The sequence below is a fragment of the Streptomyces sp. NPDC002773 genome (genome assembly GCF_040295605.1).
Classification (GTDB): domain Bacteria; phylum Actinomycetota; class Actinomycetes; order Streptomycetales; family Streptomycetaceae; genus Streptomyces.
Genome location: NZ_JBEOVO010000032.1, coordinates 1 through 57,671 on the forward strand (window position 1 = coordinate 1; position 57,671 = coordinate 57,671).

The 57,671-nt window shown below is 74.0% G+C and carries 45 protein-coding genes; 10 read left to right on the forward strand and 35 right to left on the reverse strand.

What is annotated here, in order from left to right:
* Window positions 1-90: 90 nt before the first annotated feature.
* On the reverse strand, window positions 91-258 hold the full coding sequence (locus ABT034_RS28640) for a hydrophobic protein (protein ID WP_351219954.1): 168 nt from the start codon (window positions 256-258) through the stop codon (window positions 91-93).
* 124 nt (window positions 259-382) lie between these two features.
* Window positions 383-1,606, reverse strand: coding sequence for a phospholipase D-like domain-containing protein (locus ABT034_RS28645; protein ID WP_351219955.1), 1,224 nt, complete (start codon window positions 1,604-1,606; stop codon window positions 383-385).
* A gap of 170 nt (window positions 1,607-1,776) precedes the next feature.
* On the opposite strand from ABT034_RS28645, the gene ABT034_RS28650 reads away from it, so the two are divergent.
* Window positions 1,777-2,019 (forward strand): DUF6411 family protein, encoded by a 243-nt coding sequence (locus ABT034_RS28650; RefSeq protein ID WP_351219956.1) that lies wholly within the window; start codon window positions 1,777-1,779, stop codon window positions 2,017-2,019.
* Between the two features lie 221 nt (window positions 2,020-2,240).
* The gene (locus tag ABT034_RS28655; RefSeq protein WP_351219957.1) at window positions 2,241-2,696 is read left to right on the forward strand and encodes a GvpU-like protein; all 456 of its coding nucleotides are present in this window, start codon (window positions 2,241-2,243) and stop codon (window positions 2,694-2,696) included.
* Window positions 2,697-2,720: 24 nt separating this feature from the next.
* Here the strand turns inward: ABT034_RS28655 and ABT034_RS28660 are convergent, their stop codons facing one another.
* Window positions 2,721-3,218 (reverse strand): hemerythrin domain-containing protein, encoded by a 498-nt coding sequence (locus ABT034_RS28660; RefSeq protein ID WP_351219958.1) that lies wholly within the window; start codon window positions 3,216-3,218, stop codon window positions 2,721-2,723.
* A gap of 87 nt (window positions 3,219-3,305) precedes the next feature.
* Window positions 3,306-4,145: an RNA polymerase sigma factor SigF gene (locus tag ABT034_RS28665; RefSeq protein WP_351219959.1), complete on the reverse strand. Its 840-nt coding sequence runs from the start codon at window positions 4,143-4,145 to the stop codon at window positions 3,306-3,308.
* A 315-nt stretch (window positions 4,146-4,460) separates the two neighbouring features.
* On the opposite strand from ABT034_RS28665, the gene ABT034_RS28670 reads away from it, so the two are divergent.
* The 4 genes from ABT034_RS28670 to ABT034_RS28685 all read left to right on the forward strand — a co-directional run bounded on the left by ABT034_RS28670 (window position 4,461) and on the right by ABT034_RS28685 (window position 7,613).
* The gene (locus ABT034_RS28670) at window positions 4,461-4,754 is read left to right on the forward strand and encodes an STAS domain-containing protein (protein ID WP_351220014.1); all 294 of its coding nucleotides are present in this window, start codon (window positions 4,461-4,463) and stop codon (window positions 4,752-4,754) included.
* Window positions 4,751-5,683, forward strand: coding sequence for an anti-sigma factor RsbA family regulatory protein (locus ABT034_RS28675; protein WP_351219960.1), 933 nt, complete (start codon window positions 4,751-4,753; stop codon window positions 5,681-5,683). The genes ABT034_RS28670 and ABT034_RS28675 overlap by 4 nt, the downstream gene beginning before the upstream one ends.
* Window positions 5,684-5,808: 125 nt before the next feature.
* Window positions 5,809-7,251, forward strand: a complete 1,443-nt coding sequence (locus ABT034_RS28680) for a PP2C family protein-serine/threonine phosphatase (RefSeq protein WP_351219961.1) — start codon at window positions 5,809-5,811, stop codon at window positions 7,249-7,251.
* Window positions 7,248-7,613, forward strand: a complete 366-nt coding sequence (locus tag ABT034_RS28685; protein WP_351219962.1) for an STAS domain-containing protein — start codon at window positions 7,248-7,250, stop codon at window positions 7,611-7,613. The genes ABT034_RS28680 and ABT034_RS28685 overlap by 4 nt, the downstream gene beginning before the upstream one ends.
* 375 nt (window positions 7,614-7,988) lie before the next feature.
* Here ABT034_RS28685 and ABT034_RS28690 read toward each other — a convergent pair whose 3' ends face one another.
* The 8 genes from ABT034_RS28690 to ABT034_RS28725 form a co-directional block, all read right to left on the reverse strand.
* The gene (locus ABT034_RS28690; RefSeq protein ID WP_351219963.1) at window positions 7,989-9,215 is read right to left on the reverse strand and encodes an MFS transporter; all 1,227 of its coding nucleotides are present in this window, start codon (window positions 9,213-9,215) and stop codon (window positions 7,989-7,991) included.
* Complete coding sequence (locus tag ABT034_RS28695) at window positions 9,212-9,886, reverse strand: ATP-binding cassette domain-containing protein (protein WP_351219964.1); 675 nt, start codon at window positions 9,884-9,886, stop codon at window positions 9,212-9,214. The genes ABT034_RS28690 and ABT034_RS28695 overlap by 4 nt, the downstream gene beginning before the upstream one ends.
* The gene (locus ABT034_RS28700; protein WP_351219965.1) at window positions 9,883-10,830 is read right to left on the reverse strand and encodes an ABC transporter ATP-binding protein; all 948 of its coding nucleotides are present in this window, start codon (window positions 10,828-10,830) and stop codon (window positions 9,883-9,885) included. The genes ABT034_RS28695 and ABT034_RS28700 overlap by 4 nt, the downstream gene beginning before the upstream one ends.
* Window positions 10,811-12,817 carry an ABC transporter permease subunit gene (locus ABT034_RS28705; RefSeq protein ID WP_351219966.1) on the reverse strand — a complete coding sequence of 669 codons (2,007 nt, stop codon included), beginning with the start codon at window positions 12,815-12,817 and terminating at the stop codon, window positions 10,811-10,813. Before ABT034_RS28705 ends, ABT034_RS28700 begins: the two co-directional genes overlap by 20 nt.
* A gap of 85 nt (window positions 12,818-12,902) precedes the next feature.
* Window positions 12,903-14,360, reverse strand: coding sequence for an ABC transporter substrate-binding protein (locus ABT034_RS28710; RefSeq protein WP_351220015.1), 1,458 nt, complete (start codon window positions 14,358-14,360; stop codon window positions 12,903-12,905).
* 205 nt (window positions 14,361-14,565) lie between these two features.
* On the reverse strand, window positions 14,566-16,119 hold the full coding sequence (locus tag ABT034_RS28715) for an MFS transporter (RefSeq protein ID WP_351219967.1): 1,554 nt from the start codon (window positions 16,117-16,119) through the stop codon (window positions 14,566-14,568).
* A 146-nt stretch (window positions 16,120-16,265) separates the two neighbouring features.
* Window positions 16,266-16,679, reverse strand: a complete 414-nt coding sequence (locus tag ABT034_RS28720) for a RidA family protein (protein WP_351219968.1) — start codon at window positions 16,677-16,679, stop codon at window positions 16,266-16,268.
* Window positions 16,676-17,869, reverse strand: coding sequence for an acyl-CoA dehydrogenase family protein (locus ABT034_RS28725; RefSeq protein WP_351219969.1), 1,194 nt, complete (start codon window positions 17,867-17,869; stop codon window positions 16,676-16,678). The genes ABT034_RS28720 and ABT034_RS28725 overlap by 4 nt, the downstream gene beginning before the upstream one ends.
* 189 nt (window positions 17,870-18,058) lie before the next feature.
* On the opposite strand from ABT034_RS28725, the gene ABT034_RS28730 reads away from it, so the two are divergent.
* Window positions 18,059-19,711 (forward strand): AMP-binding protein, encoded by a 1,653-nt coding sequence (locus ABT034_RS28730; protein WP_351219970.1) that lies wholly within the window; start codon window positions 18,059-18,061, stop codon window positions 19,709-19,711.
* A gap of 9 nt (window positions 19,712-19,720) precedes the next feature.
* Window positions 19,721-20,620 carry a PaaX family transcriptional regulator gene (locus ABT034_RS28735; RefSeq protein WP_351219971.1) on the forward strand — a complete coding sequence of 300 codons (900 nt, stop codon included), beginning with the start codon at window positions 19,721-19,723 and terminating at the stop codon, window positions 20,618-20,620.
* Window positions 20,621-20,623: 3 nt separating this feature from the next.
* Here the strand turns inward: ABT034_RS28735 and ABT034_RS28740 are convergent, their stop codons facing one another.
* From ABT034_RS28740 to ABT034_RS28750, 3 genes are all read right to left on the reverse strand, one after another.
* The gene (locus tag ABT034_RS28740; protein WP_351219972.1) at window positions 20,624-21,817 is read right to left on the reverse strand and encodes a S8 family peptidase; all 1,194 of its coding nucleotides are present in this window, start codon (window positions 21,815-21,817) and stop codon (window positions 20,624-20,626) included.
* A 157-nt stretch (window positions 21,818-21,974) separates the two neighbouring features.
* Window positions 21,975-24,269: a bifunctional salicylyl-CoA 5-hydroxylase/oxidoreductase gene (locus tag ABT034_RS28745; protein WP_351219973.1), complete on the reverse strand. Its 2,295-nt coding sequence runs from the start codon at window positions 24,267-24,269 to the stop codon at window positions 21,975-21,977.
* Window positions 24,254-25,081 carry an enoyl-CoA hydratase family protein gene (locus tag ABT034_RS28750; RefSeq protein WP_351219974.1) on the reverse strand — a complete coding sequence of 276 codons (828 nt, stop codon included), beginning with the start codon at window positions 25,079-25,081 and terminating at the stop codon, window positions 24,254-24,256. Before ABT034_RS28750 ends, ABT034_RS28745 begins: the two co-directional genes overlap by 16 nt.
* A gap of 268 nt (window positions 25,082-25,349) precedes the next feature.
* On the opposite strand from ABT034_RS28750, the gene ABT034_RS28755 reads away from it, so the two are divergent.
* Window positions 25,350-25,826, forward strand: a complete 477-nt coding sequence (locus ABT034_RS28755; protein WP_351219975.1) for an ATP-binding protein — start codon at window positions 25,350-25,352, stop codon at window positions 25,824-25,826.
* A 38-nt stretch (window positions 25,827-25,864) separates the two neighbouring features.
* Here ABT034_RS28755 and argF read toward each other — a convergent pair whose 3' ends face one another.
* The 16 genes from argF to ABT034_RS28835 form a co-directional block, all read right to left on the reverse strand.
* On the reverse strand, window positions 25,865-26,875 hold the full coding sequence (gene argF / locus ABT034_RS28760) for an ornithine carbamoyltransferase (protein ID WP_351219976.1): 1,011 nt from the start codon (window positions 26,873-26,875) through the stop codon (window positions 25,865-25,867).
* A 96-nt stretch (window positions 26,876-26,971) separates the two neighbouring features.
* Window positions 26,972-28,204, reverse strand: coding sequence for an arginine deiminase (locus ABT034_RS28765; protein ID WP_351219977.1), 1,233 nt, complete (start codon window positions 28,202-28,204; stop codon window positions 26,972-26,974).
* Between the two features lie 137 nt (window positions 28,205-28,341).
* On the reverse strand, window positions 28,342-30,528 hold the full coding sequence (locus ABT034_RS28770) for a hypothetical protein (RefSeq protein ID WP_351219978.1): 2,187 nt from the start codon (window positions 30,526-30,528) through the stop codon (window positions 28,342-28,344).
* Window positions 30,525-32,771 (reverse strand): hypothetical protein, encoded by a 2,247-nt coding sequence (locus ABT034_RS28775; protein ID WP_351219979.1) that lies wholly within the window; start codon window positions 32,769-32,771, stop codon window positions 30,525-30,527. The genes ABT034_RS28770 and ABT034_RS28775 overlap by 4 nt, the downstream gene beginning before the upstream one ends.
* A complete protein-coding gene (locus ABT034_RS28780; protein ID WP_351219980.1) occupies window positions 32,768-35,344 on the reverse strand; it encodes a hypothetical protein in 2,577 nt (858 codons plus the stop codon). The genes ABT034_RS28775 and ABT034_RS28780 overlap by 4 nt, the downstream gene beginning before the upstream one ends.
* Window positions 35,341-38,868, reverse strand: coding sequence for a tubulin-like doman-containing protein (locus tag ABT034_RS28785; protein WP_351219981.1), 3,528 nt, complete (start codon window positions 38,866-38,868; stop codon window positions 35,341-35,343). Before ABT034_RS28785 ends, ABT034_RS28780 begins: the two co-directional genes overlap by 4 nt.
* 22 nt (window positions 38,869-38,890) lie before the next feature.
* The gene (locus ABT034_RS28790) at window positions 38,891-41,305 is read right to left on the reverse strand and encodes a VWA domain-containing protein (protein ID WP_351219982.1); all 2,415 of its coding nucleotides are present in this window, start codon (window positions 41,303-41,305) and stop codon (window positions 38,891-38,893) included.
* Between the two features lie 8 nt (window positions 41,306-41,313).
* Entirely contained in the window at window positions 41,314-41,760 is a 447-nt protein-coding gene (locus tag ABT034_RS28795) for a Pycsar system effector family protein (RefSeq protein WP_351219983.1), read from the reverse strand.
* 122 nt (window positions 41,761-41,882) lie between these two features.
* Window positions 41,883-43,514 (reverse strand): hypothetical protein, encoded by a 1,632-nt coding sequence (locus ABT034_RS28800; protein WP_351219984.1) that lies wholly within the window; start codon window positions 43,512-43,514, stop codon window positions 41,883-41,885.
* On the reverse strand, window positions 43,511-45,928 hold the full coding sequence (locus ABT034_RS28805) for a hypothetical protein (RefSeq protein ID WP_351219985.1): 2,418 nt from the start codon (window positions 45,926-45,928) through the stop codon (window positions 43,511-43,513). The genes ABT034_RS28800 and ABT034_RS28805 overlap by 4 nt, the downstream gene beginning before the upstream one ends.
* Window positions 45,925-46,737: a nucleotidyl cyclase domain-containing protein gene (locus ABT034_RS28810; protein ID WP_351219986.1), complete on the reverse strand. Its 813-nt coding sequence runs from the start codon at window positions 46,735-46,737 to the stop codon at window positions 45,925-45,927. The genes ABT034_RS28805 and ABT034_RS28810 overlap by 4 nt, the downstream gene beginning before the upstream one ends.
* A gap of 129 nt (window positions 46,738-46,866) precedes the next feature.
* Window positions 46,867-47,592, reverse strand: a complete 726-nt coding sequence (locus ABT034_RS28815) for a Crp/Fnr family transcriptional regulator (protein WP_351219987.1) — start codon at window positions 47,590-47,592, stop codon at window positions 46,867-46,869.
* A 295-nt stretch (window positions 47,593-47,887) separates the two neighbouring features.
* Window positions 47,888-50,422 carry a polynucleotide kinase-phosphatase gene (locus tag ABT034_RS28820; protein WP_351219988.1) on the reverse strand — a complete coding sequence of 845 codons (2,535 nt, stop codon included), beginning with the start codon at window positions 50,420-50,422 and terminating at the stop codon, window positions 47,888-47,890.
* The gene (locus ABT034_RS28825; RefSeq protein WP_351219989.1) at window positions 50,419-51,885 is read right to left on the reverse strand and encodes a 3' terminal RNA ribose 2'-O-methyltransferase Hen1; all 1,467 of its coding nucleotides are present in this window, start codon (window positions 51,883-51,885) and stop codon (window positions 50,419-50,421) included. The genes ABT034_RS28820 and ABT034_RS28825 overlap by 4 nt, the downstream gene beginning before the upstream one ends.
* Window positions 51,886-51,987: 102 nt before the next feature.
* Window positions 51,988-52,896, reverse strand: a complete 909-nt coding sequence (mmuM, locus tag ABT034_RS28830) for a homocysteine S-methyltransferase (protein ID WP_351219990.1) — start codon at window positions 52,894-52,896, stop codon at window positions 51,988-51,990.
* Between the two features lie 13 nt (window positions 52,897-52,909).
* Window positions 52,910-53,833, reverse strand: a complete 924-nt coding sequence (locus ABT034_RS28835) for an LLM class F420-dependent oxidoreductase (protein ID WP_351219991.1) — start codon at window positions 53,831-53,833, stop codon at window positions 52,910-52,912.
* Between the two features lie 251 nt (window positions 53,834-54,084).
* Here ABT034_RS28835 and ABT034_RS28840 point away from each other — a divergent pair, with 251 nt between their 5' ends.
* Entirely contained in the window at window positions 54,085-54,294 is a 210-nt protein-coding gene (locus ABT034_RS28840; RefSeq protein ID WP_351219992.1) for a hypothetical protein, read from the forward strand.
* Between the two features lie 68 nt (window positions 54,295-54,362).
* Here ABT034_RS28840 and ABT034_RS28845 read toward each other — a convergent pair whose 3' ends face one another.
* From ABT034_RS28845 to ABT034_RS28860, 4 genes are all read right to left on the reverse strand, one after another.
* On the reverse strand, window positions 54,363-54,848 hold the full coding sequence (locus tag ABT034_RS28845; protein WP_351219993.1) for a DUF6099 family protein: 486 nt from the start codon (window positions 54,846-54,848) through the stop codon (window positions 54,363-54,365).
* 127 nt (window positions 54,849-54,975) lie between these two features.
* Entirely contained in the window at window positions 54,976-55,356 is a 381-nt protein-coding gene (locus ABT034_RS28850; protein WP_351219994.1) for a nucleotide pyrophosphohydrolase, read from the reverse strand.
* 54 nt (window positions 55,357-55,410) lie between these two features.
* Complete coding sequence (locus ABT034_RS28855) at window positions 55,411-56,505, reverse strand: AAA family ATPase (RefSeq protein ID WP_502973078.1); 1,095 nt, start codon at window positions 56,503-56,505, stop codon at window positions 55,411-55,413.
* A 400-nt stretch (window positions 56,506-56,905) separates the two neighbouring features.
* Window positions 56,906-57,337: a cell division protein SepF gene (locus ABT034_RS28860; RefSeq protein WP_351219996.1), complete on the reverse strand. Its 432-nt coding sequence runs from the start codon at window positions 57,335-57,337 to the stop codon at window positions 56,906-56,908.
* Between the last annotated feature and the right edge of the window lie 334 nt (window positions 57,338-57,671).

Genomic DNA, 57,671 nt, shown 5'->3' on the forward strand with positions numbered 1-57,671 from the left:
GAGGTCGCGGACCGGCTGATCGAGGCCCGGGCCGCGGTGGACCTGCGGTACGTCGTCTTCGGTTCCACCCCACACCCATGCCGAACTGGGCTACCAGCGGTACCAGCGGCCCTTGCGACCGCCACTGGCGGGCCGGATCACGAAGCCGAGCAGCCAGACCACCAGCACGATGACGGCGATCCACCACAGGGCCTTGAGAGCGAAACCGGCGCCGAACAGGATCAGCGCGAGAAGCAGAACGAGAAGCAGGGGAACCATGTTTATCAACCTCCGAGCCCTCGTATGCCCTGCCGGAATCCCGCCATGCACCACAAACCCGTTCGTTTACATGGTTCTTATACGGTTAGGCGAACACGCCGCTCGACGTGCGGCGGACACCGGGTCACAAGAACCGGCGGATGGGCTGGGCGGTCGCTTCACGGGCCCGTTGGACCAGGGAGCGTCTCTTCCACCGGCCCGCCCGGATCAGCTCACTGGCTGCCGCATCAGCGTCGAAGTGCTCGTCCAGTGTGGCGGTGAACTCCGGGTCCAGGACGGCGAGCATGACCTCCTCGTCGTGATCGAGGGAGCGCCGGTTGAAGTTGGTCGAGCCGATCAACGCGGCGACGTGGTCGACGGTGATGACCTTGGCGTGCATCATCGTCGGCTGGTACTGGTAGATCTTCACCCCGCTGGCGATGAGGTCCTCGTAGTGGTGCTGGCCGGCCAGCTGGCAGACCCGCTTGTCTGTGTGCGGCCCGGGCAGCACGATCTCTATCTCGACCCCGCGCCGCGCGGTGGCGCACAACAGCTCGATGAAGTACGCGTCCGGTGAGAAATAAGCGGTGGCCAGGCGGACGCGTTCCTCGGCGGACTCCAGCATCACGCGGATCAGGGTCTGCATGTCCTGCCAGCCGAAACTGGCCGAACCGCGCACCACCTGCACGATGGCGTCGCCCTGGGGGCGGTGCTCGATGAACCGGTCCCGGTCGTCGAAGAGCGCGTCGTGGCACTCGGCCCAGTTCTGTGCGAACGCCGCGGCGACGCCGTCCACCGCGGGGCCGCGGACCTCGACGTGGGTGTCGCGCCATTCGCGCGGGTTGCGGGCGTTGCCGCACCACTCCTCGGCGATCCCCACTCCACCGGTGAAGGCGGTCTCCTCGTCGACGACGAGGACCTTGCGGTGGCAGCGGTGGTTCTGCTTCAGCGGTGAGAGGTACAGCGGCTTGCGGAACCACGCCACCTGCACCCCGGCCCGCTCCATCGCCCGCAGCTGCTCGGTCTCGATCAGCCGGCTGCCGAACCCGTCCAGCAGCAGCCGCACCCGTATCCCGGCGCGGGCCCGCTCGGCGAGGGCCTGGGCGAACTGTCGGGCTATGTCACCCTTCCAGTACACGAACGTCATCATGTCCACCGTGTGCTCGGCACGGCGGATGGCGGCCAGCATCGCGGCGAAGATCTCGTCCCCGTTGCGCAGGACGGTGAGCGCGTTGCCCTCGGTCGCCGCGATCCCGATCAGCCGCTCCAGGCGGCGCCGTATCCGCGCGACGCGGTCCTCGGTGGACGGAGCATCCGGCGCTTCGGTCCTGTGCGGGGACAGCTCGGGCGGTTCTTGCGTACTGGTCATGGCCTTCCCTGGCCGGAACACGACGAGGGACGTCAGGCCGCGGCGCCCGGTCCGGCACGGGCTGAGCAGCGAGCCGACTGTACCCCCGGACCCTTGGGCGGCCGGTCCCGGCGCATGCACCGTGGTTGGCGGGGCAGGCGGCAGACACGCCTCACCCCAAGGAGCCCCTCATGATGATCGTCGGCATCGTCGCCGTCTGTATCGTTCTGGCCGTCCTCGCCTTCTTCGTCCCCCGCCTGTCCCGGCACCCCGAACGCGGCACCCAGCGCACCCTGGGAGCCGGATCACGCGCCGGCGGCAAAGCCCCCGGCATTCTGGGCCGGATCTTCAGCAAGCCTTTCCGCAGCAGCTCCAAGGCGGTGGGCCGCAGCGGCTCCGCCGGCCGCAGCGCCCGGGGCCGCATGCCGTTCTGAACCCATGGCCGGACAGGACCCCGGCGAGCGAAGCTCCCGCGGTGCCGCGGCGGCGGCCCGACCCTCCTCGGCTCGGGTGCCCGCCGCACGGCGACCGGCGGCAGACGCCGAGGCGCGGGCCCTGGCCGACGACGCACGCACTTCTCGCCCATGCTCGAGGGACACGGCGTCGCGGGGACACACCCTTCGTCGACATCCTCAGAGTCCGCAGAAAGGTCTCGATGAACGAGCCCAGCTCCGCTCCCTCGGGCGCAGGTACCACCCACCCGGCAATCGACACCCACCTCGAGATCCTGCTTCGTCTCGTCGAGGCACAGCCGGGGTCCAGTATGGCCATCTGCCTGACCACGCCGGGCGGAGTCATCGCAGGTCATCTCGGCAGCGCCGACAGTTGGGCCGACCGGTGGCGCGACGTCGTGTCGGCGGCCACCGGGGCTGAGGACCGCAGTGATCACATGGCGCAACTGGCCCATGCCGTGCAAGCGTCCACGGAACGGACGGAGAAGGTCGCGACGGGCGGACTGCATGCGTTCATCCACCTGCTGGACGTCACTTTCCTGTCCGTGCCCGGTGACGTCACAGCCCGCTTGTGGCGCGGAAGGGTCTCCGATGTCTCCGGCTGGTCACTCGGTACTCCTCCTCCGGCCGCTTCCACGGTCGATCCGGCCGATCACTGATCACGTGGTCGGCCTGGGATGTGATCACGACGAGGCGGCGGCCACCAGCTCGCGCACGTTCTCGACGCTGCCGCAGCCGGACTCCAGATACCGCGCACGTGCCTTCCGGAACGCCTGCCCCAGCTCGGTGCGGCGGTCGTCGCCGACGTTCTCCCGGGCGTCATTGAGCAAGGTGCGCTCCTCCTCGTCCGCGTGGTGATTGACCGCCGTGACGAGTTCTTCCAGCTTTTCCTCCCACTCCTCGGAAGCGGTGTCCCCCACCTCCAGCAGAGCCAGTAGCGCTTCGTTGGCTTCGTGGTGCTCGTGGACGCCGTGGTCGACATCCTCACCGTCGACGTTCTTGTAGCGCCGCAGGGCGGGATAGACCTCGTCCTCCTCGGCCGAGGCGTGCGCGACGAGCAGGTCCGCGAACTCCTCCAGAGCGGTGGCACGGTCGGCTTCGACGTTGCGCAGGGTACGGAAGAGGTCTTCCATGCGGCGGTGGTCCTGCAGGATGAGTGCGACGACATCGGTGGACGACACAGGGACTCTCCTTACTTCGTGTAACAGCGATCCGGTCTGGCGGACACCCGGGTTTCCGCGGATGAGGACGACATCCTGGCCGGCGGCTCAGCTGCTGGTGAGCATGCCTTCCCGCAGGCGGGCCAGCAGACGCGTGATGAGCCGCGAGACGTGCATCTGGGAGCAGCCGAGGCGTTCGCCGATCTCCTTCTGCGCGAGTTCGTCGACGAACCGCCAGTGGATGATCTGCCGGTCGCGCTCGTCAAGCTCGGCGATCATCGGGGCGAGGGCGTGGAAGTCCTCGACCAGCTCGAGAGCGACGTCGTCGGCGCCGATGAAGTCCGCCAGTGCCGACTCGCCGTCCTCGCCGCCGTTGACGGCCGCGTCCAGGGAGGCGGAGTTGTAGCCGTTGGACGCCACACGGGCCTCGATGACCTCGGCCTCCGGCAGGCTCATCAGCTCCGAAAGTTCTTTGGTGGTGGGGGTCCGGCCCAGTCGGCTGTGCAATTCCTCGGTGGCGCGGGCCAGCTGGACACGCGCCTCCTGCAGTCGGCGCGGCACGTGCACAGCCCAGGAAGTGTCCCGGAAGAACCGCTTCATCTCGCCGACGATGTACGGCACGGCGAAGGAGGTGAACTCCACCTCGCGGGTCAGCTCGAACCGGTCGATGGCCTTGATCAGGCCGATCATGCCGACCTGGACGATGTCCTCCATCTCCTGCGGCCCGCGGCTGCGGAAGCGGCCGGCCGCGAAGCGGACCAGGGACATGTTCATCTCGATCAGCGTGTTGCGCGCGTACTGGTACTCGGGCGTGCCCTCCTCCAGCACCGCGAGCTGGTCGAAGAACAGCTTCGACAACTCCCGCGCGTCCCTGGGCGCCACCTTGGACGGGTCCACGATCGGGGGTATCGCGGTGGTGCGCTCGGCGGTCTGCAAGGTGGTCGTCATGATCTTCCCTCCCGGTCGGCCGGCCCGGTGACAGCTGGCTCACGGACCGGCGATGCACCGCTTGCCCCGTCCCCGGCCATGTATGCCACCCACCATCCGGCCCGGAGCGTTTCCGACGGTCCGGAGTCCGGAGTGAGGCGAAGCCGGCGTGCGTGATGGCGGGGGGCCGACCGGTACGCCGCATTAGACTCCGCAGCCGGAAGGAGTTTCCTTCTGCCCTTGCTGAGCCGAGGCGGCCGGCAGTCGGCTGACGGATGTCGAAGGAGTCCGAAGGTGGATGCCCTGCATGCGCTGCCTGGGAGGGCCGCGTTGGAGGTGAGCTCGTTGTCCGGTCGTTCCGGGATACGTGCCCGTGGTGAGATCAGTGTCCTCACCCGTCCGTCCTGGGAGCAGGCCCTGGCCGAGCTGGCCCGGCGGCACGCGGACGTGTCATACGTGGAGTTGTCGGATGTGGCGTTCGTCGACGTGGCCGGGGTGAGCGCGCTGGCGGTCACCGCCATGAATCTGGCCGACGGGCGGGTCGTGGTCGAGCATCCCCCACCGCAGCTGCCACGGGTTCTGAAGATGTTCTGGCCGGGCCTGGACCGGATCGAGGTGACGCCGCGATGAGCACGGTGACCACCCACGAGGCATTCGTGCACCCCGCCCTCTTCTACCGCACCGAACAGGAGTACATACAGCAGACGGCGTCGTTCCTGCGTGAGGGCCTGGCCAACGGCGAGCCGATGGCCGTCGCGGTGCCCGGCCCCAACCTGGAACTGATCAAAGCCGCGCTGGGCGCGGACGCCGAGGGCATCACGTTCCTGGACATGACCGAAGCCGGCCGCAACCCGGGACGGATCATCCCCAAGGTGCTGCGCGGGTTCGCCGACGCCCACCCCGAGGGAAGGGTACGGATCATCGGCGAGCCGATCTGGGCAGGCCGGTCCGAGGTGGAGTACCCGGCGTGCGCGCAGCACGAGGCGCTGATCAACGCCGCGTTCGAGGGCAGGGCGGTGACGATCCTGTGCCCGTACGACGAGTCCCGGCTGGACGCGGACGTGCTGGCCGATGCGCGCATCACCCATCCCACCGTCATCAGCGGCGACGGCCGTCAGACGGTCAGCGACGTCTACGACTGGGAAGCGGTCGTCGCCCGCTACAACGAGCCGCTGCCGGCCGTGCCGGATGCGGCGGTGTTCTCCTTCGGGGAGAAGGAGCTTCCCGCGGTGCGGCTCTTCGCCGTCGATGAGGCCATGCGGCTGGGCCTGGCCGGGGAGCGGCTGCTGGATGCGGAGCTGGCGGTGTCGGAGCTGACGACCAACAGCGTGGTCCACGGCGGCGGCCGGGGAACGCTGGCGATCTGGTCGCAGGCCGGCCAGGTCGTGGTCGAGGTCCGCGACGCGGGGCGGCTTGCCGATCCGCTCGCCGGGCGCCGCCCGCCGGAGCGCGGGCAGATCGGCGGGCGGGGGCTGATGCTGGTCCACTACGTGACCGACCTGGTACGCGTGCACACCGGTGAGGACGGCTCCGCCGTGCGGTTCTACCTCGGCCTGTGAACAGCCCGGGCGGCCGTCCACAGGGACGGCCGCTCACGGGTCCGTCTTCGTTTCATCTGCTCGGCCGGTCTATCCTTCCTCCACATCGTCGGCCGTCCGGGCCGACGGCAAGGAGCGTGGAAGTCATGCCGCAAGCGGGACACGCGGCCAGGCGGGGCGACGTCCCCGGGCAGCGGCCGGCGCTCAGCGCCGGTGACGAAGCCGCCCGGCTGGAGGCGGTACGCCGCTACGACATCCTCGACACCCCGCCCGACGGCGCGTTCGACCGCATCGCGGCGATGGCCGCCCGGCTGTTCAAGGTGCCGGTGGCGAGTGTGACGATCGTGGACGAGGACCGGGTCTGGTTCAAGGCCGCTCACGGCCTGGACGGTGTCAGCGAGATCAGCCGCGAGCCCGGGCTGTGCAGCTCGGCGGTCCTCACCGACGACACCCTGGTCATCCCCGACACCCTGAGCGACCCGGCCGCCTGCACCAACAGCCTGGTCACCGGCCCGATGGGCGTGCGTTTCTACGCCGCCGCGCCGATCATCAGCGCCGACGGGCACCGGCTGGGCACCGTCAACATCCTGGACACCAAGCCCCGCTCGATCACCCGTGACGACACCGCCACCCTTGCGGATCTGGCCGGGATCGTCCTGGACGAGCTGGAGATGCGGCTGTCGGCCCTGAACACCGTGCGCGCCGAGCAGGAACGCCGCAGGGAGCAGGAGGAGGCGCGGAAGCGGGCCGAACGCGACAAGGCCGACCTCGCCACGCTCGCCGCGACCCTCCAGCGCACCCTGCTGCCGCCCTCCCTGCCGATCGTGCCGGGTCTGGAGCTGGCCTGCCACTACGCCACGGCCTCACCGCAGGACGTCGGGGGCGACTTCTACGACGTCTTCCCCCTGGACAAGGACCGGTGGGCGTTCTTCCTCGGCGACGTGTGCGGCAAAGGCCCCGAAGCCGCCGCGGTGACCTCCCTGACCCGCTACACCCTGCGGGCCGCCGCCCTCATCGACCCCGACCCCGTCCCCGTCCTGCACGCGCTCAACAGCGCACTGCTGCTCGACCCCGCGGTCGGCACCCGGTACTGCACCGCCGTCTTCGGCATCCTCGCCCCCGGAGCGGACGGCTCCTTCACCGTCACCGTCGCCACCGGCGGCCATCCCCCGCTCTACCACCTGCGCCCCGACGGGACCGGCTGCCTGGCCGACCCGGTCCACCCCCGGGGCGGCATGCTCATCGGCGCCCTGCCCGAGGCCCGCTTCGCCTCCCACACCTTCCGCCTCGCCCCCGGCGAAGCGCTGCTGCTCTACACCGACGGGCTCACCGAAGCCCGTACCCCGGACGGCACGATGATCGGCGAGGAGGGCCTGGCCCGTTTCCTGACCGGCCGCACCCGGCCGGTCAGCGCCACCGCCCTCATCGAGGACACCATCGCCCTCATCGACGCCCTGCCCGAGGGCGCCGACGACGACGTCGCCCTGCTCGCCCTGTCCGTCCCCACTCCCGACACCGCCGCGGACGGCGCCACCGCCGTCGCCCACACCATCGCCCCCGCCTGCCCGCAGCCGAAGAGCCGCCCGTGAACCCCGCCGTCCACCTGACCTGCCAGCACACCGAAGGCGACCTCGCCCTGGTCGCCGTCACCGGTGAACTCACCCACACCACCGCACCCCTCACCCGCGCTCAGGCCCTCGACCTGATCGCCCAGGGCCACCGCCACCTCATCCTGGACATGGGCCAGGTCACCTTCTGCGACTCCGCCGGCTTCAGCGCCCTGGTCGGCATCTGGCGCTGTGCCCAGGAAGCAGACGGAAGCCTCGTCCTGGCCGCCGCTCCCGACCGGCTCGTCCGCATGCTGCACCTCACCGGTCTCGACGAACTCCTGCACAATCACCCCACCCCCCACGACGCCCTGGCAGCCCACGCCGCCCGGCACGGCGGGTAGCCGCGCTCCGCGACCACCCGCCGCACGCACGTGGCCGCGGGCAACGCCGCAGCGTCCGTCGACGCCGGGACGTCGGGCTCCGGTTCCGACGGTGACGCGGCGTACGGCCGTCGCCTCGGTCCGGCCCCTGCCCGGGGACCCTTCCTAGGGCGACCCGATGCGCCCGTGCGGCCGACACCGGCGGCTCCTGGCGCTCGGCCCCGTGCTGGTGGCACGCGGCGGAGAACGTGCCGGGCGGCGGGTCATCCTCTTCGGCCTCACCGCCGTGGGCCTCTGCCTGTCGACAGCCGCGCTGCAAGCGGACTCCCTGCCGAGGGATGCGGTAACCGCCTCATATCCGCCACGTGCCCGCTGTACGCGGCGCATCGATAGAACTCAAGCCGGATCGAGGGGCCGGTTCCGCCCTTCGGCCGCGGGTCCGGCCGCCCTGTCGTCGGGCCGGCCGGGTACGAGGGCGAGGCCGAGGAGGGGGGTCGTCGCGAGGACCAGCCAGGGGGCCGGGCCCGGGTGGTCGAGGAGGGCGCCCGCGGGGGCCGCCGTGGCGAGGACCACGAGGCCGGCGAGTGAGGAGAGCGCGCCGGTGGACAGGCCGAGGGCGCGCTCGTCCACGAGGTCGGGGAGGAGGGCCCGGGTCGCGGGCAGCACCAGCATCTGGCCGAAAGTGAGCAGGACGGTGAAGGTGACCGCCGCCCAGAGACCCTCGTACGACCTGAGGGCGGCCGTCGCGGTGAACGCGGCGGCGATCAGGAGGAGTCCGGCGCGGATCATGTCCGGACTGTCGAGCCGGGCGGCCGCGAGCCGCTCCAGGGGGCCCGAGCCGAACACGACCAGGGCGGAGGAGAGGGCGAACAGCCAGCCGAGGGCGGCCTGGGAGCCGGTGGCCCGGTCCAGTTCGGCGGGGAGGGCCAGATAGAGCTGGTTGTACGCGAGGAGGTAGGTGGAGTAGGCGAGCGCGAGGCGGAGGAAGCGCCGTTCGCCCAGGACCGTCCGCCACTCCCCCGGGCGCCTTTCCCGGCCGCCGCCCCGGGGCATGAGGCGTACGTGGGCGACGAGGACGAGTGCGAAGACGCCCGCTCCGGCCAGGCAGGCCGTACGGAAGTGGGCGTCACCGGCTCCGTGCAGGAGCAGCGCGCCGACGACCGGGCCGAGGAGGGCGCCGGCCTGGCCGCCGGCCGAGAAGCGGGCCAGGGTCCGGGTGCGCCGGGGGCCGCCGGCGCGCTCGGCGCGGAGCGCCTCGCGGGCGATCTCGGACTCGACGGCCGGGGAGAAGAGGGCGGCGGCGAAGCCGACGAGGACGACGGCCCCGGTCACCGTCCAGGCGCTCGCCGCGAGGGAGAGCCAGCCGAAGCCGGCGATCCGGAGGGCGCAGCCCGCCAGGACCACGGGCCGTGGGCCGTACCGGTCCGTGAGCGCCCCGCCGACCACGAAGAGGCCCTGCTGGCTGAACGTCCGCAGGCCCAGGACGAGTCCGACGAGCGCGCCGCCGAGTCCCAGGGTGCCGCCGAGGTGGTCGGCGAGGTAGGGCAGGACGGCGAAGAAGCCGACGTTGAAGGCGAACTGGCTGGAGACGAGGAGCCGGGCGAGGGGGGTCGGGCGGGTCACGCGGCGAGCTTTCCTTCGCGCATGGTCAGGACGCGGTCACAGATGTGCCGGACGGCCGCGTGGTCGTGGGAGATGAGGAGACAGCCGACTCCCAGGGTGTCCTGGAGGTCCATCAGGAGGTTGAGGACGCCGGCCCGCAGGGAGGGGTCGAGGGCGGAGGTCGGCTCGTCGAGCACGAGGAGCTCGGGGCGGGTGGCCAGGGCCCTGGCGATCCCGGCGCGCTGGCACTGCCCGCCGGACAGTTCGTGGGGCAGCCGGTCGCCGTGCGAGGGGTCGAGCCCGACGAGGCCGAGGAGTTCGGCGACGCGCGCGGGGCCTTCGGTCCGTGTCCAGTGGCCGTGCACCCGTAGGGGTTCGGCGATCTGGTCGCGGACGCGGCGGCGCGGGCTGAGCGCCCCGTAAGGGTCCTGGAAGACCGGCTGGAACCGGGGTCGCAGCGCCCGCAGTTCACGCTCCGGCAGGGTCGTGAGCTCGACGCCGTCGAACCGGACCGATCCGGCGTCGGGGCGCAGCAGCCGCAGGACGGCGGCGGCCGTGGTCGACTTGCCGCAGCCGGAGGGGCCGACGAGGCCGACGGTCTCGCCGGCGGCCACGTCGAACGACACCCCGTCGACGGCGGTGCGGGCGCCGTACCGTACGACGAGGTCGCGTACCTGGAGCAGGGCGTTCACACGGCCTCCCGGAGGGGGTGGTGGCAGGCGACCCGGCGCCCGTCGACGGTTCTCGGTCCGGGGTCCTCGCGGTGGCAGAGGGCGGTGGCGTCCGGGCAGCGGGGCGCGAAGGCGCAGCCCTCGCCCGTGGCGCCCGGGACCGGTGGCGCTCCGGCGAGGACGGGCAGCCGGGAGCGGTGCGGCAGCCCGGCCGTGGGCAGTGCGGCGAGGAGGGCGCGGGTGTACGGGGCCGCCGGGCGCCCCAGTACCCGCTCCACCGGGCCGAGTTCGGCGATGCGGCCCGCGTACAGGACGGCCGCCCGGTCGGCGTGGCGGCGTACCGCCTCCAGGTCGTGGGTGACGAGCAGCAGGGCGGCCCCGGCCGCCGCGCACCGCTCCCGCAGGAGGGTGAGGACCCGCTCCCTGCGGTCGGGGTCGAGCGCCGTGGTCGGCTCGTCGGCCACGACGAGGTCGGGCCCGTTGACCAGGGCCAGCGCGATCACGGCGCGCTGGCGCATGCCGCCCGACAGGGCGTGCGGGTACGCGGCGGCGGCTTCCGGGGCGAGGCCCGTGTCGGCGAGCGCCCGCCGGGCGGCCGCGCGCGCCTCGCGACGACCGAGCCCCTGCACGGACCGTACGGACAGGGCCAGTTGGTCCTCGACCCGGTGGACGGGCGAAAGCGCCGACAGGGCGTCCTGCGGGATCCGGGCGATACGGCGCCCGAGGTCGGCCGGGGTGACGGGGGCGCCGTGGAGCAGCACCCGGCCGGAGACGGCGGCCGTGCGGGGCGCCATGCCGAGGAGGGCGCGGGCCGTGAGCGACTTGCCCGCGCCGGACTCGCCGACCAGGGCGAAGACCTCGCCCGCGTACACCTCGAAGTCGATCCCCCGGACGGCGCCGACGCCCCCGAAGGAGATGTGCAGGGCGTCGACGGCGAGGAGCGGGTTAGTCCGTGGGGGCGGCAACGGGACCAGCCTTTCTTGAACGGGCTGCGGGAGACGCGCTGTTGGAGAGGCTGACAGCCAAGGCGGCGAGCAGCGCGAGCGCTACCGCCGGGGCGAGCGCGGCGGCGGGGGCCCGTTCGACGTAGTCCGCCGACTCGTCGAGGAGCAGGCCCCACTCGGGCGAGGGCGGCTGGGCGCCGAGGCCGAGGAAGCCGAGCGAGGCGAGGGCGAGGGCGACTCCGGGCAGCCGCAGTACCGCGTGCCGGGCCACGGGGCCCGCCACCGAGGGCAGCACGTGCCGCGTCGCGATCCACCACGGGCCCGCGCCCAGGGCGCGTTGGGCCTGGAGGAAGCGGGAGGCGCGTACCTCCTGGGCGAGGGCCGCCGCGTGAGCGGCGAGCGGCGGCCAGGACACCAGGGTCACGGCGAGCGCCGCCGCGCCCGCGCCGGGACCGGTCACGGCCGCGACGAGCAGGCCGACGATCACCGGCGGCAGGGCGTTGGCGATGTCCGCGAGGCCGGCCGTCGCACCCGGCAGGAAGCCGAGCACGAGGGCGATCAGACAGCTCAGCGCGGTCACCGCGGCGGCGGTGCCGACGGTGGCGGCGGCGCCGTGCCCGAGTCGGGCGAGGACGTCCCGGCCGAGCGCGTCCGCGCCGAGCGGGTGCGCGGCGGAGGGCCCGGCGAGCCGGGAGGCGACGTCCACGGCGTACGGGTCGCGGAGCAGCCCCCAGCCGATCACGCCCGCGAGCACGGCGGCCAGGAGCAGTGGAACCACGGCGGACATCCGCGTCGGCGAGGGCCGCCGGGGCGGCGGCAGGCTCAGGCCCGCCTCGCGCAGCGCGGGGCCGAGCATCCGGCGCCGTACGAGCGAGGCCGCGCCGCCGACCAGCAGGCCGAGGACGAGGAGGGCGAGCACACAGCCCTGGAGCAGCGGCAGGTCCTGCGCCTTGGCCGCGCCGAGCGCCGTACGGCCGATGCCGGGGACGGCGAACACGGTCTCGACGGCGACGGCGCCGCCGGTGAGTCCGACGACCACGAGGCCGAACTGCGGGACGAGCGGCGGCAGGGCGCGGCGGAGCGCGGCCTGGGTGATCCGGGCGCGGCCGGTTCCGGCGCCGCGCCACAGCTCCACCCACGGTTCGTCGAGGACGGCGGGGACGGCGTCGGCGACGAGCCGGCCGAGCAGGCCGCCCGCCGGGACCCCGAGGGCCAGTGCGGGCAGCACCAGGTGGGCCGGTCCGGCCCAGCCGGAGGTGGGAAGGAGGCCGAGCCACACGCCGGCGACGATGAGCAGCACGAGGGCGAGCAGGAACTCGGGCAGCGAGGTGAGCACCGCGGCGACCGCGCCGGCCGTCGGGCGGCCCCGTACGAGCGTGGGCGCGGCGAGCAGCGCGCCGATGACGAGCGCGACGGCCAGGGCCGCCCCCATGAGGGTCAGGGAGACCCCGAGGCCCGCCACGACGGAGGGCAGGACGTCGGTGCCGGAGACCCAGGAGGCCCCGAGGTCGCCCCGGAGCAGCCCTGACACCCATCCGCCGAGGAGCCCCCACGGCCCCGCGTCGAGCCCGAGGTCGGCGCGGATCGCGGCGAGCGCCTCGGCGGTGGGCTCCTGCTCGGCGGACCGCGCGCGCAGCAGCCCGAGCGCGGGGTCCTTGCCGGAGAGCCACGGCAGCAGCCCGACGACGGCGAGGAGGGCCGCCAGGGCGACGGCCCTGGCGGCGACACCGGCGAGGGCGGGCCGCCGGCGGGTGGGGGCCGTCTTCCCGCGGGTGGGGGCCACCTTCCGGCTGGTGGGGGCAGCTTCGCGGCCGGTGGGGGCAGCCTCGCGGCCGGTGGAGGCAGCCTCGCGGCCGGTGGAGGCAGCTTCGCGACCGGTGGAGGCAGCTTCGCGGCCAGAGGCAGCTTCGCGGCCGGTGGAGGCAGCTTCGCGGCCGGTGGAGGCAGCTTCGCGGCCGGTGCGGGTGGCCCACCGCCCGGAGGCGCGGGTGCCCTCTTCGTTACTCATGCCCGGGGCCTCGTCAGGAGGTTCTTGACCGTCAGGGCCGTGGCCATGAGCCGCCTGGCCGCCAAGGTCGTCACCGCGGGTGACTTCACCGTACGTGGGTGTCGACGGTGACGAGTTCGCGTTCGCGGGGGTCGTGCGCGGCGTCCACCACATGCGCCGCGTCGCCCTGGATGACGCGCTCGTGCAGCAACGGCACGGCCGCGTCCGTGGCGAGTACGGCGGCCTCGGCCGCGATCACGGCCCGGCGGCGGGAGTCGCCGGTCGCCGTGCCGGTCGCGGCGGCGAGCGCCCGGTCGACGGTGGGGTCGGCGAGCTGGGCGATGTTGAAGGAGCCGTCGCCCGCGAAGTCGCTGTAGAGGTACGCGGCGGGGTCGCCCGAGTCGAGGACCGTGGCGCGGGAGAGGACGAACGCGTCGAACTTCCCGGCGAGCGCGTCGGCCTCGATGGTGGCGTACTCCCGTACGTCCAGCTTCACCGTGAAGCCGGCCTTCTGGAGCTGCTGCTGGAGGAGCTGGGCGACCTCGGGGAGTTCGGCCCGGTCGGTGAAGGTCCCGATGGTGACGGTGGCGCCCTTGGGGGTGGCGGCCGCGTGGGGGCGGCGGGCGGGGGTGCGGAGCTCGGCCGCCCAGGGCAGGGCGGGGCCGAGAAGCCCGCCGGCCACGTCGGCGCGGCCCTCGTACACCCCGGCCACGAGGGCGCGCGCGTCGACGGCCTCGCGGGCGGCGGCGCGCAGGGCCGGGTCCTTGAACGGGCCCCTGCGGGTGTTGAGGTAGAGGGTGTTGGTCCGGGGCATGGGGACCTCGGTGATCAGCTTCGGGTCGAGGAGGCGGGCCTGGGAGACGGGCACGGCCTCGACGATGTCGGCCTCCCCTGCGCGCAGGGCGGCGGCGCGGGCGGTGCCGTCGGGGACGTACCGCACGTCGATGCCGGCGGCCTTGGCGCGGCCGCCCCAGTAGGAGTCGTACCGGTCGAGGGTCGCGGAGGAGGTGCCCTCGGCGCGGACCAGGACGAACGGTCCGGTGCCTGCGCCGACCGGGTTCACGGTCCGGCCCCGGTAGGCCTTGGCGGCGAGGATCGACAGCTGCGGCGAGCTGAGCCGCTGGGGGACGAGGGGGTCGGCGGTGCCGGTGGTCACGGTGAGGGTGCGGGGGCCGGTGGCGCGGGCGGTGAGGGCGACGCCGTCGAGGATGCGGGGCTTGGGCGAGGCCTTCGCCGCCGTGGTCAGGGAGCGGACGACGGCCTCGGCGGTCAGGGGCGTCCCGTCGTGGAAGGTCACGCCCTCGCGGAGGGTGAAGGTCCAGGTCGGGCCGGTCTGCCGCCAGGCGGTGGCGAGGGCGGGTTCGGCGTTGCCGTCGCGGTCGAGCCGGACGAGGGTCTCGGCGGTGGACCAGCGGGAGAGCTTGAAGGCGTCGTCGGAGAGCGGCGAGAGGCCTGAGCGGGGCGGCTGCATCATGGCGACCCGGAGGCGGCCGTCGGCGGAGGTCTCGCCGACGCCCCTTGCCCCCGTTCCCGTGAAGCAGCCGGTGAGCAGGGTCGCGGCCACCGTGGTGAGGGCGAGCGCGGCGAGCGGGCGACGGCGGTGGGCTCGGGGTGTGCGGGCTGGACGGGGTGTGCGGCTGGTTCCGGGCAGGCCGGAGCGCGCGGGCAGGCGGAGCAAAGGGGGTCCTCGGAGGGCGCGGCGAGCGGGTATGCGCCGACCATACCAGGATGACAATCATTTTCATTACAGGGGCGGAACCCGCTCGCACTCAGCCACCCGGCGCAATCGGGGTGCCGCCCTTGAGCCGCTCGATGTCCGAGGCCCTGACCTGGATCACGAAGAGGGCGATCAGCGCGCCGACCACGGCGAAGATCGCCGCCGTGACGAAGCCCGCGGAGACGCCGGAGGTCAGGACCTGGTCGCCCCAGGGAGGCGGAAGCTGGCCGGTCCTGGCGAACTGGGCCTTCTCCAGCGGGCCCGCCTGGGACAGGAAGGCGGGGACCTGCTTGTCCGCCTCGTTGCGGCTGGCCGTGCCGAAGACCGTGACCAGGATCGAGAGGCCCAGCGAACCGCCCACCTGCTGTGTGGCGTTGAGCAGGCCGGACGCGGCTCCGGAGTCCCTCGGTTCGACGTTCGACAGCGCCATGATGGTCAGCGAGACGAACATCAGGCCCATGCCGAAGCCGAAGACGAGGATCGGCCCGAGGATGCTGCCCAGATAGGTCGAGTGCACATCGGTCAGGGTCAGCCAGGCGAGGCCCGCCGCGGCGAGTACCGAGCCCGTCACCATGAACGGCTTCGGCCCGTACCGGGGCAGCAGGGTGGACGTGAGCCCCGCGCCGACCCCGATGATCGCGCTCACCGGCAGGAACGCCATGCCCGTCTTCAAGGGGCTGAAGGCCAGGACCTGCTGCACGAACAGGGTGAGGAAGAAGAACATCCCGAAGATCGCCGCCGCCAGGCACAGCATGATGGCGTAGGTGCCGGAGCGGTTGCGGTCGGCGAACATGCGCAGCGGCGTGATGGGTTGCTGGGAGCGGCGTTCGACGAGGAAGAACACGGCCAGGAGCACGACCGCCGCGACGAACGAACCGATCGTGTACGGGTCGCGCCAGCCCTCCTGGGCGGCGCGGATGAACCCGTAGACGAGCGCCACCATGCCGAGCGTCGAGGTGAGGGCGCCGGTGAGGTCGAAGTGGCCGGGGCGCCGCTCGGACTCCTTGACGTGGCGGGGGGTGAGGAAGGCGATGAGCAGGGCGATGGGCACGTTGACGAAGAAGATCCAGCGCCAGTCGAGCCACTGGACGAGCATGCCTCCCGCGACCAGACCGATCGCGCCACCGCCGGCCGACACACCCGCGAACACACCGAAGGCCCGGTTGCGTTCCGGGCCTTCGTCGAACGTCGTGGTGATGAGGGAGAGCGAGGTCGGTGAGGCTATCGCGCCGCCGACGCCCTGGAGGGCCCGGGCGGCGAGGAGTTGCCACTCGCTCTGCGCGAGTCCGCAGAAGAGCGAGGCGAGCCCGAAGAGCAGCACGCCGAAGATGAAGACGCGTCGTCGGCCCAGGATGTCGCCGGCACGGCCGCCGAGCAGCAGCAGACCGCCGAAGGTGAGGGTGTACGCGTTGACGACCCAGGCCAGGCTGGTCGTGGAGAATTCCAGCGCGCTCTGGATGTGTGGGAGCGCGATGTTCACGATCGTGATGTCGAGGACCACCATCAGCTGGCACGAGGCGATGACGAACAGGGCGATGCCCTTGCCGTCACTGCCGTTCCTCGGGGTGGCGGTCTGTGCCGGGGTCGTCGGCTTGGGGGTACTCATGGCGCCTCGGGTCCTCGCCGGTTGAGTGAGCCGTGGGCCGGTCAGTCCACCTTTCGACCCTAAGCCCGGCCCGCGCGGGGGACCAGTTGATCAATCGTGGCCCGGCACCAGCGCGCGAGATCAGGCCCCGGCACCAGCGCGCGAGATCAGGCGTGGGCGGGCTCGTCCAGGACCGCGAAGCCGTCGAGCTCCACCCGGGCCTGTGCGTCCCAGAGGCGTACGACTCCGATGACGGCCATCGCCGGGTAGTCGCGGCCCGCCAACCGGCGCCAGATGCGGCCGAGTTCATGGGCGTGGGCCCGGTAGTCCTCGACGTCGGTGGTGTAGACGGTGACGCGGGCGAGGTCGGCGGGGGTGCCGCCGGCGTGCCGCAGGGCGGTGAGCAGGTTGGCGAGGGCGGTGGTGAACTGCTCGGTGAGCGTGTCTCCCACGACCGCGCCCTCGCTGTCGAGGGCGGTCTGTCCCGCGAGGAAGACCAGACGGGTGCCGGTGGCCGTGACGGCGTGGGAGAAGCCGCTGGGCGGGGCGAGTTCGGCGGGGTTGTGCCGGTGCAGGCTCATGGGGACGGCTCCTCCTGTTTCCCGACTCCTGTCGACTGTTTCCCGACTCCTGTCGACGGTGGGGCGGTACGGCGGTGGGACGCGTACAACTCCTTGGCGATGATGGACCGTTGGACCTCGGTGGCTCCCTCGTAGATCCGGGGCGCCCGGACCTCGCGGTAGAGGTGTTCCAGGAGGTGGCCGCGTTGCAGGGCGCGGGCGCCGTGGAGTTGGACGGCGGTGTCGACGACGTACTGGGCGGTCTCCGTGGCGAGCAGTTTGGCCATGGCGGAGCGCCGCGGCACGTCCGGGTCGCCCTCGTCGTACGCGGTGGCCGCCGCGTACACCAGGAGGCGGGCGGCCTCGGTACGGGTCGCCATCTCGGCGATCCGGTGGGCGACGGCCTGGAGGTCGGCGAGGTGCCCGCCGAAGGCGGGGCGGGCGGCGGTGTGGGCGAGGGCGGCGTCCAGGGCGGCCTGGGCCATGCCCACGGCGAAGGCGCCGACGCTGGGCCGGAAGAGGTTCAAGGTGTTCATGGCGACCCGGAAGCCCCGGTCCGGTTCGCCGAGGAGGTCCTCGGGGCCGACGGGGACCCCGTCGAAGGTGAGGGTGCCGAGGGCGTGGGGGGCGAGCATGTCGAGGTGCTCGCCGCCGAGGCCAGGCCGGTCGGCGGGGACGAGGAACGCGGTGACGCCACGGGCGCCCGCGTCCCGGGTGGTGCGGGCGAAGACGGTGGCGAAGTCGGCCTCGGGGGCGTTGGAGATCCACTGTTTCTCGCCGTGCAGCCGCCAGCCGCCGCGCCCGTCGGGGACGGCGTCGAGGGCGAGGGCGGCCGCGTCGGAGCCCGCGCCCGGTTCGGAGAGGGCGAAGGCGGCGACGGCCCGCCCGGCGGTGACCTCGGGGAGCCAGCGGGCGCGCTGCGCGGGGGTGCCGAAGGCGGCGACGGGGTGGGCGCCGAGGCCCTGGAGGGCGAGGGCGGTCTCGGCCTCGGTGCAGGTCCGGGCGAGGGATTCGCGCAGGAGGCAGAGGTCGAGGGCGCCCGCGTCGAAGAGCCGGGCGAGGAGGCCGAGTTCGCCGAGGGCGGCGACGAGGGGGCGGTTGACCCGGCCGGGTTCACCCTTCTCGGCGAGGGGCTTCAGGCGTTCGGCGGCGAGGGCGCGGAGCTCCGCACACCAGGTGGTCTGTGCCGTATCGAGCGAGAATGCGGGCATGTGGGCCCTCTCTGACGCCCCCGGGCGTCCTCGTCCCTGCGCGGTCGGGCGCGCCTGCCGTCCCGGCGCGGCCCGGTGGCCTTCTCCGGGCCTTCCCAGGCGCCGTTGTCGCGAACCGTTGACTGCCGTCACCAACACGATACGCTCACGGAGCGACGGACGACCCCACCACGACAGGGGGACGGACCCATGGAGCTGACGCCCTCGGCGCACCTCGACACCTTCGCCCGCGACCGGCTGCCGCCGCCGGACCGGTGGCCGCGGCTCCTCTTCGACCTCCCGGAGCTCGCCTACCCCGACCGGCTGAACTGCGGCGCGGAACTCCTCGACCGTACGGTGGAACGGTTCGGCGCCGACCGGCCCGCCTTCCACGACGGCGAGGGCGGCGTCTGGAGCTACGGGGAACTCCAGGACCGGGTCGACCGCATCGCCCACGTCCTCACCGCCGACCTGCGCGTACGGCCCGGCAACCGGGTCCTCCTGCGCGGCCCCACCACCCCCTGGCTCGCCGCCTGCTGGCTCGCCGTGATGAAGGCGGGCGCGATCGCCGTGACCGTCCTCGCCCAGCAGCGCGCCCCCGAGCTGGCCGTCATGGCGGACGCGGCCCGCTGCACCCACGCCCTCTGCGACGCCCACACCCTCGACGAGCTCGTCGCGGCCCGGGTCCCGGGCCTCCGCGTCACCCCCTTCGGCGGGGAAGGACCGGACGACCTCCTCGCCCTCGCCGCCCGACGCCCCGGCCCGTACCCGGCGGTGGCGACGGCCGCCGACGACGTGGCCCTGATCGCCTTCACCTCCGGCACGACCGGGCAGCCGAAGGGCTGCGTCCACTTCCACCGGGACGTCCTCGCCGTCGCCGACACCTTCTCCGCGCACGTCCTGCGCCCGCTGCCCGACGACGTCTTCGCCGGTTCACCGCCGCTCGCCTTCACCTTCGGCCTCGGCGGGCTCGTCGTGTTCCCCCTGCGGGCCGGGGCGAGCGCGGTCCTGCTCGAACAGGCCGGGCCCAAGCAGCTGCTCGCGGCGATCGAGCGGCACCGGGTGTCGGTGCTGTTCACCGCCCCGACGGCCTACCGGGTCATGCTCGACGAGCTGGCCCTCGGCACCGCCCCAGGCGTGGGCTCGCTGCGCCGCTGCGTCTCGGCGGGCGAGAACCTCCCCGAGGCCACCTGGACCGCCTGGTACCGGCGCACCGGACTCCGCCTGATCAACGGCATCGGCGCGACCGAGCTGCTGCACATCTTCATCTCCGCCGCCGACGGCGACATCCGGCCCGGCACCACCGGCCGCCCCGTGCCCGGCTGGCAGGCCCGGATCACGGACCGCGACGGCCGGGACGTCCCGGACGGCGAGGAGGGGCTGCTCGCGGTGCGCGGGCCGGTGGGCTGCCGCTATCTGGCCGATCCCCGCCAGGCCGAGTACGTACGGGAGGGCTGGAACGTCACGGGCGACACGTACGTCCGCGAGCCCGACGGCTGGTTCCGCTATGTCTCACGGGCCGACGACATGATCATCTCGGCCGGGTACAACATCGCGGGCCCCCAGGTCGAGGAGGCGCTCCTCGACCACCCCGACGTCCTCGAGACGGCGGTGGTGGGCCGCCCGGACGAGCTGAGGGGCCAGGTCGTCGTGGCGTACACGGTGGTACGGGACGGGGTGCCGCGCGACGCCACCACGGCCGCCGCGCTGCGGGCCTTCGTGCGCGCCCGCCTCGCCCCGTACAAGTCGCCCCGCGAGATCGTCTTCCGGGACGCGCTGCCCCGCACGCCCACGGGCAAGCTCCAGCGCTTCCGGCTGCGGGACCAGGTGGGACCCGGGCGCGACGCGGGCGCCACCCCCTAAGGTGATCACGTGGCCGAGCAGCACACTCCCCGATCCCTGATCGTCTCCTTCTACGGCGCGTACGGCCGTGCGCCCGACGGGCCGGTGCCGGTGGCCGCGCTCATCCGGCTGCTCGCGGCGCTCGGGGTGGACGCACCCTCGGTGCGTTCCTCGGTGTCGCGGCTGAAGCGGCGCGGGCTGCTCCTTCCGGGCCGTACGGCGGACGGGTCGGCCGGGTACGCCCTCTCGGAGGACGCCCGCCGGCTCCTGGACGACGGCGACCGCCGTATCTACGCCCGTACCGAACCGAAACTGTCCGAGGGCTGGGTCCTCGCCGTCTTCTCGGTGCCCGAGGCCGAGCGCCACAAGCGCCACCTGCTGCGCTCCCGGCTCGCCAGGCTCGGCTTCGGTACGGCGGCGCCGGGCGTGTGGATCGCGCCCGCGCGGCTGTACGAGGAGACCAGGAACGCCCTGGAGCGCCTGGAGCTCTCCCCGTACGTGGACCTCTTCAGGGGCGACCACCTGGGGTACGCGGCGACGGCCGGGGCGGTGGCCCGCTGGTGGGATCTGCCGGCGATCGCCGCGCTCCACGAGGAGTTCCTCGCGGCCCACGGGCCGGTGCTGCGGGCCTGGCGGGCGGCCCCCGCGGGCCCCGAGGACGCCTACCGGGACTACCTCCTCGCCCTGGACTCCTGGCGCCGGCTGCCGTACGCGGACCCGGTCCTCCCGGCGGAACTCCTCCCGGACGACTGGCCGGGCCGGCGCTCGGCGGAGGTCTTCACGGCCCTGCACGAGCTGCTGCGGGACCGGGGCGCCGAGTTCGTGCGCCCGTTCCTCTCCGGAGAGCAGCCCGCCCAGGACGCGTCCGGCCGGGGGTCAGGTGCCGCGGCTCCGCCGGGCGGATCCGGCGGAGCCCCGGGCCTGTCGTGAGGGTTACAGGCCGCCGGTGTACAGGAGCCTGTTGGGGCTTCCCTTGGAGACCGTGAGGGCGCCCTTGGTGGACTGCTCGGCCAGCCAGGCGGCGACGGCCTCGGGCGTGGCCTTGGGGTTCTCGGCCTGGTAGAGCGCGGCGACGCCCGCCACGTGCGGGGCGGCCATCGACGTGCCGTTGAACGCGATGCTGCCCCCGCCGAGCTTCGCGGAGGTGATCGCCACGCCCGGTGCGTACATCCACAGACACGGGCCGAAGTTGGAGAAGTCGGTTTCCTTGTCGGCGTGGTCGGTGGCGCCGACGGTCACCACGCGGTCCGCGCCGGCCGGGGAGATCCCGCAGGCGTCGACGGCGGAGTTGCCGGCGGCGACGACGGGCAGGACACCCGCTGTTGCCAGGGCGGTGGCGGCCGTGTTCAGGGCGACGCTGCGCGGGCCCCCCAGCGAGCCGTTGAGGACGGCCGGCTTCTTGGCGTTCGCGGCCACCCATTCCATGCCGGCGATGATCCCCGAGTACGTGCCCTTGCTCTCGCAGTTCAGCACCCGCACGCTCACCAGGGAGACGTCCCGTGCCACGCCGTAGGTCGCGCCGCCGACGGTGCCGGCGACATGGGTGCCGTGGCCGTTGCAGTCGGCGCCCTTGAGGCCGTCGCCCATCGCGTCGAACCCGAAGACCGCACGGCCGCCGAACTCACTGTGGCCGTACTCGATGCCGGTGTCCAGGATGTAGGCGGTGACCCCCTTGCCGGTGCCGTTGACGTGGATCTCGTTGTTCAGCGGCAGGTACGGCTGGTCCATGCGGTCCAGTCCCCAGCTGGAGGACGTCGCACGGAAGGGCTGCTTCGCGTCGCCGACCGGCGTCGCACTGGCCATGGCGTCCTCCTCGACCGCCTCCACGCCGGGCAGCTTGCGGACGGCGTCCAGCTGGACGGCGTCGAGCTGGGCGGCGAAGCCGGGGAACACCGAGCTGTAGGTGAACAGCGGCTTGACCCCGGCGACCTTCTGAGCCGTCGCGGTCCCGGACAGACCCGCCTTGAGCGTGATGATGTACCGGCCGGGGACGGCGTCGGCGGATCGGTGCAGAGGGGCCGGCGAGGCTCCGGGACCCGGTTCGCCGGCCGCGGCCGCGCCGGGCACGGCGCACAGGGACACGAGCAGCAGGGCCGCGGCGGAGGCGGCCCGCATGGGCTTGCGCATTGAGGACTCCGTTCAGGCACGCGTGCGGGCCCTCCCGCTGAGGGGCCTTCGCACGCGATCACTTGATCATTCGTCCACGCGCAGGTCATACCTGAGGAAAATCACCTGGTCAGGCCAGGGATGTACGCCACCGCCGCAGGCCCGGCCGGACCACGGCTCAGGCCGGGTCCCGGCGGCCGGTGGGGGGTCGGCGGCTGCCCGCGCGGTACGGGGCCGGCCAGGGCGCGGCCGGGCCCTCGTAGTCCTGTTCGGCGGCCGCGTGCAGGGTCCAGTGCGGGTCGTAGAGGTGGGGGCGGGCCAGGGCGCAGAGGTCGGCGCGGCCGGCGAGGAGCAGCGAGTTGACGTCGTCCCAGGAGGAGATCGCGCCGACCGTGATCACCGGGACCCCCAGCTCGTTGCGGATGCGGTCGGCGTACGGGGTCTGGTAGGAGCGGCCGTAGGCGGGGGTCTCGTCGGGGACGACCTGGCCGGTGGAGACGTCGATCGCGTCGGCGCCGTGGGCGGCGAAGGCACGGGCGACCGCGACGGCCTCCTCGTCGGTCGTGCCGCCCTCGGCCCAGTCGGTGGCCGAGATCCGGACGGTCAGGGGGCGCTCGTCGGGCCACACCTCCCGTACGGCGTCGAAGACTTCGAGGGGGTAGCGCAGCCGGCCGTCGACGTCGCCGCCGTACGCGTCGGTGCGGTGGTTGGTGAGCGGGGAGAGGAAGCCGGAGAGCAGATAGCCATGGGCGCAGTGCAGTTCGAGGAGGTCGAAGTCGCAGCGGGCGGCCCGGCGGGCGGCGGCCGCGAACTCCTCGCGTACGGCGGTGAGTCCGGCCCGGTCCAGTTCCTTCGGGGTCTGGTTGACGCCCGGCCGGTACGGAAGCGGTGAGGCGGCGGCCAGGGGCCAGTTGCCCTCGGGGAGCGGCTGGTCGATGCCCTCCCACATGCGCCGGGTGGAGCCCTTGCGGCCGGAGTGGCCGAGCTGGACGCCGATCGCGGTGCCGGGTGCCTGGACACGGGCGAAGGCGGTGATCCTGCTCCAGGCGGCGGCCTGTTCGTCCGACCAGAGGCCGGTGCAGCCGGGGGTGATGCGGCCCTCGGGGCTCACGCAGACCATCTCGGTCATGACGAGTCCGGCGCCGCCGAGGGCCCTGGCGCCCAGGTGGACGAGGTGGAAGTCGCCGGGGACGCCGTCCTCGGCGACGTACATGTCCATGGGTGAGACAACGATCCGGTTGCGCAGGGTCAGTCCCCGCAGCCGGAACGGGGTGAACATGGGCGGGGTGCCGGGCGGGCAGCCGAAGTCGCGTTCGACGGCGGCGGTGAAGGCCGGGTCGCGGAGCCGCAGGTTGGCGTGGGTGACGCGGCGGCTGCGGGTGAGGAGGTCGAAGGCGAACCGGCGCGGCGGCCGGTCGACCCGTCCCGCGAGCTCCTCGAACCAGTGGAGGCTTGCGGCGGCCGCGCGCTGGGTGGAGGCGACGACGGGACGCCGCTCGGCCTCGTAGGCGGCGAGGGCGTCCGGGAGGTCGGGGTGGCCGTCGACGGCGTGCGCCAGGGCCAGGGCGTCCTCCACGGCCAGTTTGGTGCCGGAGCCGATGGAGAAGTGCGCGGTGTGGGCGGCGTCGCCGATGAGCACGGTGTTGCCGTACGACCAGCGCTCGTTGACGACGATACGGAACGCGGTCCAGGTGGAGTTGTTGGCGCGGAGCTCCCGGCCGGCGAGCGCCTCGGCGAAGATCTTCGCGCAGCGGACGGTGGACTCGGCCTCGTCGAGTTCGTCGAACCCGGCCGACCGCCAGACCTCCTCGCGCATCTCGACGATGGCGGTGGAGGCACCCGCCTCGTAGGGGTAGGCGTGCAGCTGCATCACGCCGTACTCGGTCTCGGCGATCTCGAAGCGGAAGGCGTCGAAGGCGAAGTCCGCGGCCAGCCAGATGTAGCGGCAGCGGTGGGTGGCGACCGTGGGGCGGAAGTGCGGGGCGTGGGCTTCGCGGGTGCGGCTGTGGACGCCGTCGGCGGCGACGACCAGGTCGTGGCCGGCGGCGAGGACGTCGGCGGGCGGGGCCTCGGTGCGGAAGCGGAGCCGTACGCCCAGGTCGGTGCAGCGGGCGTGCAGGATCTCCAGGAGCCGGCGGCGGCCCAGGGCGGCGAAGCCGTGGCCGGTGGAGCGGGTGCGGTGGCCCCGGTGGACGACGTCGATGTCGTCCCAGCGGACGAGGTCGCGGCGGAGTGCCTCGTACACGGCGGGGTCGGCGTCCCGGATGCCGCCGAGGGTCTCGTCGGAGAGGACCACGCCGAAGCCGAAGGTGTCGGAGGGCGCGTTCCGCTCCCAGACGGTGACCTCGCGGGCGGGGTCGAGCCGTTTGAGGAGGGCGGCGGCGTAGAGCCCGCCGGGTCCGCCGCCGACGACGGCGATCCTTGACGGGCCGGTCGTGTCCCGCGGCCCCGCCATGGCTAGCGGCCCTGCCATTTCGGGGGGCGTTTCTCGGTGAAGGCGGCGTGGAACTCGGCGTAGTCCGCGCCGTTCATCAGGAGGGCCTGGGTGGCCGCGTCCATTTCGATCGAGGCGGCGAGCGGCATGTCGAGCTCGGCGGTGAGCAGGGCCTTCGTCTGGGCGAGGGCGAGGGCGGGGCCGTCGGCGAGGCGGCGGGCGAGGGCGGTGGCCCGCTCGCCCGCGTGGCCCTCCTCGGTGAGTTCGGAGAGCAGGCCGATGCGCTCGGCCTCGGCGGCGTGGACGGGTTCGCCCAGCATGAGGAGCCGGGTGGCGTGGCCGAGTCCGACGACCCGGGGCAGCAGATAGGCCGCGCCCATGTCGCCGCCGGAGAGGCCGACCCTGGTGAAGAGGAAGGAGAAACGGGTGGTGGGGTCGGCGATCCGGAAGTCGGCGGCGAGGGCGAGTACGGCCCCGGCGCCCGCGGCGACGCCGTGGAGGGCGGCGACGACCGGGAACGGGCACTCGCGGAGGGCCCGGACGACCTGGCCGGTCATCCGGTTGAAGTCGAGGAGCTCGGCGGTGTCGAGGGAGAGGGTGGCGCCGATGATCTCGTCGACGTCCCCGCCGGAGCAGAAGCCGCGGCCCTCGCCGTCGAGGACGAGCGCGCGGACGGTCCGCTCGCGGGAGAGCTCGGCGAGGAGGTCACGCAGGTCGGCGTAGGCGCCGAAGGTGAGGGCGTTGAGTTTCGCGGGGCGGGCGAGGGTGACGGTGGCGACGCCGCGGTCGATGGCGAGGCGCAGATGCCGCCAGTCCGCGGTGCGGGGCGCGGAGCCGGTGAAAGGGCTCATCGGGAAGGGCCTCCTTCCTCCGTTCGGAGGGTATCACCGTACTGTGACTGTCGTCACGAGTGCGCGATAAAGGAGGGGTGAGGTCGGGCCGCCCTAGGTCCTGGGAAGCGTGTGACTGAGGTCCCTGCCGGTGAGGGAGGGGCGCCTCTGGAAGGAGAAATTACAGCTCGTAAGGTTGAAACCAGGACGTCCCGGATGCCCCGCCCACTCGGGACGCCCCGCCCAGCCGCCCCACCGCCCCCACTCGGTGAAGGGAGCCCTGCCCTCCATGCCCGAAGCCACCGGACCCGCCCCGTCCGGGCCCCCCGGCCCGGCCGCCTCCTGGCACATCCAGCTGCCGCACACCACCGCCGCCGTGCCGATCGCCCGCGCCCTGATCCGTACCGCGCTCACCGACATCGACCCCGGGGCCGCCGACTGCGACACGGCGGAGCTCCTCACCGCCGAGCTCGTCGCCAACGCCGTCGAGCACACGGGCGGCCGCGGCCCGATCGAGCTCGTCGTCGAGCTGCTCCCGGGGCTGGGCGGCTGCCAGATCGAGGTCCACGACCCCGAGCCCAGCCGCCCCGGCGAGCTCGTCTGCCCCGAACCGGGGACCGAGGTCGACCCCTGGCAGGAGCACGGCCGCGGCCTCCTCCTCATCCGCGCGCTCAGCAGCGACTGCGGGCACCGCCCCACCGCCCACGGCAAGGCGGTCTGGTTCACCCTGCCGGGGATACCGGGCCAGCGCCGCCCGGCACCGTGACCGGGTACGCGCGCGCGTGCGTGGACCCGTAAAGGGGATTACGCCGTCGGGCCGGCCAGCGTCGCGACCATGACCGCCTTGATGGTGTGCAGCCGGTTCTCGGCCTCGTCGAAGACGACCGAGTGGGCCGACTCGAAGACCTCGTCGGAGCACTCCAGCTCGGTCAGGCCGTGCCGGGCGTGGATGTCCCGCCCGACCGCCGTACCGAGGTCGTGGAAGGCCGGCAGGCAGTGCAGGAACTTGACGTCCGGGTTCCCGGTGGCGCCCAGCACGTCCATGGTCACCGAGTAGGGGGCGAGGGCGGCGATCCGCTCGTCCCAGACCTCCTTGGGCTCCCCCATCGAGACCCAGACGTCCGTGGCCACGAAATCGGCACCCCTGACCCCCTCCGCCACGTCCTCGGTGAGGGTGACGGTGGCGCCGCTGGCCTCGGCGAGCTTGCGGGCGGCGGCGACGACGTCCTCGGCCGGCCAGTACGCCTCGGGGGCCACGATCCGTACGTCCATGCCGAGCAGGGCGCCGGTGACCAGGTAGGAGTTGCCCATGTTCATCCGGGCGTCACCGAGGTAGGCGAAGGCGATCGTGTCCAGCGGCTTGTCGGTGTGCTCGGTCATGGTGAGCACGTCGGCGAGCATCTGGGTGGGGTGCCAGTCGTCGGTGAGCCCGTTGAAGACGGGGACGCCCGCGAAGGCGGCGAGCTCCTCGACCGCGGCCTGGCTGTCGCCCCGGTACTCGATGCCGTCGAACATCCGGCCGAGGACGCGGGCGGTGTCCTTGACCGACTCCTTGTGCCCCATCTGGGAACCCGAGGGGTCCAGGTAGGTGGTGGAGGCGCCCTGGTCGGCGGCGGCCACCTCGAAGGCGCAGCGCGTGCGGGTCGAGGTCTTCTCGAAGATCAGGGCGATGTTCCTGCCACGCAGCCGCTGGACCTCGGTGCCCGCCTTCTTGGCGGCCTTGAGCTCGGCCGAGAGCGCGATCAGGGCGCGGAACTCCTCGGCGGTGAAGTCCAGCTCCTTGAGGAAGTGGCGGCCGATGAGGTCTGTGGCCATGGGACGCGCTCCTATGGGTACGGTCGGGGGACGACGGTCGGGGACGGTTGGAAGTGTATACGCATATAGGCATTTCTATACAGCCCCGCCCCGGGCTCAGGCGGCATCTCGCTCCACCGGGCAGCTCATGCAGCGCGGGCCGCCCCTCCCCCGGCCCAGCTCGCTGCCGGGGATCTCGATCACCTCGATGCCCTGCTTGCGCAGAAACGTGTTCGTGGTGGCGTTCCGCTCGTACGCGACGACCACGCCCGGCTCCACGGCGAGCACGTTGCAACCGTCGTCCCACTGCTCCCGCTCGGCCGCGTGCACGTCCTGCGTCGCCGTCAGGACGCGGATCTCCTGGAGCCCCAGCGCCTCGGCGATCGCGCTGTGCATGTGCTCCGGCGGATGGTCGGTCACCCGCAGGGGCTGCCCCGCGTCCCCCGGCTGGATCGTGTACGAACGGAGCATCCCGAGTCCCGCGTACTGGGTGAACGTGTCCTGGTCGACCATCGTCATCACCGTGTCCAGGTGCATGAACGCGCGCCGCTTCGGCATGTCGAGCGCGATGATCGTGCGCGCCGAACCGGCCGCGAACATGCCCCGGGCCAGCATCTCCACCGCCTGCGGTGTCGTCCGCTCGCTCATCCCGATGAGCACGGCGCCGTTGCCGATGACGAGGACGTCCCCGCCCTCGATGGTCGACGGATAGTCGGCCTGCCCCTCCGACCAGTGGTGGAAGGCCCCCGCCTCGGTACCGGTGAAGAGCGGATGGTGCTTGTAGATCGCCTCGAAGTGGACGGTCTCCCGCTGCCGGGCCGGCCAGCGCATCGCGTTGATCGACACGCCGTCGTAGATCCAGGCCGAGGTGTCCCGGGTGAAGAGATGGTTCGGCAGCGGTCCGAGGAGGAAGTCGTCCAGGTCCAGGGCGTGGAACCGGACCGAGGTCGGCTCGCGGTGCGCCGCCAGGAACTCCCGCTTCGTCATCCCGCCCACGAGCGCCTCCCTCAGCGCGACCGCGTCGAGCGAGTCGAACGCGGCGCGGAGGTGGTCGGCGGCGAGCGGCCCGTACTCCTTCTCGTGGAAGACCCGGTCGAGCACGAGCGCGCGGGCCGCCGGCACCTCCAGGGCCTCGCTCAACAGGTCCCCGAAGAGATGCACCTCCACCCCCCGGTCCCGGAGGACGTCCGCGAAGCCGTCGTGCTCGTGGCGGGCCCGGCGCACCCACAGCACGTCGTCGAAGAGGAGGGCGTCCTTGTTGCTGGGGGTGAGCCGCTTCAGCTCCAGATCGGGGCGGTGCAGGATGACGCGGCGCAGCCGCCCGGTCTCGGAATCGACGTGGAATCCCATGCGCCCATCCTGACGGAGCGGGGCCGCCGGGGCCTGCGTTTCGGAGGAGGCGGGGGTGGTCGGGACCGTCGTCGCGGCCGTCGTCGGGGCCGGGAACGTGGTCGCGGTCGTCCTCCCGGTCCTCGCTGTCCTCGCCGTCAGGTGAACCGCCCCCATGCCGCGACCACGAGGATCGCCGCCACCAGGCCGCCGATCAGCATCCCGGCGCGGCGCAGGAAGCGGCGGGTGTAGCCGTTGCCGGGGTCCTCCGGATGCGGGCCGGAGGACCGGGGTGCGGGAACTCCCGGTCGGGCGGGCCCCCGGGGCACGCCGTACGCCTCCTTGAGGAGAGTGAGCCAGACCGCCTCCGGCAGGCCGGGCCGCTCCCCGTCGACGATCAGCCAGAAGGTCTCACGCGCGGACGGCGCCGGGCTCGTACGGAGCCGGGAGAGCAGCGCGGCGACCGTGCCGGACGGGGCGTCGCCGCCGCCGAGGAGCGGGCGGACCGCCCAGCGGTGCAGCTCGGCGGCGTTGGCCGCGCGCTGCTCCTCCGACGGGTCCGAGGGGTCGGCGTCGCTGCCCGGGGGCGCCACGGCCCAGAACTCCTGGCCGAGGGTCACTTCGCACAGCTCCCTGCGCAGCGGATGCTCCCAGGACGGGAGACGGCGGGCGGTCTCGCGGAGGAGGAGGGTGAGGACGACGTACGCCTGCGGGCGGCGCAGCGCGTCGAGCAGCTCGCGGCTGCCGCCCCGCTCGACGAGCTCGCGTGCCTCGTCCACGGTGCGCACCATCGGCAGCTTGTGCACGAGCCCGGTCTCTACGTCCCTCTCCCGACCGCGCGCCCTGGCCCAGCTCCTCCCGGCGGCCGCACCGGGCCCGGTCCACTCGGGCGGGACCTGGGGAAGGACGGGGCGGGGGTACGGGTCGGTCCCGGGCCGCTGCGATGGCTTCCCGGGAGCGGCCCCGGGGCGCTGCGAGGGCTCTGGCGGTACGGACCCGGGCGACTGCGACGGCTCTGGCGGTGTGGACTCGGGCCGGTGCGACGGCTCCGGCGGTACGGACCCAGGTCGTTGCGCGGGCTCCGGCGGTACGGACCCGGGCCACTGCGACGATTCCGGCGGTACGGACCCCGGCCACTGCGACGGCTCCGGGGCGGGGTCGCCCAGGGCGGTCTGGCGGGGTTCCCGTTCGTTCGCCTCGACGCGGTACGGGGGTGTCCTCGGGTCCGTACCGACGGAGTCGTCCGAGTCGGGCCGGGACTCCGGCCCCGGGTCCTGTCTGAACCACAGGTCGGGGCGCTCCGCCGGGCCGGGGCGGGCCGTTGCCCCGGGGTCCCCGGGGTGGGCCTCCGCGGTCCGGCCGCCCGATGTCCAGCCCCACCGCCGCCCTGCGGGCTTCGCGGTCGGGGTCACGTCTGCACGCGGCGGGGCCGCAGGGCCCGCGGCGCGGCCGTCGAGGGCGTCGAGGGCGTCGAGGGCGCGCGTGGCCGTGTCCAGGAGGGGGCCGCGGCGGGCGGCGGAGGCCGCGTGGAGGGCGCTGCCGACCGCGTATTCGCCGCCCTCGCCCTCCGCGATCCCCCGCAGGTGGTGGCGGACGAGCCGGGCCGCGATCTCCTCCGCCCGGTCGCCGTTCCGCTCGCGCGGGTCGACGCGGCGGCGCTCGGTGTTGCGGCTCGCCGCGCCGGACCAGCGGCCCACGAACACGTAACGGAGCGCGGGGAGTTCGGCGGTGTCGTGGGTGGCGAAGGTCCACCGGCGGTCGGTGAGCGTCCCGAACATGCTGTGCAGTCCCCAGAGCACGGGGCAGGCGACACCGCCCTGTTCGTCGAGGACGGTGAAGCGTTCGTCGGGGTGGCGGAGCAACTCCGCGACGGTTCCGGTGAGTTCCTCGGAGGCGTACGCCAGGGTGTGGTCGAGCTCCGCCTGCCCCCGGCCGGTCGCCGGGAGGAGGACCTCCTCGGGGACGACCGGCAGCCGCCCCCGCACCCGGGCCGCGTCGACGTCGGCGCCCTCCCAGGTCCAGGCGTGGAGCCCGAGGCAGGTGGCGGGTTCGAGGAGTTCGGGGGAACCGACGAGGGCGTGGCAGAGCACGGAGGTCCCGCCGTCGGCGTCCTTGAGCGGGAGGCGCCGGATCAGCATCACCTCCGCGCGGCGCTGGAGCCGGATCAGGGCCGGCCGGGTCTCCTCGCCGCTGGCGCGGAGCACGGGTCCCGAGGTCCGGAAGAGGTTCTCCGCCTCGTCGCGGGGCCCCGACCAGGCGACCGGCCCGAAGCCCGTGCTGCCGGTGAGGTTCTCGCTGTCCCAGCGGAAGACGATCTGGTCGACCTCGTTCTCCGACCGTGTCATCGGAACATCCCCTCTCCGGGCCCCGCGGGCCCCACGGATTCCGCCCCGGGCAGCAGCCCGCACATGGCGAAGAGCGAAAGCAGTGGCGCGAGGACCCGGCGCGGCCGGGCCCCGTGCGGAAACCGGTCACCGCGGGCCTGCCCGCCGGTCGCGGCGACGAAGTGCAGGGTGCAGTGTGCGCAGTCGTCGAAGGGCTTGAGCCAGGCGGCGCTGGCGTTCTGGGCGAGGAAGGCGTACGCGTCCCGGCTCTCGGCCCGCGCGGCGGCGGGGTCGTGAGCGGCGGGCAGGGCGCGGCCGAGCCAGCGGTCGACGACGGGCTCGAACCGCACCAGGTCGCTCTTGTTGACGGCGAGCGCGGCCGGCGCGGCGACGAGGCCGCCGCGCTGCCGGGGGATGCGGTTCAGGACGGTGGCGAAGGCCTCGTCGCCGAGCTCGCGCCGGCGCAGCCCGCTCTGTTCCCGCACGGGGTTGAGCGACGGCAGCCGGAGCGCGCGCAGCGGGTCGAGGACGAAGACGAACGCGTCGACGCCCATGAGGAACCGGCCGACCTCACTGTCCTGGGCGAGGTCCTCGCCCGCGAGGTCGAAGAAGACGACGGGCCGGGGTGGCGCGCCGCCCGCCGAGACGAGCAGACCGTCGGCGAAGCGCGCGAAGGTCTGCTGTCCGGTACGGGCCAGCTGCCGTCCCTGCTGGAGGCTCTGCACGCGCTCCCGCAGATAGGTGCGGTGCGCCTCGGGGTTGAGCGGCCGGCATTTCAGCCCGTACGGTTCGAGGCCGCCGAGTTCGACCTCGCCGAGCATGGCGGCGAGGAGGTGGGTCTTGCCGACGGAGGAGCTGCCGACGAGGGCGATGGAGAGCGGCTCCCCGTTCGTGAGGTAGGGCACGGGGAGTTCGTGCCCCTCGTCGCCGTCCCGTGTGTGGGGGCACAGGTGGTACGCCTTGCGCAGGGCGTCCGTGCGGTGGCCGGGCCGGCGTTCGGCGCTGAGGTCGAGCGGGATCCGGTTGCCCTTGGCGTCGATGGTGACGAGGAGCCGTTCGTCGTACTCGACGGGGAGCAGGCAGTGCGGGCACATCCGGCTCCGTGAGGGCGGCGCCGGTACGGGTTCGGGCGCGGTGGCGCGGGCCGTCTCCTCGCCGCCGCCGAAGACCCGGCGGAACACGGAGGTACGCGGGGGTCGCGCGTCCCGGACGGAGGGCTCGGGGGCCTCCCCCGCCGCACCCGCACCCGCACCCGTACTCGGCGGGGATCCCCCGGAGAGGGCGCGTTTCCGCGCGATCTGGGTGTCGTACTCGGCGCGCCACCGGTCGAGCGGATCCGCCGCGCCGACAGCGGCGGCGAGCGGGTCGGGCACGTTCAGGAGCCGCAACAGCTCGGCCGGCTGCGGGCGGTCCGCCGCGCGCGGGGAGAAGAGACCGCTGTGCTCGAGGGCGGCGAGGCGCCGGTAGTCGGCCAGGTCCGCAGGGGGCCCTTCGCCCCGGTCGGGGCGGCCGGAGAGCAGGTAGTAGGCGAGTTCGGCGACGGACCACAGGTCGTCGCGCGGATCGGCGTCGCCGAGCCCCGCGCGCTGTTCGGGCGAGGCCCAGGGGGCGGCGCCGAAGGGCAGGCGGGCCTCCCCGGCGCGCAGCGCCGCGTACGGTTCGCAGAGCCGTACGCGCGCCCCGTCCCACCGTACGGTGTCGGGGCTGATCGCCCGGTGGACGAGGCCGAGGTCGCCCAGGAGGCGGACGGCGAGGGCGAGTTGGCCGGTGATGGCCTCCGGGGCGTCTGCGCCGAGGTTCCCCGCCCAGGCGGAGAGGGGGCGCCCGCCGGGGGGCCGGTACAGCACGAAGGGCTCGGCGGCGGTCAGGTCGAAGCCGGCGATCCGGGGCAGGACGGCCACGAACTGGGCGGTGCCGTAACGCCGTTCGAGGGCGACGGCGGCCGCCACCTCCCGCTCCAGGAGCCCGTACGCCTGGGGGTCGCCGTGCGACGAGGCCAGCCGGTACTGGATGACCGGCATCGAACTGGCCCCCAGGACCGCCCGGCGCGCGAGGACCCCCGGGCGGCCGGGGGGCTCGCGGTCCTCACCGAAACGCACGGCGAAGCGGAGCCGCGCCTCCTGGGGGGTCAGGAACTCCAGCTCCTGGTAGTACGGGTGGGGGGGCGGGCTCGGCCGGCTGAGGTGGTCGGGGTGGTCCGGACCGAGGGGGTGGCGGGGGTCGGCCGAACCGGCCGGGCCGGTCGGTTGGTTCGGGTCGGTCACGTTTCTCCCGCCTCCTCGGCGCGGACGGTGTGCACGACGTCCGCGCGCAGCGGTACGAGACGGAGGATTCCGGCGTGGCGTCCCGCACCGGTCCACACGACGTCCTCGGCGGTGCCCCGCCAGATGTCGTTCCCCGCGGCCCCGCTCCGCATCGCCTCGGGCACGAAGCGGACCTGCCGGGCGGCGAGCGGGTCGTGCGAGAGCAGCCGCAGGTGTTCGGGGCCGCAGAGCGCGACCGTACGGAGGGGGTCGTCCTCGGACAGGATCAGCAGGGCCACCGCATCGGGGGCGACCCCGGTGAGCCGGGCGGCGTCGGGCCGGTCGGAACGGTCGGTGAGGGCGGCGGGCCCGGACAGCGCGTGCGGGTCGCGGAGGCCGTCGTACCGGGGCGGCGGCGAGGCCGCCACATCGCGTTCGAGACGGAGACGGGTCTCGTCCAGGAGCTCCGCGATCCGCTGCTCGTGGACGGCCGGCGCGATGGCTCCGGGGTCGCGTTCGATGCCCGCCCAGCACCGGTCGAGGATCTGGAGGGTGCCGGTGACCAGATCGCCGACGAGCGTGTCGACGAGCAGGGGCCCGCCGTCCCCGTACCGCCGCTCGAGCCACGCGGGCGCGGGGAGGGACGGGGGGCCGCCGCGCGGGGGCGGGGACGAGGGCGGGCCCTGAGCCGGGGCCGGGGTCGGGGTCCCGTGCGGGGCCGGAGTCGGGGTCGGGGGCGGTGCTGAGGTCCGTACCGGCGGGAGGTCATCGTCCATGTCGGACCAGACGTCCTCCTCCCCTCCGTCCGTCCAGTCCTCCCAACTCCAGGACGTCGTAGACCCGTCCTTGGCCGGTGGCGGTACGGCCTCCCGTACGGCCTCCGGCGCGGCCTCCATCTCCGGCGGCGCGGCCGATCGCCCGTACGCCTGCCCCCGCGTGTCGGCCGTGTCCGCGAGGCCGCGGAGCAGTCGGGCGACCGCCCCCGCCCCGGCCGAACAGTGGTGCCGCACCTCGGCGAAGAGCCAGTCGTGCACGGCGGTCGTGACGACCAGGGCCTCGATCTCCCGCAGGATCCGCCGGGCCTCCTCCGGGTCCGCCCGCTCCCACCAGTCGTCCACGGCCCGGGTCCAGTCGCGCAGCGCGAGCAGGACGACGGCCGTGACGGACCCGACGAACGCCACGGCCCCCAGCCAGGGCGGTGGGCCGAGGTACCCGCCGAGCCCCGCCCCGACGAGGCCGCCGAGCATCCCGCCGACGAGCCGGGGCGCCGCCCCCGTGGACCCGCCGCCGTCGATCCGCCCGTCCGGGGAACGGTTGGGCCTGCGCTGCAGCATCAGATGGGCGAGCCCCGCGGCGAGCACGCCCACGGCCGGGCCGAGGTACCAGCCGAAGACCGGCCCGAGCCCGGCGAGCAGGGCGAGGATTCCGGTCACGACGAAGGCCACGGGGCGTGAGCCGCCGGCCGTGAACGGGTACCGGCCACCGAGCCGGCGCAGCCGCTCCGGCCCGCAGATCACATCGAGCCGGGCGAGCCGGGCGGCGCTGCCGACGGGAGCCGTGCGCGCGGAGAGCGCGGAGAGCCGGGCCGCCACGGAGCGGAGCGGGAGTCCCTTGCCGATCAGGTCGTGGGTGTGGTCGCGCAGGGCGGGGACGATCCCGGCGCGCGTGATCTCCCGTGGCATCTCCGGCAGTTCGACCCCCCGGTCGCGGAGCACACCCCGGTGCTCGGCGGTGAGCCTGCTGCCGCCCGCGGCGCCGAAAGCGTCCGCGACGGCGGTACGGAACCGGGCCAGCTCCTCCGTCGCCCGCTCGATGTCACCCGGCAGGTCGACGGTGAGCGCGGCGCCGCCGAGCAGCCCCGCCGCGCCCCGTACCCGGTGATAGCCGTCGACGGCGTCCTCCACGGCCTCGTCGCAGGCGGCGAGCCGGGACCCCGCCCTGCCCTGCGGCGAGAGCAAGCGGTGTCCGGCGAGGGAACGCGGCACGCCCTCGTCGAGAAGCAGCCCGAGGGCGCCCGGCAACTGCTCGGCGGAGGCGGACGCGGACGCGGTGCCGGCCGGGACGTCCGGGCCGGTCAGTCCTTCCACCGCCTGCCGCCAGGCGCGCGCCCGCGCCTCTTCGGTGAGGTCGTGTTCCAGGACGCGTACGGCCGGTACGGCGACGCCGTGCACCACCTCGCCGAGCGCGCGCAGGACGGCGTCGAAGACCTCGGGGGTGGAGAGGACGTCGACGAGCGGACGCAGGACGGCTTCGCCGGGGACGCCGTCCTCGACCGTGTCGAACAGCCAGAGCACGCCGGCGGCGGGCGGGCGGAGGGTGAGGGAGCGGCTCAGCTTCCGCTCGCCCCTGGCGCCGACGGCCAGGCAGACGATGTGGGCGGGTCCGTAGGAGGAGAGACGTTCGTAGAGCAGCTGGTGGGCGACGAGCCGGTCGGCCTCGTCGAGGACGAGGAAACGCCGCTCGCCGCCGGGCTGCGGGGTGTCGAGCGCCGCGCGGACGGCGGCGTCGAGGTCGTACGCCCCCGCCGCCGACCGGAGGTCCAGGCAGACGGCGTGGCCGGGCAGCGGCCGCTCGGGAAGGACGCGCTGGCTCACGCTCCCTCCCGGTACGGCTCGTCCCCGAAGTCCGGCCCGAAGTCCGGCTCGGGCTCCAGCTCCCAGCCGTCCCCGAAGATGGACGTCTTGGGGGGCGGCGGCGGCGCCGCGGACGGGTTGCCGTAGGCGGTACGGGGGTCGGGCGCGGTGGCGTTCCCGTGACCGGGCGCGGTGGCGTTCCCGTGACCGGGCGCGGTGGCGTGGCCGGGTGCGGTGCCGTGGCCGGGAGCCTGCCCGTGGCCGGGCCCGTGCCCGTGGCCGGAAGCCTGCCCGTGGCCGGGCCCGTGCCCGTGGCCGGAAGCCTGCCCGTGGCCGGAAGCCTGCCCGTGGCCGTACCCGCCGTGGCTCTGGGCCTGACCGAATCCCGGCCCCGGCCCCTGGCCCTCGCGGCGTGGTGCGTGCTCGTACAAGGCCCGCAAGGTGGATCTCCTGGCGCGGGCCGCCTTGGGGAAGCGCATGTCGAGGGCGCCCGGGTAGGTGACCTGCCAGAAGTGGCGCAGGGGGGCGAGCCATTCGCTCTCCGATTCGCCGTAGCTCGCGGCCTCGGCGGCGAGTCCGTCGATCAGGGCGAGCTGGCGCGGGGCGACCTCCTCCACGAAGTGGGTGAAGAGCGGGGCCGGGGCGGCCGGTACCTGCGCGAGGCCCTTGGGCAGGGCTTGCATGAGGCGTTCGCAGAACTGCTCGATGATCTGTCCCTCGTCGAGCAGCGCCCACCGCTCGTACGCCCGGAGCAGTCCCGCCCAGCTGGAGAGCGAGCCGTCGAAGCCCTCCAGGCGGAGCGACATCGTCGCGGACTCGCCGTCCTGGAGCCGGATGCGGACGACGTGGGGCGAGTCGGCCGGGCCCTCGGCGCCGACGTGTCCGTTCCACATGGCGCAGAGCAGCCGGTGGAGGATGCGCTGCCGGTCGTGTTCGGTGGCGACCAGCCAGTCGTCCTGGTAGCCGAGCCGCTGGCGCCAGGGCAGGAAGTCGTCCTCGCTTGCCGCGTCGCGGGCCTCGGCCCAGAGGCTGAGGACGCCGCGGACCTCGGAGATGTCGGTGAGGTTCATGCCGCTGCGGAAGAAGACGACGGTGATGGAGTCGGTGTCGCCGGCCCGGCTCTCCGGGGTCACCCGGGAGGGCAGGTTGAGTTCCTGTTCCAGGTAGTCGCGGGCCCGGCCGTCGGACTCGCTCGCCGGGTGCACGATGAGGATCTTGAGCGGGCCGCTGCCGTCGGGAACGAAGCCGACCGGGATCAGCCCGGCGAGGCGGGCGCGGAACTGGTCGAGCCAGCGCGGGTCGACCTTGGCCTCCGCGGTCTCGTCGCCCGACGCGGCCCGGAGCAGCAGCTCCATCGAGGGCAGCAGGGGGCGGGCGAAGGCGTCCTCGTTGGCCTCGCCGAAGAGCCGCTTGACCCGCCGTTCGACGACCTGCTTGATCTCCTTCACCGCGGCGCTGGGCTTCGAACGGCGGACGGTGTCGAGGGCGTGTCGCCAGTCGTCGGGGCCGACGAGCCGGCCGAGGAGGGACGCGGGGTCGGCCGACTCGGGCAGGCCGAGGCTCTGGGCGAGGCGGTCGACGACGTCGTCGTAGAAGGCGCGCAGGGTGTTCTGCGGGGGCAGCAGGTAGGCGATGCCGGCGCGGTCGTCGCGGTAGAGGTCGCGGCGGCGCTCGGCGAAGGACTTCGCCTCGTCGTACTCGTGGGCGCGGAGCGCCTTCGTGAGTTCGGCGATCTCGGCGGAGACGGTGTTGAGGGAGGGCCGCCACTGGGCTTCGCCGGCCTGCCAGCCGCGGTGCCAGAGGGTACGGGCCCGCCACTGGTACCAGGCTTCCTGGGCGGCGAGCGCGTCCTGGACGTCGGGGTCGCTCCACCGGGCCGGTACGACGCCGCCCACCCCGCCCTTGATGGAGGGGATGGCGGGGGCGGAGGGCTGGACGTTCGGGGGGCGTTCGGGTTCGTTGCGCCGGTTGTCGAGCATGCCGGTGAAGCCTTCCCTCGCCACCCGGTCGGGGTGGGCGGGGAGGCCCGCGAGGACCACCTCGATCTGGAACGGGTCCATGTGGCCGAGGAGTTCGCGTACGCCCGCGCTCGGCCTGAAGTCCTCGGCGAGGCGGGGGATCTCCCGGGCGAGACCTTCGTCGAGGTGGCGCAGGGCCTCCTCCATGTCCCCGAGCCGGTTCCGCAGCTCCTGGGTGATCTTCCCTTTGCCCCGGGGGAGTTGCTCGGGGGCGGGGACGTCCGGGGCCTCCCTGGTCCAGAGGCGGCCGACGGCGGAACGGGTGAAGAGCTCCCTGACCTGGTTCTGTCCCTCCCGGTCGGGCCGCCGGGCGCGCTCGGACATGCCGCGTACGGCCTGGGCGAGGAGGCGGGCGGCGACGATCTCGGCGAGGTCGTCGGCGGGGACGGTGAGGGAGGCGGCGAGGCTGGTGGACATGCCGCGGTAGCCGATGCCCGAGCGGGCCGGGGTGGAGCGCTCCACGCTCTTGTTGATGAAGCTGGCGGCGAAGGACTGGTAGTCCTCCTCGACGCGGGTCGCCGAGCCGTTGTCGTCGCCGAGGTCGGTGCCGATCAGCGACAGCACCATGGCGGCGATGGAGCGGCGCAGGTCCTCGCTGCCGATGACGGACGGTTTGGAGAAGAGGAAGGCGGTCTGCATGGTGGCGGGGCGCAGGGCGACGACGCCCTCGCCGGGGTACGTGACGCTGAGCCGGCCGCGGTCCTCGACGTCGCCGACCTGGTCGAGGGCGTCGGGCACGTTCTGGTCGTCGACGAGCCGCGAGAGGTCCACGAGGGCGCGGGCCGAGTTGAGTTCGGCGTCGCGTCCGCCGCCGGCCTCGGGCGGGAACGCGGAGGGCATGACGACGAGCGGGTAGATCTTCACCCCTGGTACCCCGGCGTTGCGGAACTCGTGCCCGATGAGGTGGATGAAGTCGTAGAAGATGCCCGCCCCGGTGCCGCCGGCGACGGAGAAGGCGACGAACACGTCGCAGCCCCTGATCCGGCCGCCGCCGACCCGCCGCAGGTCGCCGGCGGACTGCCCGATGGCCCCGATCGCCTCGCGGAGCTGGCGCAGGACGGGTTCGAGCCCGGAGCGCAGGGTCGCGAACAGTGCGGCGCGGCCGACGGTCGGCAGCTGTCCCGCGCCGTTGTTGAGGGGGGCGACGCGCGGCTGGCGGGCGTGCGGCGGCAGCCAGAGCCGGGTCTCCTTGGGGACGGCGACGCGCAGCATGCCCGTCATCTCCGGCGAGGAGTCGAAGTCGGTGGGCAGCAGGTCGCGGATCATGCGGGAGGTGCGGGCGAAGGCGGCGCCCTCGGCGCCCTTCGCCTTGAACTGCGGCTGGCCGAGCAGCTCGCCCTCGCTGAAGTCGGCGTAGACGAACTGGAGGCAGTCGGGGAGCTGGAAGGGCAGGCGGCGGCCGCCGTCGACGAGGTCGGTGCCGTCGGGGCCGCAGAGTTCCCGGCGCAGGCTGCGTTCGAGTTCGCTGCCGATGCGTCCGCCGGTTCCGCCGAGTCCGACGAAGAGCATGGGCTGGTAGATCTTCATGTCGTTCTCCTCGGTGACCCGGTCAGAAGTGGCCGTCGTAGTCGCTCGCGCCGGGCGGGGCGCCCGGACCCGTATCGCCGGCGGAGCCAGTGCCTCCGCTCGTATCGCCCGCTCCCCCGCTCCTGGTGCCTCCGCGGCTCGGGCGGCGGGCCCACGGGGTGGCGCGGGCGCCGCGCGGGGCCGGCCGGCCGGCCCGTACGACGAGTTCGTGGTCACCGAGACCGGTCGGCTCGCCTGTCCTGACGGGGACCTGCCCGCCGCCCCGGGGGCGCAGCAGCAACTCGCCCGTGCCGGTGCGGCGCAGCACGTGGGCGGTGGAGGAGGAGCCGCCGCCGGGGATCCGGCGGAGGGTCGGCGGTGCCCCGTACGGCTCGTCGACGCCGAAGGCGAAGGCACCGCCGGGGCTCTGCCCGCGGCGGACGGTCAGCGAGTCGACCCGCCGCCCTTCCTGGCACAGTTCGAGCGTGACGCCGGTCAGATCGCGGCGGCGGCGCCGGGCCGCGAGCCGGATCCCCACGAAGAGGCCGAGGAGGAGAAGGAGCGCGGCCCCTCCGGCCACGGCCTTCCACCAGCGCTCCCACCAGGTCGGCGGCGCCACCACCCGGACGTCCAGGAAGGCGCCCCGCAGCACGCGGTCGCCGTCACCGGTGTCCACGACGGTGACCTGGCCGCCGAGCTCGCCGAGGGGCGTGCCCTCGCCGACGGTGACGGTGAACGGGATGCTGGTGCTGCGGTTCGGCGGGGCCGTGACGGTCGCCGGGGTGACGGCGAGCTCCGCGCCGGGGGTCTGGTCGCCCAGGGCGAGTCGCAGGGTGTGCGGCGCGGAGTCGTTGTTGGTGACGTCGAGGGTGCCGCGGACCGTGCCCCCGGGGTGCACGGTGGCGCCGTCGACGGTGAGGGCGGCGGTCACGAGCGGGGCCTCCGCCGCGACGACGGCGTGCAGCGGGCGCCGGTCGGAGGTGACGCCGGGCGCCTCCATCCGGGTGACGAGCTCCAGGTCGCCGGTGGCTCCCTCGGGGACGGTGAGAGTGCCGGTGAACCGTACGTCGCCGGCCTTGGCGTCCGGGGCCTTGCCGTCGTCGGCGAGCCGGAAGCTGACGGGTTGGAAGCCCGCGCCGCTCAGGTCGGCCGCGACCGCGAGACCGGCCAGCTGCTTCGGGTCGGTGACGACGACTCCGCGCCGGGTCTGCATCCGTACCTCGACCTTCACCTGTTCCCCGGCGCGCGGTGACGCCGGGTCGAGGACGACGGTGGAGCGGAGGCGGCCCTGCCAGATCGCCCGGACGGCGACCTCGCGGTCGCGGTGGCCCACCGGCGCCTCGATGTGCACCCGCCAGCGGCCGGGCATGGGGTTCTTCACGCGCAGCGCCTCGACCGGGCCGTTCTGCCCGCTGACCTCGAACTCGGAGCCGTCGAACTCGCCCCGCACGGGCACCTTGCGGCCCGCCGGGTCGTAGTAGGTGACCTGCACCTTGGGGTCGCGTTTGGCGACCGTGAGGGAGCCGTCGGTGGCGATGGGCGGGATGACGACGGTCAGGTCGGTGGGCGGCTTGCCGACGGTGCCGTGCTCGATCCGGGCGCAGCGGGCGGCGGCGAAGGTCTCCTGGAGGACCTTGTCGATCTCGGCGGACGTGTCGACGACCCGCATGCGCGGGACGGAGCCGGGGACCTCTGAGCAGGCGCCCCGGTAGCCGCCCTCGGCCATGGCGGTGAGAGCGGCGCGGTCGATCTCCTTGCCGAAGCCGAGGGGCCAGATCTGCACGCCGGCGGACCGGGCGCGGGCGAGTTCCTCGGTGAGCCGCCGCGCCCCGTTGGACTGGCGGCTCTCGCGGTCGGAGCCGTACTCGGGGCTGTCGGCGACGTCGAGTCGGCCGTCGGTGAGCAGGAAGACGACCTTGGGGGTGGCGGGCTTCTTCGGGGTCCCCGCGCCGGTGAGGCGGGTGACGGCCTGGCGGATGGCGGCGGGGAAGTCGGTGCCCGGTCCCGTACGGGCCGGGTCGCGCCGCCGCAACTCCTGGACGCAGTCGCTGAGTCGCTGCCGTCCGGACGCGTCGACGGCGGTGAGCTGGCACACCTCGCGTACGGGCGACTGGCCGGGCTTCTCCGAGCTGCCGAAACCGATGACGGTGGCCCGGGAACGCTCCGATATCTCGCCCTGGCCGATCAGCGCCGCCGCCTCCGTCTCGCGCGCCAGGTCCTCGTCGGCGAGGCTCGCCGACTGGTCCACGACGACGGCGAAGTCGATCGGGTCGGGCCCTTCGGCGGGATCGGCGGGCGCGGTGGGCACGGCGGGCGCCGAGGGCGCCGCGGGTGCTGCGGCGACTTTGCCGGCGGGGGTACGGGGCGCGCCCGAGGCGGTGGGCGTCGCGAACGGGCCGGAGAGCGCGAGGAGCGCCCCGGCGAGGAGCAGGGCGCCCCCCTTGTCGGTCCACTGCATGTTCTCTCTCACCACAGTTCGCTGAAGAGGGCCAGGAGGGCGCCGAGCACGAGCGCGCAGACGCCCAGGCGCAGCCACCGGTATTTCGCCGCGAGCACGAGCCCGTGCACGCTGGCCTGTTCGAGGAGCCAGCCGGTGGCGTCCGCGCCGGACGCGGAGAGCCGCTCGCGCAGCGCGGGCTCGGACGGGCCCGCCGCAAGGGCGCGGAGCAGTGTGCGGTCGGCCCCGATCCGGGTGCGGGGCAGCACCACGGAGACGAGCATCAGGACGCCCGCCGTCCACAGCGCGCCCGCCACCAGGAGGAACGCGAGCCCGGCACCGGCGGCGGGCAGCGGGCCGCGGTCCGCGGAGAACACGACGGCGAGGAAGGCGAGCGCACCGGAGAGCAGGATCGCGGCCTTGGTGTCGGCCCGTCCGATGTCCTCCCGGACGGTGGTGAGCAGCCGCTCGGCCATGAACCGGAGCTCTTCGGGGGGTAGGGGGGCGGGGGCGGGGGGCGGTACGGGGGTGGGCGTCGGTGCGGCGGTGGGGGCCGGCGCAGGGGTCTCCCCCGGGTTCGGCCCGGTGGGCGGGGGCGTCATGCGTCGTCCCAGTCGTCGAACTCGGCGCTGGGCCTGGCCGGGCGGGCGGGGTGCGGGGAGCGGTCGCGCCGTTCGCGGTCGTACGGGTCGTCGCGGTCGTACCGGTCGTTCCGCTCGTAGGCGTCCCGCCGCTCGTACGTATCGCGCCGCTCGTACGGGTCCTCCTCGTACCGGTCGCGGCCGTCGTCGTCGCGGTCCCGCGGCCGGCTCCGGTCGCGGTGGTCGCCGTCGCGGCCCCGCTCCCGTTCCCGCTCGGAGCCGGACTCGACCCGGGTCGGCTCGTAGACCCGGGGGTCGCGCGGGGCGTCCGCGTGCTCCTCGTCCCAGTCCGGGCGGCGCGGTTCCGGGAGCGCGTCCTCCAGCGCGAGGCGGCGCCCCTGGGCGCCGCCCGAGGGGTTGAGCACCCGGTCGGTGATGCCGTCGAGGACGGTGCCGGTCTGGGTCCGCAGGTACATGAGGACCTGGTACATCTGCTCGCCGATGTCGTGCCGTTCCAGGACGCCGGTGTCCAGGAGCCGGTTGAAGACGGCCAGGTAGTCCTCCTGGCTCTCGCGCCGCTCCCGCTGGAGCTGGGTGCGGATCTCCCACTGCTTGTCGGGGTGCGTCGCCATGTGGTGGGCGATCTGGGCCGGGTCGCCGCGCCGTAAGAGGGCCTCCAACTCGCGGGCGCGGTCGGCGACGCGGACCCGGTCGGCGGCCTCCCTGCGCCGCTCCGCCTCGGCGACGCGCTCGTCGGCCTCCATCGTGACGCCGACCCTGTCACGGCGTGAGACCTCGGCCTTGACGGAGGCGTCGAGGTCGATGAAGACGAGGACGCGGGTCCGCAGCCCGATGTCCCGGCCGAAGCTGAGGCGTCCGGCGCTCAGCTCCTCCCGTACCGCCTCGTCGGCGCGCTGCGCCTCGGTGATCCGGAACCTCCTGGAGAGCCTGCGCAGTCCGTCGAGGAGTTCGTCGTGGAGCAGCTCGGCGACGTCCTCGACCTGTTCGCGGACGACGAGGTGCGGGTCGGTCACCACCCACTGGACCTTGGCGACGGCCTCGAAGAAGACGCCGTCCCCCGCAGCCGGCAGCTGGAGCCTGAACTCCGTGACGTTTCGGCCGAGTTGCACCTCGAACACGGTGTACGGGGAGCCGAACATGGGCTTGTTCACGTCCTCCGTACGGTCCGGCCACACCACCCGGTGGCCGCCGTTGCGGTAGAGGAGCACGGCGGCGACCCGGCCGCTCCTGCGGCGGTACGGGGGCGCGTACTCCCCGATCAGCGGCCCGCGCGGACGCCCGCCGGCGGCCTCCCCGGCCCTCGGTCCCTGGAACTGGTGCCGTACGCGTGCCTGCCCCTGGTCCTGCCGTCGGTCCGGGTCCGGATCCGGGTCCGGCTCCTGCGCCGGGCCCAGGTCCCTGTCCAGGTCCTCGTCGCCGCGCCCGCCGCCGCGCCGACCGTCGCTCTGCCCCCCGTACCGCTGCCGCTCCTGCCGCTGCCCTTCGTACCGCTGCTGGCCTTCGTACCGCTGCTGCCCTTCGTACCGTTGCCGCTCCCGGCCGTCACGACCGCTCTCCTCGCGCCCCCTGTCGTCCTGGCGCGCCCGCTCGTCCGGCCGCGCGTTCCTGTCCTGCTCGGGCCCGGTCATCGGTTCGCTCCTTCCGTCACGGCGTCCCACATCCGGCGCGCCGCGGCTCTGTCCAGGGGCCGGTCGCGGTCCCGGACCAGTTCGTTCAGCAAGCCCCTGAGCCGGTCGCGGTCCCGGCGGTCCACCGCGAGGCGGGGCAGGAAGGCGCACACGTGCCCGACCGACTCCGGGTCCTTCGCGGCCCGCCGGAGCAGACCGCCGAACGCTTCGAGGGCCGCCTCCCCCGAGCGGGCCGTGGTGAGCGTGTGCCGCAGCAGCGACGCCAGCTCCGGTGCGAGGTCGGGCCGGGTCGCGAGGAGGGCGACGAGCAGGGGGCGGGCGGCGTGGCCGTCGAGTTCGGGGACCTCCCGCAGCCCCCAGAGGTGGGTGGTGCGGGTGCTCAGGGCGCGGATGACGGCGAGGTGGACCAGGTTGGCCAGGTTCTGCCGTCCGTCCTCCAGCCACTGCCGGAGCCGTCGGAGTACGGGTGCGGGTTCACCGGAGGCGAGCAGCCGCGCCACGCTGAAGGAGGCGGGCACGAGCACGTCGATGTCGGTCGCCTCGCGGGCCCTGACGACCCGGGCGAGGGCGTCGAGTGAACCGGGGACGCCTCCCGCCGCCAGGACGTAGCCGTGGGCGAGCAGCGCGGTCCTGACGAGCGCGTCGTCGCCGGACCCGGCCCAGTCCTTGAGTACGGCGGCGACGGCGGGCCGGACGCGCGGGTCGCGGGCGGCCTCGGCGAGCGCGGTGGCGGCGGCCATGCGGGCGACCGGTTCGTCGGTCACGGCGAGCGGCACCACCAGCTCACGGAAGCCGTGGATCCAGTCCCAGGAGCAGAGGACGCCCGCCGCGACGGAGGCCCGTACCCACACCTCGGGGCGCGGGTCGTCGCAGAGCGACCGCAGCCAACGTGCCACCGGGCCACGGACGTTGTGGTAGCCGTGCCAGACCTCGCCGAGGACGGCGGCCGCGAGGGCCTCGCCCTGGAAGCGGACGGCGCGCACCGGGACCTTGGCCGGGCCGAGGTCGAGCTCGCCGTCCTCCAGGACGGCGCGGGCCTGCACCGGCCGGTGCTCGGCGTGGGTGCCGAACAGGCGTCGGCCCGGGGCGTGTTCGGGGTCGAGGGTGACCGCGAGTTCCCAGGCGAGGAGTTCGGCGGCCTCGGCGGCGAGGCTGTAGGCGGAGCCGTTGAAGACGGCGACGGCGATACGGAACGCCCCGGCGTTCAGGGCCGGCTGGGCCTCGGGGAGCGCGCCCGGACGGTCGGCGCCCGCGAACCACTCGCGGGCCTGGGAGCGTACGAACGAGGCGCATTCGACGAGGAGTTGCTCCTCGGTCATCTCGCCGTGCCAGTGCCGGGCGAGGTGGTCGGCGAGCCGGGCGGCCTCGCGCGGGCGCAGCTCCTCCAGGCCCAGGGCGCTGACGACGTCCGGCCGTGCGGCGCGGGCCCGCGCGGCGCCGAGGGCCTCGTCGGGCTCGGCGCGCAGCAGGTGCCAGAGGTGGCGGTGGAGGACCTCGTCCGCCGGCGGCGGCGCGCAGTACGTCCCGTACCGTCCGCGCAGCAGCCGGTCCGCGAGCTCCCCGTTCTCGACGAGGACGACACCGTACGCGTCCCGGCCCCGCAGCAGGTCGCCGAAGCGGTCCAGATGGAGTTCGGAGAGGCGGGTGAAAGAGTGGCGGGCGGTGGCGGCGTGCTCGCCGCGCCCGGAGCGTGAGGGGCGCGGCTCGCTCTCGGCGCGTACGTCCTCGGCGAGCAGCTCCAGGAGGTGGCCTCCGCTCTCCTGGAGGGCGTCCTCGGTGATCTCGTCGACGCCGTGGCGCGGGTCGAGGCGGAAGACCTTGCCGCCGGTCAGTTCGTCGAGCAGGGCGAGCGCGGTGGCCTTGCGGCCGCTGCCGGGTTCGCCGCACAGGACGAGGACCCGGTGGTCGCGGAGCCGGTCCCGCATGCGCCGGTAGCCGGAGGTCGCGCAGTACACCCGGCCGAGGTGGTCGAGCGTCTCCGGCGGGACGGGGCCCTGTACGAAGTGGGAGGAGCGGTCGGAGCCGTACAGGGCGAAGATCTGGTTGCCCTCGAAGACGGTGCCGTCGCCGTGGATGGTGGTGAGGCGGTCGGCGCCGCCGCCGGCCCAAGTGCGGACGGCCCGGCGCGCGGTGGCGGCGCCGCCGGTGTCGCTCTCGCCGCCGAGGGGCCCCCGGTCGGCGGCGGCGAAGACGCTCGGTTCGCGCGGCTGTTCGCCGGTGACGTCGGACCGCTCGGCCCCGCGCCCGCCCTCACGACCGGCACCGCGGTCCGGGCCGCGGTCGCCTCGGTCGGCGCCCCGGTCGGAGCCCCGGCCCGGTGCGTCCGGCCGGTCGGTCTGACCCTGCCCCTGCCCCTGCCCCTGCCCGGCGTCCGGGGCGTCGTTCTGCGGCGAAGACCCGTCCTCGTCACTCACTCCGCCTCACCCGCCGTGCTCTTGCGGATGCCGGTGAAACCGCCGTGGATGGTGTTGCCGTGGACGTCGAGCAGGTCACCGCCGACGTGGTACGTACGGTTCCCTCCCCCGGTCCGGGGCGTTGGGCCGTCCCCCCGCGACGGCCCAACGCCGGTCCGTGACCCCCCTGCCGGCGCCACCGCCCGCTCCCCCTCGGGCGGCAGCTCCCCCTCGGGCCCGATGAGCGGCGGCGCGGGCCTGCGCGGTACGTGGAACCAGGCGGCCTCGTCGGTCTCCTTGGACCGGATGCGGGCCTGCCGGTAGTGGTCCGGCTCGACGTACCGCCCGCCCTCGGCGACCACGTTCCCGTACAGCCAGTCGGAGACGACGACGAGGAGGGCGACCTCGGGCGCCTCGTTCATGATCCGCTTGGCCGGCGGGCTGTCGCAGAGCCGGGCGGCGAGGTCCACCGCCCGCCCGACGAGGCCGTGGCGGTCCTGGACGACGAGCCCCGCGTTCATGCCGATCCGCAGCCGCAGCGGCCGCGTCCGGCCCTGGTTGTGGGCGCGCAGGCTCTCGTACAGGGTGTCGATCCACCGTCCGACCATGAGCGTGGGCGGCACGTCGGGGCGCAGGGCGGCGAGGATGCCGTCCCCCCGGTCCTCCTGGTGGAAGGTGCCGGGTTCGACGCCGACGGAGCTGTACGCGTCGTCGAACGCGGCGTACATCGCCGTCCGCTGGAGCTTCTTCTCGGCCATGGCCAGGGTGCCGGATCCGCAGATGTCGCCGAAGACGACGAACCGGTGGATGCCGCCCGCTTCTGCGGCCACTTCTCCGCCCCCTTCCCCGTTCACTCCCGCACTGCTCACTCGGACTCCCTGTGTGATGCCCTGGTGCCGTTGGTGCCGTGGTGGTGCGTGTCCAGACTGGCCGCGTTCCGCGGCCGGCGATGTAGCCGTTTACACAACCGGTGGAGATTCGTCCGCCGGGGCTGCGCCGGGGCGTGCGCGCCCCTCCGCGAGCAGCACCAGGACCCGCATGTCGATGACGACGACGGTGCGGTTCGCGGTGCGGACCACGTCCTGCTCCCGCAGCAGGCGCAGCGCCTTGGCCACCGCCTCCCGGGTGGCTCCGATGGCCGCCGCCAGGTCGTGCTGGGGCAGCGGTAGTTCGAGTACGGTCCCGGTTCCGGCCTGCCGTCCGGCGCGCTCGGCCAGTTCGACGAGCCGGGCCGCGAGGCGCTGGAGGACGGTCTCGGACGCGAGGGCGCGGCGCTCGACGTCGGCGCTGCGCAGCCGGGTGGCGAGCTGGCGCATGATGAGCGCGGTGGCGTGCGGCCGGGCGGCGAGGAAGTGCCGGAACCGGTCGCCGGAGATGGCCACGGCCTCGACCGTGCCGAGCGCGGTGACGCTGGCGCTGCGCGGGCGCCGGTCGACGGCGGCGAGGTCTCCGACGACCTCGCCGGCGCCGCGGAGGGCGAGGATGAGCCGCGATCCGCGCTCGGTGCCCACGGAGACGACGGACCAGCCGGAGAGGAGCGCGAGGACGAAGGCGCTGGTGTCGCGTTCGCGGATCATCACCTCCCCCGGTTCGTAGACGCGCCGGGCGCCCTCGGTGAGCAGGGACCGCCGGTCGGCCGCCGGGAGGGCGTGGAGGAAGGAGCGGTCCTGGCCGAAGAGACTCACCGTCCGCTCACCCCCGTACCGTCCTCGGGCCCTCCGGGGAAGACCGCCCACCGGTGATCGACCGGCGCGTTCGCGTGCGTGCTCCCACCTCATGTGTCGTGCCACGTCACATTGTTGACACTGCGTCACGTCATGGGGTGAAGAACGCTAGAGGGTGCGGAAGAAACACGTCAACGGGCACGGGGGGCGCAGGGGAGCGCCGCGAGCGGCCCCCCTGCGCCCCCCGGCCGGGTCCGTGCGCCGACCCCGCGGAGCCGGGTCGAACACCACGCGGTACCCCGGGCGCCCCTCCGCGTCAGAGTCTCGGGTCCACCGGTTCCGATTCCAGGGCGAGGACCGCGAAGACGGCCTCGTGGACGCGCCAGAGGGGTTCGCCTTCCGCCAGGCGGTCGAGGGCTTCGAGGCCGAGGGCGTACTCGCGCAGGGCCAGCGACCGCTTGTGGCCCAGGAAGCGCTGGCGGAGGCGCTCCAGGTTCTCCGGGCGGGTGTACTCGGGGCCGTAGATGATCCGCAGGTACTCCCGGCCGCGCACCTTCACCCCGGGCTGCGCGAGCCGGCCCTTGGGGTCGCGGACGAGCGCCGCGAGCGGCTTGACGACCATGCCCTCGCCACCCGCGCCGGTCATGTCGAGCCACCAGTCGACCCCCGCGCGTACCGAGGCCTCGTCGCCGGTGTCGACGACGAGTCGGCGGGTGAGCTGGAGCAGCCCGGTCGGGTCGTGTTCCACGAGCCGGTCGAGCCAGGCCAGCTGCTCGTCGTGGGGGACGGCCGCGAGCGAGCGTCCGGTCGCCGCGAGCAGCTGGAACGGGGCGAACCGCACGCCGTCGAGCCCCTCGGTCGGCCAGCAGTACCTGCGGTACGCCTCGGTGAACGCCGCCGCGTCCGAGGCGCGTTCCCGCTGCTTGGCCAGCAGCCCGTCGATCCCTTCGACCCCGCGCGCCACCGCCTGTTCGAGGGCGGACACGGCGCCGGGGAAGACGGCACCGGACGCGGCGCCGACCGCCGCGTACTGCGCGCGGAGCAGCCCCGCCGACTTGAGCGACCACGGCATCAGTTCGCCGTCGAGCAGCAGCCAGTCCGCGCCGAGTTCGTCCCAGAGCCCGGCGGCGCCGATCGCCGTCCGCAGCCGCCCGATGACCTCCTCGGTGACGGCGACGTCGTCGAAGAAGGGCCGTCCCGTACGGGTGTACAGCGCGCCCGTCACCCCGTCGCCGTCCACGCCGAAGCGCTCACGCGCCGCGTCGGCGTCCCGGCAGACCAGGGCCACGGCCCGGGAGCCCATGTGCTTCTCCTCGCACACGACCCGCTCGACGCCGTCCGCCCGGTACTGGGCGAAGGCCTCGGCCGGGTGCTCCAGGTAGCCCTCCTCCTTCGAGGTGGCGGTCGGTGCCATCGTCGGCGGCAGGTAGGCGAGCAGCCTCGGGTCGACCGCGAACCGGCTCATCACCTCAAGGGCCGCCGCCGCATTCTCCTCCCGCACCGCGACGTTGCCGAGGTGCCGGGTCTCCACGATCCGCCGGCCGTGCACGTCCGCCAGGTCCAGGGGGCGCCCCTGGTGCCCGCCCGGCGCCTCGGTCGCGAGCGGCCGGGCCGGCTCGTACCAGACGCGCTCGGCCGGTACGTCGACGAGTTCCCGCTCCGGCCAGCGCAGCGCGGTCATCTTCCCGCCGAAGACCGCTCCCGTGTCGAGGCAGATGGTGTTGTTGATCCAGGAGGTGTCCGGCACGGGCGTGTGCCCGTACACGACGGTGGCCCGCCCCCGGTAGTCCTCCGCCCACGGGTAGCGCACCGGCAGCCCGAACTCGTCGGTCTCGCCGGTGGTGTCCCCGTACAGCGCGTGCGAACGCACCCGCCCCGAGGTGCGGCCGTGGTACTTCTCCGGCAGACCGGCGTGGCAGACGACGAGGTTGCCGCCGTCGAGGACGTAGTGGCTGACGAGCCCTTCGATGAACCGGGCGACCTCGGCCCGGAACTCCTCGGTCTCCTGCCCCAGCTGCTCGATCGTCTCGGCGAGGCCGTGCGTCTCCTGCACCTTGCGGCCCTTGAGCCAGCGGCCCAGCTTGTTCTCGTGGTTGCCGGGCACGCACAGCGCGTCGCCCGCGGCGACCATCGCCATCACCCGGCGCAGGACGCCCGGTGAGTCGGGCCCCCGGTCGACGAGGTCGCCGACGAAGACGGCCGTACGCCCCTCGGGGTGGTGCCCGTCGACGTAACCCAGCTTCGCGAGCAGGCTCTCCAGCTCGGAGCGGCAGCCGTGGATGTCACCGATGATGTCGAAGGGTCCGGTGAGGTGGCGCAGGTCGTTGAAGCGGCGCTCCAGGACAACCTCGGCGTCCTCGACCTCCTCGACGGACCGCAGCACGTGCACCTTGCGGAAGCCCTCGCGCTCCAAGCCGCGCAGCGAACGCCGCAGCTCGCGGCGGTGGCGCTGGATGACGTGCGCGGGCATGTCGGCGCGGTCGGGCCGCACGGCGTTCCGGGCGCGGCACACGTCCTCGGGCAGGTCGAGGACGATCGCGATGGGCAGCACGTCGTGCGACCTGGCCAGCTGGACGAGCTGGCGCCTGGCCTCCTGCTGCACGTTGGTGGCGTCGACGACGGCGAGCCGGCCCGCCGCGAGCCGCTTGCCCACGATGTAGTGGAGGACGTCGAAGGCGTCCTTGCTCGCGGACTGGTCGTTCTCGTCGTCGGCGACGAGCCCCCGGCAGAAGTCGGAGGAGACGATCTCGGTCGCCTTGAAGTGGCGCCGGGCGAAGGTGGACTTGCCGGAGCCGGTGGCCCCGACGAGCACCACGAGGGACAGGTCGGTGACGGGGAGCGTACGGGTCATGCCGCGACCTCCTTCAAGGTCTCGTCGGTACGGGTGAAGACGGCCATCTGGGTGGGCGGTCCGACCTCGGGGTCGTCGGGGCCGACGGGAACGAACCCGACGTCGTACCCGTACCGCCCGGCGACCGAGGCCGCCCAGCTCCGGAACTCCTCCCGGGTCCACTCGAAGCGGTGGTCGCGGTGCCGGACGTGCCCGGCCGGGAGCGATTCCCAGCGCACGTTGTACTCGACGTTCGGCGTGGTCACGAGGACCGTACGCGGCCGGGCCGAACCGAACACCGCGTACTCCAGGGCCGGCAGCCTCGGCAGGTCCAGGTGCTCGATCACCTCGCTCAGCACGGCCGCGTCGTAGCCGGTGAGCCGCTTGTCGGTGTACGCGAGCGAGCCCTGCACCAGGTTCACCCGGGCGGCCTGCCGCTCCCCCATCCTGTCCAGCCGCAGCCGCCGCGCGGCCACGGTCAGCGCCCGCACGGAGACGTCGACGCCGACGATCTCGGTGTAGCGCGGGTCCTTGAGCAGGGCCTGCACCAACTGCCCCTGTCCGCAGCCCAGGTCGAGGACCCGGGCCGCTCCCGCCGTCGCCAGGGCGCCGAGGATCGCCTCCCGTCGCTGCTCGGCCAGCGGCACCGGTCGTTCCTCGGTGTCGGTCGACTCGTCCACGGCGTTGTCGACGTCGTCGACGTCCAGGCCCTCGGCCTCGGCGAGCCGCACCAGTTCGAGCCGCTCCGTCGCCTCGCGGGCCAGGCCCCAGCGGCGGGAGAGGTAGCGGGCCGTGATGAGCTTCCGCTCGGGGTGTCCGGCGAGCCAGCCGTCACCGGCGCGCAGCAGCTTGTCGACCTCGTCGGGCGCCACCCAGTAGTGCTTGGCGTCGTCGAGGACCGGCAGCAGGACGTAGAGGTGGTTGAGGGCGTCCGCGAGCCGCAGCTCGCCCTCCAGGACCAGCCGTACGTAGCGGGAGTCGCCCCACTGGGGGAACTCCGCGTCGAGCGCCACCGGCTCGGCGTCCACCGTGTCCCAGCCCAGCGGCCCGAACAGCGCGCGCACCAGGTCCGCGCCGCCCCTCGCGGGCAGCACCGGGACCTCGACGCGCAGCGGCAGCGGCGCGGCGGCCCGCTCGGGCATCGCCTTGCACACGCCGTGCAGCGCCGTCTTGAAGACCGCGGCGAGGGCGACGGCGAGCAGCGAGGACGCGGCGTAGGGCCGGTCGTTCACGTACTGCGCGAGCGCGGAGTCCGGGGCGCCGCCCCGGCCCTTTCCCTTGCCGCGGCGCACCAGCGCCACGGGGTCCACCTCCAGGAGGAGTGCCGCCGTGCACCGCTCGGCGCTCGCCTCGGGGTAGAGGACGTGCGCCGTGCCGTGGGAAGTCGAGAACGTCTGCGCCCGCTCGGGATGCTTGTGCAGCAGGAAGCCGAGATCGGTCGCGGGACGCTCCTGGTCGCCGGTCGTACTGATCGTCAGGAACACCCGTCCGAGTATGGTTCCCCTCTCCCCTCCCGACCAGGCATTTTCCCGCGCCCCGCCACCGGGGGGCGGGGGCAGCCGGGGGGCCGGGGTCGGGGCTCAGGCTCAGTCCTCGGTGGTCAGTGACCCCGCGAGCGCGGTGATCGTGGCCGGGTCCACCCGGCAGCAGCCACCGACGAGCCGGGCGCCGGCCGCGGCCCAGGTGGTGGCGCGGGCCGGGTCGAAGGCCATGTCCCCCCGCCAGCCCCGCGCGCCGGCGTCCCACCGCTCGCCGCTGTTGGGGTAGACCACGGCCGGCTTCCCGGTCACGGCCGCGGCCAGCTCCACCGCCGCCCCGGCCTCCGCCGGATCGCAGCAGTTGACGCCGACGGCGACGACCCCCTCGTTCTCGGCGGCCACCGCGAAGGCCTCCGCCAGGTCCTGTCCGGCCCGGGTCCGCCCGCCCCCGACCGTGTACGAGAGCCACACGGGCACCCCGCACCCCTCGGCCGCCCGCAGCAGCGCCTCCGCCTCGACCACGTCCGGAACGGTCTCCAGGGCGAGCACGTCCGGCCCCGCCGCCGCGAGCACCTCGATCCGGGGCCGGTGGAACGCTTCGAGTTCCCGTACGGACAGCCCGTACCGCCCCCGGTACTCGCTGCCGTCCGCGAGCATCGCGCCGTACGGCCCCACGGACGCGGCGACCCAGACCTCCTCCCGTACTCCGTCCGCCGCCGCCCTGGCGAGCTCCACGCTCCGCGCGAGGAGCCGGGCCGCCTCCTCCCGGCCCACGCCCCGCCGGGCGAAGCCCTCGAAGGTCGCCTGGTAGCTGGAGGTGATCAGCACCCGGGCACCGGCCCGTACGTACGCCGCGTGGGCCGCCTCGATCTGCTCGGGGGCGTCCGCGAGGAGTCGCGCGGACCAGAGCGCGTCCGAGAGGTCGCAGCCCTGCGCCTCCAGTTGGTTGGACAGGCCGCCGTCGAGGACGAGGACTCCCGCCCCGAGGGCTTCGGCGAGCGCGGGGACCGGCTTCATCGGATCGCCCCTCTCATCCCAGCTGCGACTGGACCCGCGCGGAGACCAGCTCCAGGTGGTCCAGGTCGTCCAGGTCCAGGACCTGGAGGTAGACCCGGGAGGAGCCGATGTCCGCGTACCGCCCGAGCTTCTCGACGACCTCGGCGGGCGAGCCCGCGAGACCGTTCGCCTTCAGCTCGTCCACGTCCCGTCCGATGGCGGCGGCCCTGCGGGCCACCTCGGCGTCGTCCTTGCCGACACAGACCACCAGCGCGTTGGAGTACACCAGGTCGTCGGGCGCCCGCCCGGCCTCCTCGGCCGCGGCCCGGACCCGGCCGAACTGGCGCTCGCTCTCCTCCAGGGAGGCGAAGGGGATGTTGAACTCGTCCGCGTACCGCGCGGCCAGGCGCGGCGTGCGGCTCGCGCCGTGCCCGCCGATCAGCACCGGGATCCTGTCCTGGGCGGGCTTGGGCAGCGCGGGGGAGTCGGTGAGCTGGTAGAACTCCCCCTCGTAGCTGAAGGTCTTGCCGACCTCGGTCTCCCACAGGCCGGTGACGATCGCCAGCTGCTCCTCGAGACGGCCGAACTTCTCCTTCGGGAACGGAATGCCGTAGGCCTTGTGCTCCTCCTCGAACCAGCCCGCGCCGAGGCCCAGTTCGACCCGGCCGCCGGACATCCGGTCGACCTGGGCGACCTGGATGGCGAGGACACCGGGAAGCCGGAAGGTGCCGGCGGTCATCAGGGTGCCGAGGCGGATCCGCTTGGTCTCCCGGGCGAGCCCGGCGAGGGTGATCCAGGCGTCCGTCGGTCCGGGCAGCCCGTCGGCCGAGCCCATGCTGACGTAGTGGTCGGAGCGGAAGAAAGCGCTGAAGCCGAGTTCCTCGGTGGCCCGCGCCACCGTGAGGAGGGTGTCGTAGTCGGCCCCCTGCTGGGGTTCCGTGAAGATGCGAAGATCCATGCCTCCATCCTGCACCGTCGGGTGCGTGTCAACCTGTCCGTCAGCGCGTCGTCCGCCCCGGCTCGGTCGGGTGAATAACCGGCCCCCTGGCGGGCCGCGTCCTCCCCGGCCAGTGACCGGGGCCCGGCGCCCGTCGTTGGCTCGGGCGGAGCCGGACCGCCCGGCCCACGTGCCGGCGGCCGCTGCCGGCGCGTCGCTCTCACTCGTGACCCCGCCCTCGGCGGCGCGGGGTCCGGGCCGAGGAGGCCCCCATGTCCCAGGAAGCCGCGCCGGAGCGGGCTGTGCCCGAGCAGCAGCCGGTACCGCAGTCCGTGCCCGAGCAGAAGGGCGCCGGTGCCCCCAAGGGTCTGCTCCAGCAGATGGAGGAGCTGATGGCAGCGCTCTCCGCCGACCTCTCCCAGCTGGACGCGGACCTCCAGCCCCAGCGCGAGCAGGACCGCCCGGAGCGCCCCGCCCTCTAGGACCCCGGCCATGATCCGCCGGACACGCCCTGGAAGTCCGGCGTCTCCGGCCGGTCGGCGCGCGCCGCTCACCACCGGCCCCGTCCGGGGCCCGCGCGGCCTCGGGCGGCGTCGGGAGGGCGGGCCCGCTCCCCGTCCCGCACGGCGAGGCGCCGCAGCATCCCGCGCACCCGGTCGCTCGACTCGTCGGCGGCGTCGATGGCCTCGATGCACTGCCAGTAGAGCCCCTCCTCGTCGGTGGCGCACGCCACGCCGACCAGCGCGATGCCCACCTCCCCGAGCAGCTCCCCGAGCAGGGTCAACGCCCCGCACGGATCCGCCACTTCGGACAGCTGGGCCGCTCGCGGCCCTCCGGCGCCCCACGCCGGATACTCCCCCGTCTCGCTCAGCCCCCGCGCCTCGCCGCGCAGCTCCTGCGGTCCGCAGAGCGCGAGATGGTTCCCTATCGCCTGGGCGAGCGCCTGGGCCTGCCAGGCCTCCACCACGATGTCCTGTGCCGTTCCGCTCTCGGCCAGCGCCTGCCGGCCAAGCGCGATGAGTCGCTCCGCTTCCATCAACGCCGCCCCCGTTCGTACGACTTATCTGCCCACTGAGTCCACTACCCAGAGTGAAGCCGCCTGAGCCCCGGCACCAGGGGAATTCGGAAATCTGTGGACAGGAAGCTCGACGGGGAAAAGTCCCTCACTCCGAAGAGTGACGATCGTCGGCCGTGTCCCCCTCGTCACCCCCTCCGCCCCGCCTCCGGACGGGAAATCGGACCTCGTTCCGGTCGATCTTCGCCGCGAGGGCGGCCAGCGGATCGACCCCGAGCACCGCGCAGAACTGGAGCAGATAGGCGAGGACGTCCGCCACCTCGTCCGCGACCCGGTGCGCGGAACCGGGATCGTCCATCACCCGCTTCGCCTGCTCGGGCGTCAACCACTGGAAGATCTCCAGGAGTTCGGATGCCTCCACGCTGAGCGCCGCCGCCAGGTTCTTGGGCGTGTGGTAGGGCTGCCAGTCGCGGGCGGCCGCGAACTCGACCAACCTGCGCTGCAGTCCCGTTACGTCGTTGTCCGTCACGCACTCAGGTCTATCACCGTGACCACGAGGCACTCAGGCCCACCACCGTCTCCCTCAGGCACTCAGGTCCACCACCGTCACCCCGGCCACCCGGCGTGCCTCCTCCGCCGCCCCGGTCCCGACCGTTCCCGCGACCCGGATGTGTCCGTCGTCGGCGATGCCCGTGGCGAGGCGGAGCAGTTCGCCCACCTGCCGCCCGTCGAGCCCCCGGTCGAGGCCGTCGGCGAGCAGCGTCAGGGACTGCATGGCGTCGGGCACCTCGGCGAGCTGGTCCATCGCCAGCACTCCCGGGCCGGTGAGGAGGGTGAGGGCGAGGGCCAGATAGCGCAGTTCCCCGTCGCCGAGGCGGCCGAGCGGGGTCGCGGGCCGGGCTCCTCGTTCGAGGACCGCCAGGACCGTGCCCTCCGGGAGCTCCCGTACCCCGAGCCCTGCGACGGGTCCCGCGCAGCCCGCCGCCGCCACGGCCGCGAGGCGGTGGTGCCGGCGCGGGCAGTCCGTGTGGGTGCGGTGCAACACCTCGGCGAGGTTGCCGCAGCCGCGTCGCAGCCGTCCCTCACCGGGGAGGACGGGGGCCCGCATCCGCTCGGGCCGGGGGTCGCAGGCGAAGGCGGACCGCAGCCCGATGACCATCTGTTCGGCGGCGGCCAGGACCTCCAGCTGCCCGGGGGTCTTCCCCGCGACCCGCAGCGGCAGCAGCGCCGTACCGAGGAGGTCGTCGGGCAGCGGCGCCCGGGTGACGGGGGTGGAACCGGCCGTGTGCCACTCGGCCTGGACGGTGGCGCGGCCGGGGTCGCGCAGGGCGGTGGCGAGCAGGGTGCGGCCGCGGCCGGTGAGCCGCTCGCCGACGATACGGAGCCGGGGTTCGGCCTGGACGGCGAGGTCCAGGTGGACCGGGCCTTCAGGACCGTCGACCGTGCAACCGATCCGGAAGCCGCGCCTGCCCTGGGCGTCGGGCCGGGCCCGCTCGGGGACGCAGTCGGCGGCGTCGGGGAACACCTCGTGGAGCGGGTCGCCCGCGCCGAGCCGGGCCAGTGCCTCGTACGCCCGCAGGGTGGTGGACTTGCCGCTGCCGCTGGGTCCGGCGAACAGGGTGACCGGTCCCAGCGGGTGCACGGCGGCGCGGTGTCCCGCGAACGCGGACAGGCGCAGCTCGGTGACGGCGGGCCGGGCGCGGAGCCGCCCGCCCCCTCCCTCGCGGGCACCCTCCCCGTCGGCCCTCCGCCCGGGCCCGCCCCGGCGCCGGTTCTCCGAAGCGGCGGGCCCCCGCGCCTCGGGGACGGAGGCACGCGGACCGGAAGGCGCACCGGCTCGGGCGGGGGTTACGGCGGAAGGGGCTCTGCCGGCGAGAGAGCCGGTGGGAGTGCCCGTGTGCGTGCCTGTGAGCGAGCCTGTGCGTGTGCCCGAGTGCGTACCCGTGTGCGTACCCGTGCGCGTGCCGGGAGAAGGCACGACGGGGGTGGAGCGATCGAGCGTGAAGCCGCCGGTGAGGTCCATGCCCGGACCGTACGCAGTTCATTCCCTGACGAACCGTTACGGCTAGATGACCTTCCTACGATCGGGGGACCCCGGCGGTCCTGCCGCCGACGGCGTCCTCCTCGTCCTCGCCCTCCGCGCCCTCGACCTCCGTACCGGCCGGGGCAAGAAGAAAAACGTTCCGGTCGACGCGGTGCATCACGCTGCCGAGACCGAAGACGACGCCGCTGCTGAAGTCGAGGATGCGCTTGGCGACCTCGGTGTCGGCGCTCGTCAGGTCGAGGAGCACCGGGATCTGGGCGATGAGGTAGTCGGCGACCTCACGGGCGTCGGCGAACACCTGGACGCGGAGCACGACCATACGGCGCTGCTCGGCGGATTCGTACTGCTCGGGGATCGCGCGGTGGTCGACCCTGGACGGCCATTCGTCACGGCCGCGCAGGGGCACGACCTGGGCGAGGCCCTCCCACTGCTCGTCGGTGACGTCGTACCTCTCGTACCTACTCATGACCCCATCCTCCCGCTCCTCACCCGTTCGGCCCAACAACGACACGAGGTGATGCCGCCGGACACGCCCTAGCGGCCCATCCCGTGGATCTGCGGGGTGCGGACGGGACGTGTGCGGGACAGCGGCGTCGGCGACGGCCTGCCGCTTCTCCGCCCGGTGGGCCGGCGGGGGCGGGCCGGCGCGGCGCGGGTCGAGCTGTCCCCGGGGCGGAAGGCCGTAGTCGGATGCCGTGAAGTGCTCCGCGACCCAGCCGTCGACCCGGCCGGGGGTGACGAAGAGGCGGTAGAGCACGATGAGGAACACGCCGAGCACGACGGCGAGGAAGATGGTCCCG

What these genes read in the sequence shown, in the direction of transcription:
- ABT034_RS28640 (WP_351219954.1), bottom strand. Translation starts at nt 258, where the DNA reads ATGGTTCCCCTGCTTCTCGTTCTGCTTCTCGCGCTGATCCTGTTCGGC.
- ABT034_RS28645 (WP_351219955.1), bottom strand. Translation starts at nt 1,606, where the DNA reads ATGACCAGTACGCAAGAACCGCCCGAGCTGTCCCCGCACAGGACCGAA.
- ABT034_RS28650 (WP_351219956.1), top strand. Translation starts at nt 1,777, where the DNA reads ATGATGATCGTCGGCATCGTCGCCGTCTGTATCGTTCTGGCCGTCCTC.
- ABT034_RS28655 (WP_351219957.1), top strand. Translation starts at nt 2,241, where the DNA reads ATGAACGAGCCCAGCTCCGCTCCCTCGGGCGCAGGTACCACCCACCCG.
- ABT034_RS28665 (WP_351219959.1), bottom strand. Translation starts at nt 4,145, where the DNA reads ATGACGACCACCTTGCAGACCGCCGAGCGCACCACCGCGATACCCCCG.
- ABT034_RS28675 (WP_351219960.1), top strand. Translation starts at nt 4,751, where the DNA reads ATGAGCACGGTGACCACCCACGAGGCATTCGTGCACCCCGCCCTCTTC.
- ABT034_RS28680 (WP_351219961.1), top strand. Translation starts at nt 5,809, where the DNA reads ATGCCGCAAGCGGGACACGCGGCCAGGCGGGGCGACGTCCCCGGGCAG.
- ABT034_RS28705 (WP_351219966.1), bottom strand. Translation starts at nt 12,817, where the DNA reads ATGAGTAACGAAGAGGGCACCCGCGCCTCCGGGCGGTGGGCCACCCGC.
- ABT034_RS28715 (WP_351219967.1), bottom strand. Translation starts at nt 16,119, where the DNA reads ATGAGTACCCCCAAGCCGACGACCCCGGCACAGACCGCCACCCCGAGG.
- ABT034_RS28720 (WP_351219968.1), bottom strand. Translation starts at nt 16,679, where the DNA reads ATGAGCCTGCACCGGCACAACCCCGCCGAACTCGCCCCGCCCAGCGGC.
- ABT034_RS28725 (WP_351219969.1), bottom strand. Translation starts at nt 17,869, where the DNA reads ATGCCCGCATTCTCGCTCGATACGGCACAGACCACCTGGTGTGCGGAG.
- ABT034_RS28730 (WP_351219970.1), top strand. Translation starts at nt 18,059, where the DNA reads ATGGAGCTGACGCCCTCGGCGCACCTCGACACCTTCGCCCGCGACCGG.
- ABT034_RS28740 (WP_351219972.1), bottom strand. Translation starts at nt 21,817, where the DNA reads ATGCGCAAGCCCATGCGGGCCGCCTCCGCCGCGGCCCTGCTGCTCGTG.
- ABT034_RS28745 (WP_351219973.1), bottom strand. Translation starts at nt 24,269, where the DNA reads ATGGCAGGGCCGCTAGCCATGGCGGGGCCGCGGGACACGACCGGCCCG.
- ABT034_RS28750 (WP_351219974.1), bottom strand. Translation starts at nt 25,081, where the DNA reads ATGAGCCCTTTCACCGGCTCCGCGCCCCGCACCGCGGACTGGCGGCAT.
- ABT034_RS28755 (WP_351219975.1), top strand. Translation starts at nt 25,350, where the DNA reads ATGCCCGAAGCCACCGGACCCGCCCCGTCCGGGCCCCCCGGCCCGGCC.
- argF (WP_351219976.1), bottom strand. Translation starts at nt 26,875, where the DNA reads ATGGCCACAGACCTCATCGGCCGCCACTTCCTCAAGGAGCTGGACTTC.
- ABT034_RS28765 (WP_351219977.1), bottom strand. Translation starts at nt 28,204, where the DNA reads ATGGGATTCCACGTCGATTCCGAGACCGGGCGGCTGCGCCGCGTCATC.
- ABT034_RS28770 (WP_351219978.1), bottom strand. Translation starts at nt 30,528, where the DNA reads ATGACACGGTCGGAGAACGAGGTCGACCAGATCGTCTTCCGCTGGGAC.
- ABT034_RS28785 (WP_351219981.1), bottom strand. Translation starts at nt 38,868, where the DNA reads ATGAAGATCTACCAGCCCATGCTCTTCGTCGGACTCGGCGGAACCGGC.
- ABT034_RS28790 (WP_351219982.1), bottom strand. Translation starts at nt 41,305, where the DNA reads ATGCAGTGGACCGACAAGGGGGGCGCCCTGCTCCTCGCCGGGGCGCTC.
- ABT034_RS28795 (WP_351219983.1), bottom strand. Translation starts at nt 41,760, where the DNA reads ATGGCCGAGCGGCTGCTCACCACCGTCCGGGAGGACATCGGACGGGCC.
- ABT034_RS28800 (WP_351219984.1), bottom strand. Translation starts at nt 43,514, where the DNA reads ATGACCGGGCCCGAGCAGGACAGGAACGCGCGGCCGGACGAGCGGGCG.
- ABT034_RS28820 (WP_351219988.1), bottom strand. Translation starts at nt 50,422, where the DNA reads ATGACCCGTACGCTCCCCGTCACCGACCTGTCCCTCGTGGTGCTCGTC.
- mmuM (WP_351219990.1), bottom strand. Translation starts at nt 52,896, where the DNA reads ATGAAGCCGGTCCCCGCGCTCGCCGAAGCCCTCGGGGCGGGAGTCCTC.
- ABT034_RS28835 (WP_351219991.1), bottom strand. Translation starts at nt 53,833, where the DNA reads ATGGATCTTCGCATCTTCACGGAACCCCAGCAGGGGGCCGACTACGAC.
- ABT034_RS28840 (WP_351219992.1), top strand. Translation starts at nt 54,085, where the DNA reads ATGTCCCAGGAAGCCGCGCCGGAGCGGGCTGTGCCCGAGCAGCAGCCG.
- ABT034_RS28845 (WP_351219993.1), bottom strand. Translation starts at nt 54,848, where the DNA reads ATGGAAGCGGAGCGACTCATCGCGCTTGGCCGGCAGGCGCTGGCCGAG.
- ABT034_RS28860 (WP_351219996.1), bottom strand. Translation starts at nt 57,337, where the DNA reads ATGAGTAGGTACGAGAGGTACGACGTCACCGACGAGCAGTGGGAGGGC.